The organism is Variovorax sp. P5_A3, assembly GCF_056400665.1.
The window spans coordinates 341,639-399,309 of record NZ_JBFUKW010000001.1; the positions used below are offsets into that span (position 1 = coordinate 341,639).

General features: G+C 65.4%; 49 protein-coding genes and 1 other RNA gene (2 of these 50 running past the window's edge). 32 read left to right on the forward strand and 18 right to left on the reverse strand.

All coding sequences use genetic code 11. The annotated features are described in order from the left end of the window. The 3 genes from AC1D3B_RS01535 to AC1D3B_RS01545 all read left to right on the forward strand — a co-directional run. Positions 1-6,915, forward strand: the 3' portion of a protein-coding gene (locus AC1D3B_RS01535) for an autotransporter-associated beta strand repeat-containing protein (protein WP_478188891.1). The gene continues 141 nt to the left of window position 1, outside the view; the window shows 6,915 of its 7,056 coding nt (coding positions 142-7,056); the start codon falls outside the window, past its left edge; its stop codon occupies positions 6,913-6,915. Positions 6,916-7,421: 506 nt separating this feature from the next. Further along, positions 7,422-8,201 (forward strand): exodeoxyribonuclease III, encoded by a 780-nt coding sequence (gene xth, locus AC1D3B_RS01540; RefSeq protein WP_478189004.1) that lies wholly within the window; start codon positions 7,422-7,424, stop codon positions 8,199-8,201. Next, positions 8,198-8,695: a hypothetical protein gene (locus tag AC1D3B_RS01545; protein ID WP_478188892.1), complete on the forward strand. Its 498-nt coding sequence runs from the start codon at positions 8,198-8,200 to the stop codon at positions 8,693-8,695. The genes xth and AC1D3B_RS01545 overlap by 4 nt, the downstream gene beginning before the upstream one ends. An 18-nt stretch (positions 8,696-8,713) precedes the next feature. On the opposite strand, the gene ntrC is transcribed toward AC1D3B_RS01545, so the two are convergent. From ntrC to ompA, 15 genes are all read right to left on the reverse strand, one after another. Then, positions 8,714-10,234: a nitrogen regulation protein NR(I) gene (gene ntrC, locus AC1D3B_RS01550; RefSeq protein WP_478188893.1), complete on the reverse strand. Its 1,521-nt coding sequence runs from the start codon at positions 10,232-10,234 to the stop codon at positions 8,714-8,716. Between the two features lie 22 nt (positions 10,235-10,256). After that, complete coding sequence (gene glnL, locus AC1D3B_RS01555; RefSeq protein ID WP_478188894.1) at positions 10,257-11,333, reverse strand: nitrogen regulation protein NR(II); 1,077 nt, start codon at positions 11,331-11,333, stop codon at positions 10,257-10,259. Positions 11,334-11,447: 114 nt separating this feature from the next. Beyond that, the gene (locus AC1D3B_RS01560) at positions 11,448-11,948 is read right to left on the reverse strand and encodes a hypothetical protein (RefSeq protein ID WP_478189005.1); all 501 of its coding nucleotides are present in this window, start codon (positions 11,946-11,948) and stop codon (positions 11,448-11,450) included. A gap of 134 nt (positions 11,949-12,082) precedes the next feature. Next, on the reverse strand, positions 12,083-13,498 hold the full coding sequence (glnA, locus tag AC1D3B_RS01565; protein WP_478188895.1) for a type I glutamate--ammonia ligase: 1,416 nt from the start codon (positions 13,496-13,498) through the stop codon (positions 12,083-12,085). Between the two features lie 147 nt (positions 13,499-13,645). After that, positions 13,646-14,446, reverse strand: a complete 801-nt coding sequence (locus tag AC1D3B_RS01570) for a competence/damage-inducible protein A (protein WP_478188896.1) — start codon at positions 14,444-14,446, stop codon at positions 13,646-13,648. Continuing rightward, positions 14,443-15,315, reverse strand: a complete 873-nt coding sequence (locus AC1D3B_RS01575; protein ID WP_478188897.1) for an EI24 domain-containing protein — start codon at positions 15,313-15,315, stop codon at positions 14,443-14,445. Before AC1D3B_RS01575 ends, AC1D3B_RS01570 begins: the two co-directional genes overlap by 4 nt. Positions 15,316-15,351: 36 nt before the next feature. Next, the gene (locus AC1D3B_RS01580) at positions 15,352-16,323 is read right to left on the reverse strand and encodes a sterol desaturase family protein (protein WP_478188898.1); all 972 of its coding nucleotides are present in this window, start codon (positions 16,321-16,323) and stop codon (positions 15,352-15,354) included. A gap of 30 nt (positions 16,324-16,353) precedes the next feature. Continuing rightward, positions 16,354-17,163: a polysaccharide deacetylase family protein gene (locus AC1D3B_RS01585; protein ID WP_478188899.1), complete on the reverse strand. Its 810-nt coding sequence runs from the start codon at positions 17,161-17,163 to the stop codon at positions 16,354-16,356. After that, a complete protein-coding gene (locus AC1D3B_RS01590) occupies positions 17,150-18,094 on the reverse strand; it encodes a YVTN family beta-propeller repeat protein (RefSeq protein WP_478189006.1) in 945 nt (314 codons plus the stop codon). The genes AC1D3B_RS01585 and AC1D3B_RS01590 overlap by 14 nt, the downstream gene beginning before the upstream one ends. A gap of 72 nt (positions 18,095-18,166) precedes the next feature. Next, entirely contained in the window at positions 18,167-18,925 is a 759-nt protein-coding gene (locus AC1D3B_RS01595) for a pseudouridine synthase (RefSeq protein ID WP_478188900.1), read from the reverse strand. Then, positions 18,925-20,661 (reverse strand): gamma-glutamyltransferase, encoded by a 1,737-nt coding sequence (gene ggt, locus AC1D3B_RS01600; RefSeq protein ID WP_478188901.1) that lies wholly within the window; start codon positions 20,659-20,661, stop codon positions 18,925-18,927. The genes AC1D3B_RS01595 and ggt overlap by 1 nt, the downstream gene beginning before the upstream one ends. Positions 20,662-20,852: 191 nt before the next feature. Further along, positions 20,853-21,240: a transfer-messenger RNA gene (gene ssrA, locus AC1D3B_RS01605) on the reverse strand. A 12-nt stretch (positions 21,241-21,252) separates the two neighbouring features. Continuing rightward, positions 21,253-21,921, reverse strand: coding sequence for a phosphoglycolate phosphatase (gph, locus tag AC1D3B_RS01610; RefSeq protein WP_478188902.1), 669 nt, complete (start codon positions 21,919-21,921; stop codon positions 21,253-21,255). Continuing rightward, positions 21,921-22,640, reverse strand: coding sequence for a bifunctional 2-polyprenyl-6-hydroxyphenol methylase/3-demethylubiquinol 3-O-methyltransferase UbiG (gene ubiG, locus AC1D3B_RS01615; RefSeq protein WP_478188903.1), 720 nt, complete (start codon positions 22,638-22,640; stop codon positions 21,921-21,923). The genes gph and ubiG overlap by 1 nt, the downstream gene beginning before the upstream one ends. A 115-nt stretch (positions 22,641-22,755) precedes the next feature. Continuing rightward, positions 22,756-23,403 (reverse strand): outer membrane protein OmpA, encoded by a 648-nt coding sequence (ompA, locus tag AC1D3B_RS01620; protein WP_478188904.1) that lies wholly within the window; start codon positions 23,401-23,403, stop codon positions 22,756-22,758. A 225-nt stretch (positions 23,404-23,628) separates the two neighbouring features. Between ompA and gyrA the strand changes: the two genes are divergently transcribed. The 23 genes from gyrA to AC1D3B_RS01735 all read left to right on the forward strand — a co-directional run bounded on the left by gyrA (position 23,629) and on the right by AC1D3B_RS01735 (position 47,370). After that, positions 23,629-26,277 carry a DNA gyrase subunit A gene (gene gyrA / locus AC1D3B_RS01625; RefSeq protein WP_478188905.1) on the forward strand — a complete coding sequence of 883 codons (2,649 nt, stop codon included), beginning with the start codon at positions 23,629-23,631 and terminating at the stop codon, positions 26,275-26,277. Further along, entirely contained in the window at positions 26,274-26,870 is a 597-nt protein-coding gene (locus tag AC1D3B_RS01630; RefSeq protein WP_478188906.1) for a DUF2059 domain-containing protein, read from the forward strand. Before gyrA ends, AC1D3B_RS01630 begins: the two co-directional genes overlap by 4 nt. Continuing rightward, complete coding sequence (gene serC / locus AC1D3B_RS01635; protein ID WP_478188907.1) at positions 26,867-27,988, forward strand: 3-phosphoserine/phosphohydroxythreonine transaminase; 1,122 nt, start codon at positions 26,867-26,869, stop codon at positions 27,986-27,988. Before AC1D3B_RS01630 ends, serC begins: the two co-directional genes overlap by 4 nt. Before the next feature lie 18 nt (positions 27,989-28,006). Then, positions 28,007-29,125 (forward strand): prephenate dehydratase, encoded by a 1,119-nt coding sequence (gene pheA, locus AC1D3B_RS01640; protein ID WP_478188908.1) that lies wholly within the window; start codon positions 28,007-28,009, stop codon positions 29,123-29,125. 11 nt (positions 29,126-29,136) lie between these two features. After that, entirely contained in the window at positions 29,137-30,015 is an 879-nt protein-coding gene (locus tag AC1D3B_RS01645) for a prephenate dehydrogenase (protein WP_478188909.1), read from the forward strand. A gap of 2 nt (positions 30,016-30,017) precedes the next feature. Next, positions 30,018-32,012: a bifunctional 3-phosphoshikimate 1-carboxyvinyltransferase/cytidylate kinase gene (locus tag AC1D3B_RS01650; protein ID WP_478188910.1), complete on the forward strand. Its 1,995-nt coding sequence runs from the start codon at positions 30,018-30,020 to the stop codon at positions 32,010-32,012. 169 nt (positions 32,013-32,181) lie between these two features. Further along, the gene (gene rpsA, locus AC1D3B_RS01655) at positions 32,182-33,867 is read left to right on the forward strand and encodes a 30S ribosomal protein S1 (protein WP_028248813.1); all 1,686 of its coding nucleotides are present in this window, start codon (positions 32,182-32,184) and stop codon (positions 33,865-33,867) included. Between the two features lie 72 nt (positions 33,868-33,939). Further along, positions 33,940-34,257, forward strand: a complete 318-nt coding sequence (locus tag AC1D3B_RS01660) for an integration host factor subunit beta (protein WP_286567171.1) — start codon at positions 33,940-33,942, stop codon at positions 34,255-34,257. A gap of 56 nt (positions 34,258-34,313) precedes the next feature. Beyond that, positions 34,314-34,631: a LapA family protein gene (locus AC1D3B_RS01665; protein ID WP_478188911.1), complete on the forward strand. Its 318-nt coding sequence runs from the start codon at positions 34,314-34,316 to the stop codon at positions 34,629-34,631. After that, complete coding sequence (gene lapB, locus AC1D3B_RS01670; RefSeq protein WP_478188912.1) at positions 34,621-35,805, forward strand: lipopolysaccharide assembly protein LapB; 1,185 nt, start codon at positions 34,621-34,623, stop codon at positions 35,803-35,805. Before AC1D3B_RS01665 ends, lapB begins: the two co-directional genes overlap by 11 nt. Before the next feature lie 125 nt (positions 35,806-35,930). Next, positions 35,931-36,293 (forward strand): ComEA family DNA-binding protein, encoded by a 363-nt coding sequence (locus AC1D3B_RS01675; RefSeq protein ID WP_478188913.1) that lies wholly within the window; start codon positions 35,931-35,933, stop codon positions 36,291-36,293. 188 nt (positions 36,294-36,481) lie between these two features. Continuing rightward, entirely contained in the window at positions 36,482-37,447 is a 966-nt protein-coding gene (locus tag AC1D3B_RS01680; protein WP_478188914.1) for a TRAP transporter substrate-binding protein, read from the forward strand. Between the two features lie 3 nt (positions 37,448-37,450). Then, on the forward strand, positions 37,451-37,984 hold the full coding sequence (locus AC1D3B_RS01685; RefSeq protein ID WP_478188915.1) for a TRAP transporter small permease: 534 nt from the start codon (positions 37,451-37,453) through the stop codon (positions 37,982-37,984). Positions 37,985-37,990: 6 nt separating this feature from the next. Continuing rightward, entirely contained in the window at positions 37,991-39,304 is a 1,314-nt protein-coding gene (locus AC1D3B_RS01690; RefSeq protein ID WP_478188916.1) for a TRAP transporter large permease, read from the forward strand. A gap of 28 nt (positions 39,305-39,332) precedes the next feature. Then, positions 39,333-39,710 (forward strand): fluoride efflux transporter CrcB, encoded by a 378-nt coding sequence (gene crcB, locus AC1D3B_RS01695; RefSeq protein WP_478188917.1) that lies wholly within the window; start codon positions 39,333-39,335, stop codon positions 39,708-39,710. A 46-nt stretch (positions 39,711-39,756) separates the two neighbouring features. After that, the gene (locus AC1D3B_RS01700; protein WP_478188918.1) at positions 39,757-42,699 is read left to right on the forward strand and encodes a monovalent cation/H+ antiporter subunit A; all 2,943 of its coding nucleotides are present in this window, start codon (positions 39,757-39,759) and stop codon (positions 42,697-42,699) included. Next, the gene (locus AC1D3B_RS01705; RefSeq protein ID WP_478188919.1) at positions 42,699-43,052 is read left to right on the forward strand and encodes a Na+/H+ antiporter subunit C; all 354 of its coding nucleotides are present in this window, start codon (positions 42,699-42,701) and stop codon (positions 43,050-43,052) included. The genes AC1D3B_RS01700 and AC1D3B_RS01705 overlap by 1 nt, the downstream gene beginning before the upstream one ends. Then, positions 43,049-44,749, forward strand: coding sequence for a monovalent cation/H+ antiporter subunit D (locus tag AC1D3B_RS01710; protein WP_478188920.1), 1,701 nt, complete (start codon positions 43,049-43,051; stop codon positions 44,747-44,749). The genes AC1D3B_RS01705 and AC1D3B_RS01710 overlap by 4 nt, the downstream gene beginning before the upstream one ends. Then, on the forward strand, positions 44,746-45,240 hold the full coding sequence (locus AC1D3B_RS01715) for a Na+/H+ antiporter subunit E (protein WP_478188921.1): 495 nt from the start codon (positions 44,746-44,748) through the stop codon (positions 45,238-45,240). Before AC1D3B_RS01710 ends, AC1D3B_RS01715 begins: the two co-directional genes overlap by 4 nt. After that, on the forward strand, positions 45,237-45,515 hold the full coding sequence (locus tag AC1D3B_RS01720) for a K+/H+ antiporter subunit F (RefSeq protein ID WP_478188922.1): 279 nt from the start codon (positions 45,237-45,239) through the stop codon (positions 45,513-45,515). The genes AC1D3B_RS01715 and AC1D3B_RS01720 overlap by 4 nt, the downstream gene beginning before the upstream one ends. A gap of 16 nt (positions 45,516-45,531) precedes the next feature. Continuing rightward, positions 45,532-45,891: a monovalent cation/H(+) antiporter subunit G gene (gene mnhG, locus AC1D3B_RS01725; RefSeq protein ID WP_478188923.1), complete on the forward strand. Its 360-nt coding sequence runs from the start codon at positions 45,532-45,534 to the stop codon at positions 45,889-45,891. A gap of 133 nt (positions 45,892-46,024) precedes the next feature. Then, on the forward strand, positions 46,025-46,855 hold the full coding sequence (locus AC1D3B_RS01730; RefSeq protein WP_478188924.1) for an alpha/beta fold hydrolase: 831 nt from the start codon (positions 46,025-46,027) through the stop codon (positions 46,853-46,855). Positions 46,856-46,962: 107 nt separating this feature from the next. Continuing rightward, a complete protein-coding gene (locus AC1D3B_RS01735) occupies positions 46,963-47,370 on the forward strand; it encodes a hypothetical protein (protein WP_478188925.1) in 408 nt (135 codons plus the stop codon). Here the strand turns inward: AC1D3B_RS01735 and AC1D3B_RS01740 are convergent. Continuing rightward, positions 47,364-50,165 carry an ATP-binding protein gene (locus tag AC1D3B_RS01740; protein ID WP_478188926.1) on the reverse strand — a complete coding sequence of 934 codons (2,802 nt, stop codon included), beginning with the start codon at positions 50,163-50,165 and terminating at the stop codon, positions 47,364-47,366. The genes AC1D3B_RS01735 and AC1D3B_RS01740 overlap by 7 nt on opposite strands. Beyond that, a complete protein-coding gene (locus tag AC1D3B_RS01745) occupies positions 50,158-51,303 on the reverse strand; it encodes an FUSC family protein (protein WP_478188927.1) in 1,146 nt (381 codons plus the stop codon). The genes AC1D3B_RS01740 and AC1D3B_RS01745 overlap by 8 nt, the downstream gene beginning before the upstream one ends. Positions 51,304-51,373: 70 nt before the next feature. Here AC1D3B_RS01745 and AC1D3B_RS01750 point away from each other — a divergent pair, with 70 nt between their 5' ends. Continuing rightward, the gene (locus AC1D3B_RS01750) at positions 51,374-51,928 is read left to right on the forward strand and encodes a DedA family protein (protein ID WP_478188928.1); all 555 of its coding nucleotides are present in this window, start codon (positions 51,374-51,376) and stop codon (positions 51,926-51,928) included. Between the two features lie 19 nt (positions 51,929-51,947). Here AC1D3B_RS01750 and AC1D3B_RS01755 read toward each other — a convergent pair whose 3' ends face one another. Continuing rightward, positions 51,948-53,285, reverse strand: coding sequence for an MFS transporter (locus tag AC1D3B_RS01755; protein ID WP_478188929.1), 1,338 nt, complete (start codon positions 53,283-53,285; stop codon positions 51,948-51,950). A gap of 144 nt (positions 53,286-53,429) precedes the next feature. On the opposite strand from AC1D3B_RS01755, the gene cyoA reads away from it, so the two are divergent. The 5 genes in view from cyoA to AC1D3B_RS01780 are tightly spaced (at most 2 nt apart) and all read left to right on the forward strand, a layout consistent with a single transcriptional unit that may run on beyond the window. Then, on the forward strand, positions 53,430-54,494 hold the full coding sequence (gene cyoA, locus AC1D3B_RS01760; RefSeq protein ID WP_478188930.1) for a ubiquinol oxidase subunit II: 1,065 nt from the start codon (positions 53,430-53,432) through the stop codon (positions 54,492-54,494). Positions 54,495-54,496: 2 nt separating this feature from the next. After that, on the forward strand, positions 54,497-56,500 hold the full coding sequence (gene cyoB, locus AC1D3B_RS01765) for a cytochrome o ubiquinol oxidase subunit I (protein WP_478188931.1): 2,004 nt from the start codon (positions 54,497-54,499) through the stop codon (positions 56,498-56,500). Then, on the forward strand, positions 56,493-57,134 hold the full coding sequence (gene cyoC / locus AC1D3B_RS01770) for a cytochrome o ubiquinol oxidase subunit III (protein WP_478188932.1): 642 nt from the start codon (positions 56,493-56,495) through the stop codon (positions 57,132-57,134). The genes cyoB and cyoC overlap by 8 nt, the downstream gene beginning before the upstream one ends. Next, positions 57,131-57,538, forward strand: coding sequence for a cytochrome o ubiquinol oxidase subunit IV (cyoD, locus tag AC1D3B_RS01775; RefSeq protein WP_478188933.1), 408 nt, complete (start codon positions 57,131-57,133; stop codon positions 57,536-57,538). The genes cyoC and cyoD overlap by 4 nt, the downstream gene beginning before the upstream one ends. Continuing rightward, positions 57,535-57,671, forward strand: partial view of an SURF1 family protein gene (locus tag AC1D3B_RS01780; protein WP_478188934.1) — the start only. Its footprint extends 649 nt past the window's final position; the window shows 137 of its 786 coding nt (coding positions 1-137); the start codon lies at positions 57,535-57,537; the stop codon falls past the right edge of the window. The genes cyoD and AC1D3B_RS01780 overlap by 4 nt, the downstream gene beginning before the upstream one ends.

Here is a 57,671-nt window from a genome sequence, read left to right on the forward strand (position 1 = left end):
GCCGTGGCGAGCGCCTGGGCAATGCCCGCGGCGGCAGCCACGCTGTACTGGGACATCAACGGCATAACCCCAGGGCTTGGTGGTACCGGCACCTGGAACACCACCAACAACTTCTGGAACACGAGTGCGACCGGCACCGGAGGAAGCCCTTCGATCTGGAACAACGGCGCGCTCGACGACGCGGTCTTCGACGGAACGGGAATCATGGCGGCGACCCTGGGTACGCCCATCACCGTGCACAACCTCAGCTTCGGCGCTTCGTCCAGCTACACACTTGGGGGTAGCACGCTCACCCTGGCCGGCAGCACACCGACCATCAACACCCTCGGCGGCACCCACACGATCAGCGCGACCCTGGCAGGGACCGCCGGCTTGATCAAGACGGGCGTTGGAACGCTGACGCTTGCGGGCCCCAACACCTACACTGGCGCCACCAGAATCATCGGTGGCGTGCTGGCCGTATCCGGCTCGCTGAACGGCACCGCCATCGACTTTGGGGGTGCTGCAGCAGGCACCCAGTTGAACGCGACCTCACTCAACGGCCTGACCGGCACCACCTCATTGAGTGTGAACAGCGCCAACGCAATGGCTGTGCTTTCGGCGGCCAACAACCACACGGGGGCCACGAACCTCAGCGGTGGCATCCTGCGCTTGGCCGATGGCGGGGCGCTCGCCAATTCGGCCCTCACCATCAACGGCGATGGAACCACGCTCCAACTCCGTAGCGACACCAACACCGTGTTTGCCACAGCCGGCGGCAGCATCGGCGGCTTCGGCAACAACGACACCCGCAACTACACCATCGACGCCAACCAACTCACGAGTGCTGGCGCTGGAAGAACGCTGACGCTGGGCAACCTGCGTATCTCGACAGGGCAGTCGCCAACCCTCAATTTCACCGGTGGCAACGGCTACACCCTCGCCACGGGGAACATCACCAGCCCTGGTGCGTTCAATCTGACACTGAACGCCACTGGCGTGAATGCGAACATCGGCGCGGTGACACTCACCACGCCCGCAGCACAGGCGCTGGTCCTTGGCAGCAGTTCGGTCACCGGAATGAACACCATTGGAGCCATCAATGGCAACTTCAGCGTTTATGGGGATGGCAACGGAACGTGGCAGCTGACCGCGCCGAGCTCATTCACCGGCTTCCTGGCGGTAGGGCGCACCGGCGCCAACACCATTCAGTTTTCCGACGCCAGCCAACTCGGAACGGGCACCGGCAGCAATTTCATTGCCATACAAAACGGCGCAACGCTTCGCTACACCGGCACCGGCAGCCAATCCACCACCGCGCGTGACCTGTACTGGAACTCAGGGGCGGCCGTCATTGACGTGACCTCGGCCAGCGCCAACCTGACCTTCGACATCACAGGCGGCCTGCGCAACAATCAAATCACCAAGGCCGGAGCCGGCCAGGTGACGCTGAGAAAGTCCACAGCGATCAACGAGATCACCGGCGCCCCGGTGTTGATCACCGGCGGCATCTTGGAATACAACCAGAACAATGCGGGCGCCATCAATCGGTTCGCGGGCGCCGTCACCGGCTCTGCGGGTACACAAATCAAGGTGTCGGGCACCGGCTATATTGGCAACGACAATTACACCGCCGACTGGAGTGCCAATCGCGCGAGTTTGGATGTCGGCAGCGGCGCTGCCTTCGATTTGCGCGGCAACAAGGTAACGGTAGATGCTCTAACCGGCGGTGGCACGGTTAGAAACAGCGCTTTGAACTCTCTGACGGAAAGCGGTGTGGTCGGATACACGTTGACCGTTGGTGTCAACGGAGGCTCGGGCACTTTTGACGGTGTCATCCGCGGCAGCCTGACCAACACGGGCGAACATGCGGCAGATGCCGGCGGCCCGAACGCGATCATCAATCTCGCCAAAATCGGCTCCGGCACCCAAACCTTCACCGGCGCCAACACCTACGCCGGCACCACCACCATTAATGCAGGCGCCCTGCAACTCGGCAATGGCGGCACCACCGGCAATCTCGGTTCGGGAGCGGTCACGGTGGCTGGTGGCGCGTCGCTGAGCTTCAACCGCAGCAACAGCTACACGGTGGGAAACACGATCAGCGGTGGAGGCACGCTCGCCCAGATCGGCACCGGCACGACGGTGCTGACGGGCACGAACACCTATTCCGGTGCGACGACGGTTTCGGCAGGATCGCTCTACGTCAACGGCGATCAAACGGGAGCCACCGGACTCACCTCGGTGGCGAACGGCGCAACGCTGGGCGGCACCGGCACCCTTGGCGGCAGCGTCGCGATCAGCGACGGCATCCTCGCGCCCGGCACCTCCCCCGGCACGCTGACCATCAATGGAAATTTGTCGCTGACAGGCGCCTCGCGACTCAACTACGAATTCGGACAAGCCGGTACCGTCGGCGGCGTGCTCAACGACCTGACCGTGGTGCGCGGCAATCTGACGCTGGACGGCACGCTCAACGTCTCCACATCGGCAGGCGGCACCTTCGGCCCCGGCCTCTACCGCGTGATCAGCTACGGCGGCACGCTGACCGACAACGGCCTCGTCCTCGGCACACAGCCCGCCGGCAGCACGACCTTCGTGCAGACCGCCGTCGCCAACCAGGTCAACCTCGTGAACACGGCGGGCCTGGCGCTGAACTTCTGGGATGGCGCAACCGTGCCGCGCAACAACGGTGTGGTCAATGGCGGCAACGGGACCTGGCAGGCCTCGGCAGGCAACGACAACTGGACCGAGGCCACCGGTGCCATCAATGCGCCTTATGCGAACGGCGCCTTCTCGATCTTCTCGGCAGCGCCAGGCACGGTGACGGTGGACAACAGCCTGGGCGCGGTGGTCTCCGGGGGCATGCAGTTCGCCAGCAGCGACTACGTGGTGCAAGGCGGCCCGATCACGCTGGCCGCCGGCAGCAACACCCTGCGCGTGGGCGACGGCACGGCGCCGGGAGCGGGCTACGTGGCCACCGTGGTGTCGGAGCTCGCCGGGCCCGGAGGAGTCGACAAGACCGATCTGGGCACGCTGGTCCTCGCCGGCGCCAACAGCTATACCGGCGGCACGACCATCACTGCCGGTACCCTGCAACTGGGCAACGCAGGGACGACGGGATCGATCGTCGGCGACGTGACCAACAACGGCACGCTGGCGTTCGACCGCTCGGACGACGTCGCCTTCGGTGGCGCAATCAGCGGTGCCGGCACCGTCACCAAGCTCAACAGCGCCACGTTGACACTGACCGGCGACAGCACCTACACCGGCGGCACGACCATCACGGACGGTACCCTGCAGCTGGGCAACGCAGGGACGACGGGCTCGATCGTCGGCAACGTGACCAACAACGGCACGCTGGCGTTCAACCGCTCGGACGACGTCACCTTCGGCGGCGTGATCTCCGGCACGGGTGCCGTCACCAAGCTCGGCGCCAGCACGCTGACGCTGACCGGCGACAGTACCTACACAGGTGGAACGACCATCGCCGGTGGCACCTTGCAACTGGGCACTGGCGGTACGTCGGGCGGCATCGCAGGCGATGTCGCGAACAATGGCACGCTCGTCTTCAACCGCAGCAACGCCCTGACCTTCGCCGGATCGATCAGCGGTGCCGGAACGGTTTCGCAGATCGGCAGTGGCAGCACCACGCTCACCGGCAGCAGCGGAGCCTTCGCGGGCTCCACCAGCGTCACGAACGGCGCCCTGTGGCTTGATGGCGTACTGGGCAACGCCGCCAGCTCCCTGAACGTTGCCACCGGTGGCACGCTGGGGGGCACCGGCACTTTCGGCGGCAGCGTGACGATCGCCGACGGAGCGCTGGCGCCCGGCAACTCGCCAGGCAACTCGCCAGGCACGCTGACCATCGCGGGCGACCTGGCGCTGGCCTCGTCATCGGTACTGGCCTACGACTACGGGCAGTCGAACGTCGTGGGCGGGTCGCTCAACGACCTCACCGTGGTCGGGCGCAACCTGACCCTGGACGGCACGATCAATTTCAGCGCGCCGGGCGGTGGCGCGGCCGGGCCGGGCCTGTACCGCGTGATCACCTACGGCGGCGCGCTGACCGACAACGGCCTGGCGATCGGCACGCAGCCGACGGGCAGCACGCTGTTCGTCCAGACGTCCGTGCCGCAGCAGGTCAACCTCGTCAATACCGCCGGCCTCGTCCTGAACTTCTGGGATGGCGGCAACGCGGTGCACAACAACGGCGTCATCAACGGCGGCGATGGCGTGTGGCAGGCCACGACCGGCAACGACAACTGGGCCGAGTCCAGCGGCGCGGTCAACGCGCCCTATGCCTCGGGCACCTTTGCGATTTTCACCGCCACACCAGGCACCGTGGCCGTGGACGACACGCTGGGCGCCGTCGTGTCGGGCGGCATGCAGTTCGCCAGCAGCGGCTATCGGGTGCAAGGACAGCCCATCACGCTGGCCGCGGGCAGCAACACGCTTCGCGTGGGCGACGGCTCGGGGCCGGGCGCGAGCTACGTCGCGACGATCGCGTCCGCGCTGACCGGTGCCGGGGGCATCGACAAGACCGATCTTGGGACGCTGGTGCTCACCGGCGCCAACAGCTACACGGGCGGGACCACCATCAGCGCAGGCACGCTGCAAATCTCGCAGGACACGAACCTCGGCGCCGCGGGCGGTGCGCTCAATTTCGCCGGCGGCACGCTCAGAACCACGGGTAATATCTCCACGGCACGCACCACGACGATCAGCGCGTCGGTTGGTGCGATCGACACAGCCGCCGGAACCACCCTGACGCACACGGGCAGCGTGGCGGGCAGCGGCGCACTCGTGAAAGCCGGCGACGGCACGCTCGTGCTGGGTGCAGATGCCACGTACGGCGGCGGCACCACCATCAGCGGCGGCACCCTGCAACTGGGCAACGGCGGCGCGACGGGCAGCATCACGGGCGATGTCGTCAACAACGGCGCGCTGGTGTTCGACCGCAGCAATGCGCTGAGCTTCGATGGGGCGATCAGCGGCAGCGGCACGGTCACCAAGCTCAACGGATCGAACCTCACTCTCGCAGGCGTCAACAGCTACAGCGGCGGCACTGCCCTCAAGGGCGGCCAGATCACGATCGTCAACAGCAGCGCACTCGGCAGCGGTGCGCTGTCGATGGACGAAGGCACGACGCTGGCCTTCGCCGCAGACGGCCTGCACCTGGCCAACGCCGTGGTGCTGACCGGGACGAGCGATCCCGTCATCGACACCGGCGCCTTCACCGAAACGCTGTCGGGCGTGATCTCCGGCGGCGGTGCACTCACGAAGAACGGCAGCGGCGCGTTGGTGCTGTCGGGTGGCAACACTTACAGCGGCGCCACCAACGTGGCCCTCGGCACCCTCCGCGCGGCCGCGCCCAACACCTTCAGCGCGGCGTCCGCCCACTCGGTGGCGCAGTTCGCGACGCTCGATACGGCCGGCTTCAATCAGCGCGTGGCCGCGTTGACCAACAGCGGCACGGTCAATCTGGCGAGTGGCGTGCCCGGCAGTACGCTGACCGTTGCAGGGCCGTATGTGGGCAATGGCGGTCTTCTGAGGCTCGGCACCACCCTCGCCGGCAGCGCCAGCGCGAGCGACAGGCTGGTGCTCGACGGCCCCACGGCCGTTGCGAGCGGCGGCACCCGCGTGCAGATCGTGAACCTCGGTGGCCTCGGAGCGCTGACCACGGGCAACGGCATCGAGGTCATCAGTGCGACCAACGGCGCCACCACGACCGCGCAGACCACCCGCAGCGCGTTCAGCCTGGCAGGCGGTCACGTGGATGCAGGCGCTTTCGAATACCGCCTCATTGCGGCCGACGCGCTGGGCGCTGGCGAGGACTGGTACCTGCGTTCGACCACCACGGTCGTGCCCCCTGTGATTTCGCCGCCGGTAGGCGAAGTGCTGCCTCCCGGCGCGCAGCCGACGCCACCTTCGACACCTCCGATCCAGATCCCGACCTACCGCGCGGAGGTGCCGCTCGTGGCCGCACTGCCCGCGCAGTTCAGGCAGGCCGATCTGGCGATGCTGGGCAATCTGCATCGACGCATGGGCGACGAAGATCCCGCAGCGATCACCAACGCCGGCACCGCATCAGGCGCCACAGGCGCCGGCACGCGCCGTGCGTGGGGCCGCCTCGTGTACGCCGACCTCGACATCGAGCAGCCGGGCATCGCCCAGCCCCACAGCGACGGCCGTGTGAGCGGCCTGCAGGTCGGCACCGATCTGTTCGTCGCTGACGCATGGAAGGCGGGCATCTATGTCGGCTACCTGGACGGCAGCGCCGACGTCAGCGGCAACGCGCGCGGGCTATCGGCGAGGGTGGGTAACAACGACATGCGCTCGCGCTTTCTCGGCACGTACGCGACGTGGATGGATGCGAGCGGCTGGTACGTCGACAGCGTGTTGCAGGGCGCAAGCCAGCGCTATGACGTGAAGCCCGACATCAACCCGCGCATCTCGGGCAAGGCCAGCAGCTTCACGGCCTCGATCGAAAGCGGCAAGGCCTTTGCGCTCAACGACCGCTGGAGCATCGAACCTCAGGCGCAGCTTGCGTGGCAGCACAGCAGCTTCGACGACCTCATCCTCGGCGGTGCGCGCGTGCAGCAGGACACGGACAGTGGCTGGATCGGGCGGCTCGGCGTGCGCATCAAGGGCGATCTCGCGACGAGCGCGGGACGGCTGCAGCCCTACGGACGATTGAACCTGTACTACGCGAGCTTCGGCGACGATGTCGCCACCTTCGTCGGCCCGGCCGGCGCGACCGCCATCGCGAGCGGAACTGGCTACAGCGCAGCCGAAGTGGCCGCGGGTGCGACGCTGTCGCTGACGCCGGCGACGAGTGTCTATGGGGAAGTCGGCCATTTGTGGAGCATTGGCGGCGATGCCAGTGTGAAGTCCTCGGTGCAGGCTTCGGTGGGTCTCAAGGTGCGCTGGTAGGCAGGCTCCGAGGACGCACCGGCGCCAAGGCCCTGAACTACAGCCCCAACCACAGGAATAGAAGCGCATAGCCAGGTCGGCACCGTCCGCTCTTTGCACCGCGAAGTCGCTGATCAGCGGCGGCACGTTCTTGGCGATCTCGGCGTTGCGAGGCATCAGGAAATCGACAACGACGTCGATCGGAGCTCCACCATCTTCGGTCGCGATCTGGCGCCAGCGTCGTCTGCATAGAAGTACTGCGTACCGGTTCGGCCATACGGCGCGAGCCAATGCGCTGCCGAGAAGGACGACCATGGGTGAAATCCGACAACTCAGGAATGAACGGTAGACATGAGACCTTCTATACACTGAGTGCGCGCCCGTTGCCCACCACTCCGCCCTGGCGCAGAAGGCGTTGGAGCCCTGAGGCGAGCGACCAAGCAAGGCAATCAGCTAGGGGTACCCTAGGGGGTATGAATCATGAAGAAGAAAATTGAATCATTTAAAAACAATACGTAAACATGACCATGCGAATTGCCACCTGGAACGTCAACTCTCTCACCGCACGGCTGCAGCATGTGCTCGACTGGCTCATCGCCAACCCCGTCGATGTGCTGTGCCTGCAGGAACTCAAGATGAGCGACGACAAGTTTCCGCTCGAAGTTCTGAAGTCCGCTGGCTATGACGCTGCCGTGTTCGGCCAGAAGACCTATAACGGCGTCGCGATCCTGAGCCTGGCACCAGTGCGCGACGTGGTGAAGAACATCGGCGGGTTCACCGACGAGCATTCGCGCGTCATCAGCGCGACCATCGACACGCCCGCCGGCGAGCTTCGCGTGGTCAACGGCTACTTCGTGAACGGCCAGGCGCCGGGCACCGACAAGTTCGAATACAAGTTGCGGTGGTTGAGCGCGTTGCGCGACTGGCTGCGCGCGGAACTGGTCGCTCATCCCGACCTCGTGTTGCTCGGCGACTTCAACATCGCGCCGGAAGACCGCGACAGCTTCGACCCCGTCGGGCTCAAGGAGACGATTCACCACACGACCGCCGAGCGCGATCACTTCAAGGATTTGCTGAAGCTGGGCATGACCGACAGCTTCCGCCTCTTCGAGCAGCCCGAGAAGAGCTACTCGTGGTGGGACTACCGCATGCTGGGCTATCAGAAGAACCGCGGATTGCGCATCGACCACATCCTGGTGAGCCAACCGCTGGTCCCGCGCGTCAAGGGCTGCGTGATCGACCGCGTGCCGCGCAAATGGGAGAAGCCGAGCGATCACGCCCCCGTGATACTGGATCTGACACCATGAAAAACAATCTCATCCTGGCATTTCTCGTTGTCTCCCTCGGCCTTGCCGGCTGCGAGGCCCTGAAACAGGATGGGAAGAGCGAGACGCCTGCGCAGGCCGCGAAAGAAGACGGCCCCGCCGCGAAGGGTCCGCCCGAGCGGCTCATCACCTCACAGACCCCCGCAATCAAGTCCTATCGCAAGGTAGGCGCGGCGTACATCTACAAGACCTATCCCAAGCGAATCTACAAGGGCAAGATTCCGCCCTTGGTCTATGCCGTGGTCGTCACCGAGACCGACATCGACAGCACAGGCAAGGTCACGGGCGTGTACTTCAGTCGCACGCCCAGCCATGCGCCGGAAGTGGCGCCGATGATCGAGAAGCTGATCAAGGACGCATCGCCCCTGCCGAACCCCGGCAAGGTCGGCGCCCACACGTACGTCGACACCTGGCTGTGGGACAAGAGCGGGCAGTTCCAGCTCGACACGCTGACGCTGGGCCAGCGCAACCGCTGAGCCCGGCGAGTCAGCGGATCATTCCAGACCCAGTTCCTGGATCTTGCGCGTGATGGTGTTGCGGCCGATGCCGAGCTTCTGCGCGGCCTCGATGCGACGTCCCCGCGTGTTCGCCAGGGCCGTGAGGATCAGGCGCGATTCGAAGCGTCGCGAGAGCGCATCCCAGACGTCGGTACGTCCGGCCGCCAGCATGCTCTGCGCTTCGGATTCGAGCCCGCTCTCCCACGCGACCGAAGCCGGCGCGCCAGCGGCCGGCGCGGACACGGTCGCGGGCGCCCCGGCTGCCGACGGGCCAGCCAAGACAGCTTCGCGCTCGACAGTCGATGCCGGCGCCGACGATGCAACCGCCGCAGGCGCCTCGACGTGCGCGCCTGCCATCACTTCGGGCGGCAGGTCCTTGGCTTCGATGAGTTGCGCGGGCGCCATCACCGTCAGCCAATGGCAGATGTTTTCGAGCTGCCGCACGTTGCCGGGAAAGCCGAAGGTCGCCAGTTGCGCGAGCGCCGCATCCGAGATGCGCTTCGGCTCGACGCCCAGTTGCTTCGCGCTCTGCTGCAGGAAATGGCGCGTGAGCGCGGGCACGTCCTCGCCGCGCTCGCGCAGTGCGGGCAGCCGCAGGCGGATCACGTTGAGCCGATGGAAAAGGTCTTCCCGGAAACCGCCGAGCTTGACGCGCTGCTCCAGGTCCTGGTGTGTCGCCGCGATCACGCGCACATTGGCCTTGACGGAGTTGTGGCCGCCCACGCGATAGAAGTGGCCATCGCTCAGTACGCGCAAAAGCCGTGTCTGGAGATCGAAAGGCATGTCGCCGATCTCGTCCAGGAACAGCGTGCCGCCCTCCGCCTGCTCGAAGCGGCCCCGCCGCATCGTCTGCGCGCCGGTGAAGGCCCCGCGCTCGTGGCCGAACAGTTCGCTCTCGAGAAGATCCTTCGGAATGGCCGCGGTGTTGATCGCGACGAAAGGCCCGGTCGCGCGGGGCGAATGCTTGTGCAATGCACGCGCCACCAGTTCCTTGCCGGAGCCGGATTCGCCCGTGATCAACACGGTCACATTGCTTTGCGAGAGCCGCCCGATCGCACGGAAGACGTCCTGCATCGCAGGCGCCTGTCCGAGCATTTCAGGGGCGGCCGCCATGCGTTCCTCGGCGACTTCCTCGCGCTGGCTTTCGTCGACGGCGCGACGGATCAGTTCCACCGCGCGCGGCAGGTCGAAAGGCTTCGGGAGGTACTCGAAAGCGCCCCCTTGGAAGGCCGAAACGGCACTGTCGAGGTCGGAGAACGCGGTCATGATGATGACCGGCAGCCCCGGGTGCTTGGCCTTGATCTTGTCGAGCAGATCGAGACCGGAGCCACCCGGCATGCGGATGTCGCTCACCAGGACCTGGGGACCCTGCAGTTCGTCGTCGGCAGCCGCTTCGAGGGCCGCGAGGACTTCGCGCGTGTTGGTGAAGCTACGGGTTGGCAGGTCTTCGCGCAGTAGCGCTTTTTCCAGCACAAAGCGGATCGATTGGTCATCGTCCACTATCCAGATCGGCTTCATGCAGCTCCTTGTTGCGTGGCTGCTAGGGCAGCGGTATCAATATCTTGAAATCGGTCCGGCCCGGGACGCTGTCGACTTCGATCACGCCGTGATGCTGTTGCACAAAGGTTTGCGCAAGCGTCAATCCCAAGCCAGTACCGCCATCCCTGCCCGACACCAGCGGGTAAAAAATGCGGTCCTTGATCGCGTCCGGCACGCCCGGTCCATTGTCGATGACATGCAATTCCAGTGCCAGTCGATACCACTGCTTATTGAAGATAACCTGGCGCGCGATGCGGGTCCTGAAGGTGATCTGGGCATCGCCCGCGGCACGCCGTTCCGCCAGCGCCTGGGCAGCGTTGTGAACGATGTTGAGCGTGGCCTGGATGAGCTGCTCGCGGTCGCCGCGAAACTCCGGGATCGATACGTCGAAGTCGCGCTCGATGTGCAGGTCGCGCGGAAATTCCGCGAGGATGACCGAGCGCACGCGTTCGCAAACCTCGTGGATGTTGACATCGCCCACCACGTGCGGCCGCCGGTGCGGCGCCAGCAGCCGGTCGACCAGCGTCTGCAGCCGGTCGGCCTCGTGGATGATGACCTGCGTGTACTCGATGAGGTCGCGTGACTCGACTTCCATCTGCAGCAGCTGTGCCGCGCCGCGGATGCCACCGAGCGGGTTCTTGATCTCGTGCGCGAGGTTGCGGATCAGTTCCTTGTTGGCCTGCGCCTGGTCGAGCAAGCGCTCTTCACGGTCTTGCCGCACCTGCTGTTCGAGCGGTGACATCTCAATGATCAGCTCGCCCGCCTTGTCGCTCTGCGCGAGCGTCACCTGCACAGGCATGAGTTCGTGATTGACACGACGCAACAGCGCTTCGTAGCGAAGCGTCGCGAAGTCATTGCTGCGCGCGCCGTCGATCGCGGTACGCAGCACCTGGGGCTCATGGAAGCAGGCGCCGAATTGCGAACCTTCGAGCGTGCGCCGCGAGGTGCCGAGCGCAACTTCGAGCCCCGAGTTCGCATAAAGCACTGACCCGTCGGTGCGAACCACCGCAATCAGCGTAGAGAGAAGATCAAAGGCCTGGAAGCGCTTGCCCGGCCCTGCCGACTTACCAAACGCCACGTGAGGAAGCCCCTTCCCGAAACGCCACGGATCCGGCTCCGCCGGTCCGAAGGCGTTGCCCCCGGCAGGGGGTTGGCGAAGCGACACGAAGTGCGCGCAGCCTGGGGGCGAGCTTCATTTCAGGCGACCGATCTCGCGCTGGATGCCGGCGATGTCGCTCTCGTTGCGCGCGATCTCGGCTTTCATCTCGGCCACGCGATCGAGGTACTTCTGGTAGTTCTTGCTCTCGCTGCCCTGCTTCTCGGGTTCGCCGCTGTTGTAGTCCTTCAGCAACTGGGCTTGCCGATCCTGTGCCTTCTTGAGTTCGGATTCGAGCACCGATCGGGCTTCGCCGTCGCGCGCGCGCTGGTCGACGCCCTCGACGCGAGGGCTGCCCGCCGGGCTGGTTGCGGAAGAGCGCGCCGCGCTGCTCGATGCCGCGGAAGCGATCGGCCGCGCGCCCTGCACGACCGTGACGTTGCCGCCTTCCATCAGCTTGCACCCGCGTTGTTGTGCCTGCGTGGCGTTGTTCGTGTATTCGTTGCCGCAGCGCCAGACGCGCTCCTGCGCCTGGACTTGCATGTGGACGCCAGCCGCCGCGAAAGCGGTGAGCAGCAAAACGGAGAGAGTCTTCATGGTCATGGATGGAGTGCGCAGCAAATCGGCATTTTCGTGCAATTCGATACGTGTACCGTGCTGGTGTTCCTACCCGCCCAAAAAGAAAAAGGACGGCAAAAGCCGTCCTTTTTAACGCCCTGGGGCGAGCAACATCACAACGAGTAGTACATGTCGAACTCGACCGGATGGGTCGCCATGCGGAAGCGCGTGACTTCCTGCATCTTGAGGTCGATGTACGCGTCGATGTAGGCATCGGTGAACACGCCGCCCTTGGTCAGGAACGCGCGGTCCTTGTCGAGATACTCGAGCGCCTGGTCGAGGCTGTGACACACGGTCGGGATCAGCGCGTCTTCTTCCGGCGGCAGGTGGTAGAGGTCCTTGCTCGCGGCTTCGCCCGGGTGGATCTTGTTTTCCACGCCATCGAGGCCGGCCATCAGCAGCGCTGCAAAACCAAGGTACGGGTTCATCAGCGGATCCGGGAAGCGCGCTTCGACGCGGCGGCCCTTCGGGTTGGCCACGAACGGAATGCGGATCGAGGCCGAGCGATTCTTGGCCGAGTAGGCCAGCTTCACAGGGGCTTCGAAGCCGGGCACCAGGCGCTTGTAGCTGTTGGTGCCGGGGTTCGTGATGGCATTCAGCGCACGGGCGTGCTTGATGATGCCGCCGATGTAGTGCAGCGCGAACTCGCTCAGGCCGGCGTAGCCGTCGCCTGCGAACAGGTTCTTGCCGTCCTTCCAGACCGACTGGTGCACGTGCATGCCGGAGCCGTTGTCACCGACGATCGGCTTGGGCATGAAGGTGGCGGTCTTGCCGTAGGCGTGGGCCACGTTGTGGATCACGTACTTCTGCAGCTGGACCCAGTCGGCGCGCTGGATCAGCGTGCTGAACTTGGTGCCGAGTTCCATCTGGCCGGCGTTGGCCACTTCGTGGTGATGCACTTCGACCGGGATGCCGAGCGATTCGAGCACCAGGCACATTTCGGAGCGCATGTCCTGGAAGCTGTCGACCGGGGGCACGGGGAAGTAGCCGCCCTTGACGGCCGGGCGATGGCCCGTGTTGCCGTGCTCGAATTCCTTGCCGGTGTTCCAGGCAGCTTCTTCGGATTCGATCTTCACGAAGCAGCCGGACATGTCGTTAGACCAGCGCACGCCGTCGAACACGAAGAATTCGGGTTCCGGTCCGAAGTAGGCGGTGTCGCCCAGGCCCGATGCCTTCATGTAGGCCTCGGCACGCTTGGCGAGCGAACGCGGATCGCGCTCGTAGGGCTTGCCGTCCGACGGGTCGACCACGTCGCAGGTCAGGATCAGCGTCGTTTCCTCGAAGAAGGGGTCGATGTTGGCCGTGTTCGGGTCGGGCATGAGCTGCATGTCCGACGCCTCGATGCCCTTCCAACCGGCGATCGACGAACCATCGAAGGCGTGGCCCGCGGTGAACTTGTCCTCGTCGAACGCGGAAACCGGCACGGTCACGTGCTGTTCCTTGCCGCGGGTGTCGGTGAAGCGAAAGTCGACGAACTTGACCTCGTTTTCCTTGACGAGTTTGAGTACATCGGCGACGGTCTTTGCCATCAGGTTCTCCTGGTTTGGATAGTGGTTGGAAGTACGGGTAAACCGGAATGCAGTTTCTGTGCCATTGTCACTGCAGCCGACCGGGGTTTGGCGCTGTCGCCGGACCCCAAAAACAGGCGAGTTGTAACCAAATTGGTGCGCACCAAATTAGCGCACCATTTCGGGGCCAAGGCGTGCGCCGAAGGCGTGCAGGCCTGCCAGAAGCTGCGCATAGGCGGCACCGATCCGCTCGGCATCGCCCTTGACGCCGAGCTCGATATGGCGCCCGTGCTCGGCGTGATCGACGCTCGGCAGGCTGAACACCTTGATGCCCGGATGCGCAAGCTCGACAGCTTCCATGAGCGGCGTCAACGAGGCTTCCATGGCACCGTAGACGATCACCGACCGTTCGGCGGCCCGCCCGCGTGCGAAGAGATTGGCATAGCGTTCGTCGAGCACCGACTCGATCATCGGCCAGGCCATGACCGGGAAGCCCGGCACGAAGTGCACGTCGCCCACGCTGAAGCCAGGGATCTTGTTGTACGGGTTGCGGATGATCTTCGCGCCCAGCGGAAAGACGCCCATGTTGAGACGGTGCACGTTATCGGGCCGGTCGGGCTCGTAGACGGTGCCCTGCTCGCGCGCCGTGTCCTGCATGCGTTCGCGGATCAGCACCTCGGCCTCGGGATGGAGGCCGAGCGGCACGCCGAGCGCCGCAGCCGCGCACTGGCGCGTGTGGTCATCGGGCGTCGCGCCGATGCCGCCGGTCGAGAAGACGATGTCGCCCGACGCAAAGGCACGCCCAAGCGCCGCCGTGATGCGCACGGGCACGTCCCCCACGTATTCCGCCCATCCGAGTTCCAGCCCGCGCTCGGCGAGCAGTTCGATGACCTTCGGCATGTGCTTGTCGATGCGCTTGCCGGAGAGGATTTCGTCGCCAACGACGATCAGACCGAAAGAACGGCTCATGGAGCACCCCATTGGCTAGCGGCTGCGTTGGCATCGGCCAACTCAACCGCGGGTGGTGAAACAGCGGCGGCTGCGCGCTGCATTCTCAGTTGCGCCAGCGCGTCGAGGCAATAGTGGGCGAACCACAGCGCCGAGAAGGCGAACACCAGCGTGTAGATCCAGATCGCGATGGGCACGAGCACGAAGAAGGCGGCCGCGAAAAGCAATCCCGACGCCCATACGATGGCCGGAGCCGCGCCGAGGTACCCGCACAGCACGCCGACGCCGAGCAGTGGCAGGCGATGCTTGCGCAGGAGTTCGTCACGCTCCTCCGGGCTCGCATGCTCTGCGAGCGCGTCGAAGCTCATCACGCGGTAGGTCAGCCAGCCCCAGATGAGCGGTGGAAGGATCAGCACGAGCGGCGGAATGAGCCAGAGCGGCATCGACACGACGAGGGCCAGCATGGCCAGCACGGTCAGTCCGAGCGATCGGGCCATGCTGCCGAAGAAAGAGGCGCCCTTCTTCTGCTCCAGCGCCGGAAAGCGCCGCTCCGCCACCAGGCGGGTCAGCGCCGGCGCCATGAAGCCGGCGACGATCAGCAGCGACACCACCACGATGAGCGGCGTGGCCGCGAACACCACCAGCAGCGGCGCCAGCATGGCCGTGACGTCGCCTGAAAACATGCGGCCGATCCAGCCCCAGAAACTGGACAGCAGCGGCCAGGCATCCAGCGCCTCACGCGTCCACGCGACGGATGCGTCCCAGTAGAAATAGCCGAAAACCGCGGCGAGCACCACCATGAGCCCCAGCGGCAGCAATGACAGCACGATCACCCGGGGGTGCATGCAATAGGCAACCGAACGCCAGAATGAATCGAGAAGAAGACGCATCGACGCCGAGGATAACGCCAGCGCGTGCAGCCTCCGTCAACCCCTGCCGACCAGGCGCTTGAGGCCCAGCCATTGCTGCGACCAGAAGCCGCGGCCGTACTCCTTGACGCGGCCCCGTTCGTCGGGCTCGACCTGGTCGCGGATGCCGGTGGGGTCGTAGCGACGCTCGAAATTGACGGTCCCGAAGAGCATGTCCCACCAGGGCAGAAGCACGCCGAAGTTGTGTCCACCGAGCGTCTTCGGCCCTTGCGATTCATGCCCGATGCCGATGCTGTGGTGCACGCGATGAAAGCGCGGGCTGATCCAGAGCCGCTCGCCGATCGCGCCGAAGCTCAGCCGCAGGTTGGCATGCTGCACGCTCTCGCTGAGCTGCGTGAAGGCCACGATCGCGATGAACTGGCCCGGCGCGACGCCGATGACCTGCGCGACGATCACGATGATGGTGTCGTGGATCACGTCGTCGAGCAGATGGTTGCGGTTGTCGCTCCACATCGTCATCTGCCGCTGCGAGTGATGCAGCGAATGCAGTGCCCACCACCACTGGAAGCGGTGCTGCCCGCGGTGGATGAGGTATTCGACCAGGTCCAGCACGACGAGGTAGATCGCGAATGCGATCCACGGTACGTCGGTGACGCCGGGCCAGAGTTCGTCGAGATGGAAGGAACCCCAGCCCGCCGACCGCACCGAGCCCAGTACATCGTCGAAGACCGGCTGGAGCGCGAAGAACATCGCCAGCCTGAAGAGGCCCAGCCGATGGATCAGCGTATAGAGCACGTCGGTGCGGATGGCGCGGCGGTCCACCACCGGCTCGGCAGGCCGCCAGCGCTGGAGCGGGCCGATCACGGCGACCAGCACCGCGATCTGGATCATCCCGACCAGCAGCCAGCCGGTGGCGTCGAACGCGTCCTCGACCCAGCCACCGAGGCCGACGGCGTAGACCACCGGCTGCACGGCGGTCTCGAAGAGCCACTGCTGCAGGTTCGCGAAAAGATCGGTGAGCCAGTCCATTGGCGTGCGACCCGGACGACGCCGGAAGGTTCAGGGATGCGCGGCGATCCAGGCACGGTAGGCCGGATGCTGGCGCAGCGTTTCGAAGCAGAAGCCCTTGGCCTTGAGGCCGACGATCAGCGGCTCGAGGTTGGCTGGCGCCCACGGATCCTTGCGCGACCAGATGCCCAGGTGCGCGAGCAGGATGTCCCCGGGCTCGATCTTGTCGAGCGCCTGTTGCAGGAGCTTCTCGTTGCTGAATTTCTCGCTCGGCAGTTCGTCGCCCAGGAAGCCCGCGGGCGCCCAGCCAACGTGCTCGAAACCGCAGGCCTTGGCCACCGCCAGCAACTTCGGCGACGTCTTGCCGCCTGGCGCACGGAACAGCGGGAGCGGCTTCTTGCCGGTGACGTCCTGCAGGCGTTCGGAAGACTTGGCGACGTCGGCGCAATACTGCTTGGCGTCCCAGGTGAACTCGCGGCCGGCAAATGCGCCTGCCGTCGGCTTGATGCGAAAACGTGGCTCGACACCGGGCAGGTCGCCGCGCCAGACTGCATGGTCGTAGGTGTGGGATGCGAATTCGTGGCCTTCGGCCGCCCTCGCCTTCCACCATGACGCCCAGTGGTTGTCGAGACTGTCGCCATCGGTCTGGGTGCGTTCCGCGGCGGCGAAGAAGGTCACGCGCACGTCCTGCCGCTTCAGCACCTCGGCAACCAGGGGGGCGACGCCCATATGGCCCGTATCGAATGTCAGGTACACCGGTTTGGTGCAGGCGCCCTCGGCGACTGCGGCGGTGGGCAATCCCGATGCAATGGCGGAAGCTGCCGCGAACAGAAGCGCAGGAATGGTCCTAGGGCTTGGCATGAGCGAGCGTCCAGACGCCATGCGGCGAGCGACCTACGTTGACCTGCTGGACCACCTTGTGGCTGGCGAGGTCGACCACGCTGAGCTTCTTCGCCCAGCGCGAGGTCACGAGAAGGGTCTTGCCGTCGGCCGAGACATCCATGCAGTCAGGCCCGCCCGGCACCGGGTAAGTGTCGGTGACCTGGAGCGTCTGGATGTCGATGCGGCTGATCGTGTTGGCCACGCGGTTGCTCACGAACACGCTTCGGCCGTCTCCCGCGGAACGGAACGCATGCGCGCCCTTGCCGGTCAGGATCTTGCCGACCAGCCGTGGCTGCGCGCCCGCGACGTCGAACACCTGCACGCCGTCGCCGCCCGTCAGGCCGACCAGCAGCGTCTTACCGTCGTGGATGCCGAAGATGTCGGCGGGCATCGGGCCGGTCGGCACGCGCCAGCGGATGGTCTGCGTGGCAATGTCGACTGCGATCAGTTCGTCGCTGTCCTGCATGGTCACGTACGCGGTGGCGCTCTTGCCATCGATCCAGATGTGGCTGGGCGTCTTGCCCGTCGGGATGCGCTTGACGAGCTTGGGCTCCTTGCCGTCCCAGCGGTAGATGTCGACGTGGTTCAGGCGATTGCCCGCCGTGATGAACCACTTCATGTCCGGCGAAAAACGCAGGTGGTACGGATCGATGATGCCGTAGACGACGCGCTGGACCTCGGCCGTGCGCGGGTTCAGGAAGGTCAGCGAATCGCCTGCCGAGTTGGCGACGATCAGCGAAGTCTCGTCGGGCGCCAGGTAGAGGTGATGCGGTTCCTTGCCGGTCGGGATGCGCTGCTTCTCGGTCCAGTTGGCCGGATCGATCACGCTGACTGTCGCGTCGAGCGAGTTGAGCACGAAGACGGGCGGTGGTTCGGCGGCGTGCGACGGAAGCGCCGCGCACACAAACAAAAAGGCCGCAAGGCGGCCTGTCAGGGAGGAAAAGGGGCGCAAGGGAGGAATTCCGGAAGAGGTCTTGCGATTTTAACGATCGCCCCCTGTCGCAGGCTGACCGCTTCGTGCGTTTCGCAACGCTTCGACTTGCTCCGCGCGCAGCCAGCGCCATTGGCCTGGCGCCAGATCGTCGGGCAATGCGAGCACACCAATGCGCGACCGGTGCAAGACCTCGACCCGGTTGCCCACCGCGGCCAGCATGCGCTTGACCTGGTGGTACTTGCCTTCGGTGAGCGTGAGACTCAGATGCAGCGGGCCGGCGACCTCGCAGGCCGCGGCCCGCACCGGCTTCGGGTCATCGTCCAGGACCACGCCGGCAAGCAGGCGTGCCACCTGCGATTCGTCGACCGGGTGCTTGGTCGTGACCTCGTAGACCTTCGGCACATGGTGCTTTGGCGAACCCATGCGGTGGATGAACTGGCCGTCGTCCGTGAGGAGCAGCAAACCCGTGGTGTCCTGGTCGAGCCGGCCGATCGCCTGCACGCCTTGCACGGCGCCCTTGTTCGGCCGCAACCGCAGCGGCGACGGCAGCAAGGTGTAGATGCTGGGGTAGGTCGACGGCTTCTGCGAGCACTCGGTGCCGGCGGGCTTGTGCAACATCAGGTAGGCCTTCTCGTGGTATTCCCACTCGGTGCCTTGCACCGTGAAACGCAAGGCCTCGGTCTCGACATCGGCCCCGGGATCTTCGACCGCGGAACCTGCGATGGTCACGAAGCCTTGCTGGACCAGCCCGGCGCAAACGCGTCGGGTACCGAACCCCTGCGTGTAGAGAATCTCCTCGATCCGCATCAATAACCCAGCGCGAGTCCCGTGTTGCGTCGCGGATCGTTGGCGCCATAGAAGCGATTGGCGCCCACCGGCTTGCCGCCGAGCGAGGGCGCGCCCACGATGATCGCCGCCACGTGGTTGGCCGGCTGCGGCACGCCCAGGTTGTGGCCCATGTCGGTGAGGATCTTGCGCGTGTCCGGCGAGAGCGCGAAGGTCTCCACATTGGTCACGTCCGGCAGCCATTGCTGATGGAAGCGCGGTGCATCGACCGCCTCCTGCACGTTCATCCCGTAGTCGACCACGTTGAGGATGGAGTGAAGCACGACCGTGATGATGCGGCTGCCGCCCGGGGTGCCGACGACGAAGACCGGCTTGCCGTCCTTGGTCATGATGGTCGGGCTCATCGAGCTCAGCGGGCGCTTGCCCGGGGCGATGGCATTGGCTTCGCCCTGCACGAGGCCGTACATGTTGGGCACGCCCACCTTCGAGGTGAAGTCGTCCATCTCGTTGTTGAGCAGCACGCCCGTCTTGGCGGCCGTCACCTTGGCGCCGAACCAGTCGTTGAGGGTGTAGGTCACCGACACCGCGTTGCCCCACTGGTCGACGATGGAGTAGTGCGTGGTGTTGCTGCCCTCGTGCGGCGCGACGCCGGGCTTGATGTCCTTGGAGACGCCTGCTTTCGCCGGGTCGATGACGCCGCGGATCTTCGCGGCGTACTCCTTGTCGAGCAGCCGGTCGAGCGGGTTCTTCACGAAGTCCGGGTCGCCCAGGTAGCTGTTGCGATCGACATAGGCGTGACGCATCGCTTCGATCTGGTAGTGGACCGCCTGCGCCGAGCGGAAGCCGAGGTCCTTGAGCGGATAGCCCTCGAGGATGTTCAGCATCTCGCAGATCACCACCCCGCCCGAGCTCGGCGGCGGTGCCGAGATCACGTGGTAGCCGCGGTAGTCGCATTCGACGGGCGGGAGTTCGCGCGTCCGGTACTGGTCGAGGTCAGCCTGCGTGATGAGTCCCTTGCCGGCCTGGCTCGATGCCACGATGGCGGCGCCGACGGGCCCCTTGTAGAAACCGTCGGTGCCGTTGCGGCTGATGGCCCTGAGCGTCTTCGCCAGGTCCTTCTGGACGAGCTTCTGGCCGACCGCGAAAGGTTCGCCCTTGTTCAGGAAGATGGCGCCGGAAACGGGATCCTTCCCGAAGTCGGCGGTGGCGGTTGCCAGCATGTCGATGTCACCCTGCTCCAGGATGAAGCCGCGTTCAGCGAGCTTGATCGACGGGGCGATCAGGGCCGCACGCTTCATGGTGCCGTACTTCTCGCGCGCCAGCTCGAGCCCGGACACGGTGCCCGGCACGCCGACGGCAAGGTGGCCGTTGGTGCTCAAGCCCTTGATGACGTTGCCATCCTTGTCGAGGTACATGTTGGCAGTCGCTGCCAGGGGCGCCTTCTCGCGGAAATCGAAGAAAGTCTTGCGGCCGTCGGCCAGCTGCACGGTCATGAACCCACCGCCGCCGAGATTGCCTGCCGCCGGATAGACCACGGCCAGCGCGTAGCCGACGGCGACTGCCGAGTCGATCGCGTTGCCGCCGCGCTTGAGCACGTCGACGCCGACCTTGGTGGCCAGATGCTGCGCGCTGACGACCATGCCGTTCTCGGCCGCCACCGGCGCCTGGGAGGCAGCGTGAAGCTGAGCGGCGCCGGCCAGCGCGAGCGCAGCGGCGACGGCGGTGCGGAGCACCGAAGTCCATTCAAGATTTTTCATGTCATGTGTCCTTCAGAGAATGTCTCGGCGAACGCGAGCGTCTCGATGAAGCTGTGTGCCAAAGCGACAGGACTATAGCGCGCGCATGCACGGACACGTGTCAGCGATGGTGGGGAGTGCGCCGCCCGACGGCGTGGCGGCAGGCGTTGCGAGCCCGGCGCCAGCCTTTCGCCGACGCCGGTTCGCGTATGTGGTGGAGCTGGGGGGATTTGAACCCCCGTCCGCAAGCCTTCTTCGCGCAGATCTACATGTTTAGCGGTCTGATTTGGGTCTCGCCACCGGTGTCGCGCAGTCGCACGCTACACCGGCCGCCAGTACCCTATTTTCTCGTCCCGACCCAAGGTACCCGGATCGGAGCCAGCCCATGTAGATTATCTTTGCAGCCGGGAGGCGTCAGATTGCTCTAGCGCCCCCTTGCCCAGCCCATCGGCCTGCTGTTGCAAAGCTCACCGGCAATTAAGCGGCGAGTGCGAAACGTTCGTCGTTTGCAGTTAGTTTGTTTGAATCTGTTTTACGAGCGCATTCAGCTCGACATGCCCCGCTGCGATTCCGAACCCGCGTCGAAACCAGTGCAGCCCCAAGCCAATCATTTTAGGCCTGTTTGAGCAACTGCAAGAGCTCCATCGGTGAAGCGATGGCCGCGTCCGCGTCCCAGCGCGCGACCTCGGCCTGTTCGCCCATGTAGCCGTAGGTGGCCGCCACCGTCCGCATGCCGGCGGCGCGGCCTGCCATGATGTCCCGCTCGTCGTCGCCCACGTAGACGCAGGCACCCGGCGGCACGCCGAGTTGTCGCGCCGCCTCGAACAGGGGCTCGGGATGCGGCTTCGAGTAGGGCGTCGTGTCGCCGCTGACGATCGCCAGGGCCGTTTCGAACAGGGGGATCGAGCGCGTAAGCGGCCCGGTGAATCGAACCGACTTGTTCGTGACGACGCCCCAGCGCAGCCCGCGGGCGCGAAGTGCCTCGACCAGTTCGACCACTCCGTCGAAGACCTGCGTGTTCCGCAGCATGCGGGCCTCGTACTTGACGAAGAACTCCTCGCGCAGCGACTCAAACTCGGGCGCATCGGGCGTGATGCCGAACGCCACGCCGAGCATGCCGCGCGCACCAGCACCGGCCATCGGGCGATAACGCTCCAAGGGAAGCGAGGCCATCCCCCTCTCCGTGCGCATCTGGTCGGCTGCGGCTCCAAGGTCGGGAGCACTATCGATCAGCGTCCCGTCCAGATCGAAGAGGACGGCTTGCGTTGCACCGGCCCCCATCACTGGCCCACCGCCGGCTTCTGGGTCGCAAACATGTAATTGACGCTCGTGTCGTCGCTGAGCCAATAGCGCCGCGTCACGGGGTTGTGCTCCATCCCCCGCGTATGGCGCAGATCGAGTTGCGCGGCCCGGCAATGCGCGGCGAGTTCGCTGGGACGAATCAGCTTCTGGTACTCGTGCGTGCCGCGCGGCAGCATCCCCAGGATGTATTCCGCGCCCACGATGGCAAGGAGGAAGGACTTGAGATTCCGATGGATGGTCGAGAAGAAGACCCATCCTCCGGGCCTGACGAGTTCGGCACAGGCCTTCACGACCGAGGCGGGCTCCGGCACATGCTCGAGCATCTCCATGCAGGTGACGACATCGAAGCTCCCGGGCTGCTCGGCAGCGAGCGCCTCGACACTGACCGACCGGTACTTCACCCCGCGCGTTCCGGCCTCGAGGGCGTGCAACTGGGCTACCTTGAGCGCCTTGTCGGCCAGGTCGATACCGAGCACCTCCGCGCCCTTGCGCGCCATGGAGTCGGCGAGGATCCCGCCGCCGCAACCGACGTCGAGCACTTTTTGCCCCGCAATCGGTGCGATGCCATCGATCCACTCCAAGCGGAGTGGATTGATCTCGTGCAGCGGTCGGAATTCACTTTCAAGATCCCACCAGCGGTGCGCGAGCTCGGAAAATTTGGCGAGTTCGGCAGGATCGGCATTCACGGTATCGGTCATCCGGTGATTATGAATCGACGGAATTGCCGATACACGCTGGCGCGCTATCGACAGCCTGTGAATCGTCCATAAAAAAACCCCGCCGAGGCGGGGTTTCATTAGCGATTCTTTCGAATCACTTGTTGGGACGGGTACCGACCACTTCGATTTCCACGCGACGGTTCTTGGCGCGGCCTTCGGCGGTGCGGTTGTCAGCGATCGGCTGGCTCTTGCCCTTGCCTTCGGTGTAGACGCGGTTCTTTTCGATGCCCTTCGAGACCAGGTAGGCCTTGACGGCTTCAGCGCGGCGAACCGACAGCTTCTGGTTGTAGGCAACGGTACCGATCGAGTCGGTGTGGCCGACAGCGATGATCACTTCGAGGTTCACGTCCTTGATCTTCGAGACCAGGTCGTCCAGCTTGGCGCGGCCTTCCGGCTTCAGGACGTACTTGTCGAAGTCGAAGAATGCGTCAGCAGCGAAGGTGACCTTCGAAGCAGCGACTGCCGGGGGAACAGGTGCGGGAGCCGGAGCAGGCGTTGCCACAGGAGGCGGAGCGGGAACAAGTGCGCCGTCGCAACCAGCGGCGGCCGTTGCGGGCGTCCAGTTGGCATCGCGCCAGCACAGCTCATTCGTGCCATTCTTCCAAACCAGTTCGCCGGTGCCGTTTTGCCAGTTGTCGATCGCCGGGCCGCCATTCGCAGCGGTGACACGGTTCTGCGCGCCGGCGGCAGTGGCGAGCGCAGCGACTGCAAACATCATCGCCACTTTATTCAGTTTCTTCATGGTTCTCCTCTTGGGGAAAAAGCCGCAGCCGCGCTGCGAATCAAGGACGCTTTAAGTGACCACCACCCAAAACGTTGAGGCGATTGTGCCATAGGGTCTTTGGCAAACAGCCCGGCGGACGCCCCGGAAGCGTAGGACGGAGGCGGAATACCGGCCTTGTGTTGCGGCGGTGCGACACCCCCCACAGCGTAAAATTTCGCCTCCTTGCCCGCCAGCCTGCTGCCCATGACCTCGTTCGCCAAAGAAACACTCCCCATCAGCCTCGAAGAGGAAATGCGCCGCAGCTATCTTGATTACGCCATGAGCGTGATCGTGGGCCGCGCCCTGCCCGACGCCCGGGACGGCCTCAAGCCGGTGCATCGCCGAGTGTTGTACGCAATGCACGAGCTCAACAACGACTGGAACCGGCCCTACAAGAAGTCGGCCCGTATCGTCGGCGACGTCATCGGCAAGTACCACCCACACGGCGACCAGTCGGTCTACGACACGATCGTCCGGATGGCCCAGAACTTCTCCATGCGCCACATGCTCGTGGACGGTCAGGGTAATTTCGGTTCCGTGGATGGCGATATGGCGGCAGCCATGCGCTATACCGAGATTCGGCTTGCAAAAATTGCCCACGAAATGCTGGCCGATATTGACAAGGAAACTGTCGATTTCGGCCCGAATTACGACGGCTCCGAAAAAGAGCCTTTGGTATTGCCGAGCAAACTGCCGAATCTGCTGGTCAATGGCGCCGGCGGTATCGCGGTCGGCATGGCGACAAATATTCCGCCGCACAACCTGAACGAAGTCGTCGACGCCTGCCTGCACCTCCTGCGCCATCCGGACGCCACCATCGACGACCTGATGGAGATCGTGCCGGCACCCGATTTCCCGACGGCGGGGATCATCTACGGCATCAACGGCATCAAGGACGGCTATCGCACCGGTCGCGGCAAGGTCGTCATGCGCGCCAAGTGCCACTTCGAGGACATCGACCGCGGCCAGCGGCAGGCGATCATCGTCGACGAGCTCCCCTACCAGGTCAACAAGAAGACGCTGCAGGAGCGCATGGCCGAGTTGGTGCACGAGAAGAAGATCGAAGGCATCAGCCACATCCAGGACGAGTCCGACAAGTCGGGCATGCGCCTGGTGATCGAACTCAAGCGCGGCGAGGTGCCGGAGGTCGTTCTCAACAATCTCTATAAACAGACGCAGCTGCAGGACACCTTCGGCATCAACATGGTCGCCTTGGTGGATGGCCAGCCGAAGCTGTGCAACCTCAAGGACCTGATCGAGGTCTTCCTGCAGCACCGGCGCGAGGTAGTGACACGCCGGACGGTCTTCAACCTGCGCAAGGCCCGGGAGCGCGGCCACGTGCTGGAGGGCCTCGCCGTCGCACTCGCCAACATCGACGAGTTCATCGCGATCATCCGCAACGCGCCGACGCCGCCCGTGGCCAAGGCCGAGCTGATGAGCCGTGCCTGGGACAGCAAGCTGGTGCGAGAGATGCTCACCCGCACGCGCGCCGACGGCGGCGTCATCAATGCCGACGACTACCGGCCGGACGGCCTCGAACGCGAGTTCGGCATGAGCGCCAGTGGCCTCTACAAGCTGTCGGACACGCAGGCCCAGGAAATCCTGCAGATGCGCCTGCAACGGCTGACCGGCCTCGAGCAGGACAAGATCGTCGCCGAGTACAAGGAAGTCATGGCCGAGATCGATGACCTGCTCGACATCCTCGCAAAGCCCGAGCGCGTCTCGGTGATCATCGGCGACGAACTCACCACGATCAAGCAGGAGTTCGGCCAGACCAAGCTGGGCGTACGCCGCAGCCAGGTCGAGCACAGCGCCTTCGACCTCTCGACCGAAGACCTCATCACGCCGACCGACATGGTCGTGACGCTCTCTCACAGCGGCTACATCAAGAGTCAGCCGCTGGGCGAGTACCGGGCCCAGAAGCGCGGCGGCCGCGGCAAGCAGGCCACCGCGACCAAAGAGGACGACTGGATCGACCAGCTCTTCATCGCGAACACGCACGACTACATCCTGTGCTTCTCCAATCGCGGCCGGCTCTACTGGCTCAAGGTCTGGGAAGTGCCGGCCGGATCGCGCGGCTCCAGGGGCCGGCCGATCGTCAACATGTTCCCGCTCCAGGAGGGCGAGAAGATCAACGTCGTGCTGGCGCTGACCGGCGAGAAGCGCACCTTCCCGGCCAATCAATACGTCTTCATGGCGACCTCGATGGGCACCGTCAAGAAGACGACGCTCGACGAGTTCAGCAACCCGCGCAAGGCCGGCATCATCGCCGTCGACCTCGATCCGGGCGACTACCTGATCGGCGCCGCCCTGACCGATGGCGCGCATGACGTGATGCTGTTCTCCGACGGCGGCAAGGCGGTCCGCTTCGACGAAAACGACGTGCGGCCCATGGGCCGGAACGCCCGCGGCGTGCGCGGCATGACGCTCGAGGACGGCCAGGGCGTGATTGCGATGCTGGTCGCCGAAGACGAAGAGCAAAGCGTGCTGACCGCCACCGAAAACGGTTACGGAAAAAGAACAAGCATTACCGAGTACACGCGTCATGGCCGGGGAACCAAGGGCATGATCGCCATCCAACAAAGTGAACGTAACGGCAAGGTGGTGGCCGCGACTCTCGTGCATGCCGATGACGAGATCATGCTCATCACCGACAAGGGTGTGCTCGTGCGCACCCGGGTCGCCGAAATTCGCGAACTCGGTCGCGCGACGCAGGGCGTCACGCTGATCGGACTCGACGAAGGTGCCAAACTCAGCGGCCTGCAGCGCATCGTCGAGAACGATGCGAACGTCGATAGCGAGTCCGGCGCCGACGACACTTCCTCATCATCTTCAACGGAGAATCCTCAGTGAAAAAAATCAAACTCGCGCTCCTGACGGTCGCGCTTGCCGGCAGCACGCTGGCCATGGCCCAGGACAAGGCCGCGCTCATCAAGCAGTTCATCGACCTGCAGAAGCCCGGCATCGAATCGCTGGCGCGCGGTCTGGTCGAGCAGTCGAGCGCTCCGATCGCCCAGGCAGGCTCGCAGTACCTGCAGACGCAGGTGCCCGCCGACAAGCGCGAAGCAGCAGCCAAGGCGGCCGATGCCGAGCTCAAGAAGTACTTCGACGACGCCTATCCCATCGTTCGCGACAAGGCCGTGCAACTCGCACCTGGCGCCCTGACGCCGATCATGGAGCAGAACTTCAGCGAAGAAGAATTGCGCCAGCTCCTGGCCTGGATCAACTCGCCGCTGAGCAAGAAGTACCAGGAGATGAATCCAAAGCTGCAAACCGCCCTGACTGAAAAGCTGGTCGCGGAGACGCGCGCCACCATCGAACCCAAGATGGTCGCCCTGGACAGCAGCGTTGCCAAGGCGCTGGGCGCGCCGACCGGCGGTGCCGCGGCTGCGGGAGCGGGAGCGGGAGCCAAGCCTGCGCCCGCCAAGGCGCCTGCCAAGAAGTGACGCGGCCAGCGGGTCCGCGCCCCTACAACTTCTCCGCCGGCCCGGCTGCGATGCCGGAGGCGGTGTTGCAGCGCGCCGCCGCCGAGATGCTCGACTGGGAAGGCAGCGGCATGGGCGTGATGGAGATGAGCCATCGCGGCAAGGAGTTCGGCGCGATCTGCAGGCAGGCCGAAGCCGACATCCGCGAACTCCTCGCGGTGCCGGAACACTTCCACATCCTCTTCATGCAAGGGGGTGGGCTGGGCGAGAACGCCATCGTGCCGATGAATCTCTCGCGCGGCACCAGCGCGGATTTCGTGATCACCGGCAGCTGGAGCATCAAGTCGCACAAGGAAGCGCAGCGCTACTGCAAGGCGAACATCGTTGCGACCAATGCGGCGGACAAGCACACGCGCCTGCCCGACCCGTCGACGTGGCAGCTGTCGGACGATGCGTCTTACGTGCACATCTGCAGCAACGAGACGATCAACGGCGTCGAATTCCACGAAGTGCCCGACCTCGCCGCCCTCGGCAGCAAGGCGCCACTGGCGATGGACTTCTCGTCTCATGTGGCGTCGCGGCCGGTCGACTGGCGCCGCGTCGGCCTCGCATTCGGGGGGGCCCAGAAGAACCTCGGCCCGGCCGGCCTGACGATCGTGGTCGTACGGGACGATCTGCTCGGCCACGCGCTCGAAGTCTGCCCCAGCGCGTTCAACTACAAGACGGTCGCCGACAACCAGTCGATGTACAACACGCCTCCGACCTGGGGCATCTACATTGCCGGACTGACCTTCCAGTGGCTTCGGCAGCAGACTGAAGGCGCCCTGACCGGCATCGCGGCCATGGAAGCAGGCAACATCGCGAAGGCGCGCCTTCTGTACGACTTCATCGACGGCTCCGCGTTCTATGACAACAAGGTCGAAGCCGCCTGCCGGTCGCGCATGAACGTGCCCTTCTTCCTGCGCGACGAAAGCCGCAACGACGCGTTCCTCGCGGGTGCGCGCGAGGCGGGGCTGCTGCAGCTCAAGGGCCACAAGTCGGTCGGCGGCATGCGCGCCAGCATCTACAACGCCATGCCTCTTGCCGGGGTGCAGGCGCTCGTGGACTACATGCGAGAATTCGAGCGGTCGCAAGCCTAGACGCTGCGCACCTCAACGATGACCGCACCCGTTCCACAGCCTTCCGCCCCTGACACGTCCTCCAGCCTGGCCGATCTGCGCGTGCAGATCGACTCGCTCGACCAACAGCTTCTCGATCTCCTGAACCGGCGCGCGCATGTCGCGGAGCAGGTCGGCGAGGTCAAGAAGCGCGAGGGCACGCCCTTCTTCCGCCCCGACCGCGTCGCCCAGGTGATCGAAAAGATGCAGAAGAGCAACGGCGGACCGCTCAAGGACCTGCACGTTGCGGCCATCTGGCGCGAGATCATGTCGGCTTGCCTGGCGCTGGAATCGCCGCAGCGGGTCGCCGTCCTGGGCCCTGAAGGCACCTTCACCGAACAGGCTGCCGTCGAGTATTTCGGCGGTGCGGCCGACCTGATCTACTGCGCGAGCTTCGACGAAGTCTTCCACGCCACGGCTGCGGGCAGCGCGCAATACGGCGTGGTCGGCGTCGAGAACTCCACCGAAGGCGTCGTCACCCGTTCGCTCGACCTGTTCCTGCATTCGCCCACCCATGTGGTCGGCGAAGTCAGCCTGCTCGTGCGGCATCACCTGCTGCGCACCAGCAACGAGCTGGAAGGTATCGAGGCGGTGCTGGCGCACCCGCAGGCGCTTGCGCAGTGCCAGATCTGGCTTTCCAAGCACCTCCCGCATGCAGAGCGTCGCGCGGTCTCCAGCAACGCCGAGGGTGCCCGGCTCGCGGCCGGCAATCCGGCCTGGGCGGCGCTGGCGAGCGAGCGCGCTGCCACCCGCTTCGGCCTGCACATCGTCGCGCACGCCATCCAGGACGACTCGTACAACCGCACGCGCTTTGCCGTCATCTGCCTGCCGCAGACCCTGGCGATGCCGCCCGCCTCGGGCAAGGACTGCACCAGCCTCGTCGTGTCGGTGCCCAACCGCCCCGGCGCGGTTCACGACCTGCTCGTGCCTCTCAAAAACAACAACGTGTCGATGACTCGCTTCGAGTCACGCCCGGCGCGAACCGGCCAGTGGGAGTACTACTTCTACATCGATCTCGATGGGCATCCCTCGCAGCCCAACGTTGCCGCCGCGCTTGCCGAACTGCGCAAGCTGTGCGCGTTCTACAAGGTCATCGGCGCCTACCCTGTCACCGCCTGAGGCCATCGACGATGTTTGAACAGTTGGGTCTGATCGGCTGCGGATTGATGGGCGGATCGTTTGCCCTAGCGCTCAAGCGCGCCCGACTGGTCAAGCGCGTGGTCGGCTACAGCAAGTCGCCTTCCACCACCGAGCGCGCCAAGCAGCTCGGCGTGATCGACGTGGCGGCGCCATCGGCCCTGCTCGCGGTGTCCGGGGCCGACCTGGTCCTGATCGCAGTGCCAGTCGGTGCTTCGGAACAGACCTTCAAGGCGATCCGCCATGGCATCACCGAGCAGATGCTGGTGATGGACGTCGGTTCGACCAAGGGCGACGTGATCGAGGCCGCCCGTCGCGGGCTCCAGGACCAGCTCGGTGCCTTCGTTCCCGCACACCCCATCGCTGGCAAGGAAGTGGCCGGGGTCGAGCATGCGGACGCCGGCCTGTACACCGGGCGCCAAGTGGTGCTCACGCCGATCAAGTCCACGCTGCGTTCCAACGTGCAGCGCGCCACGAAGGTCTGGACCGGCATCGGCGCCAAGGTGGTGACGATGACGCACGAGGCGCACGACAGCGCCTTTGCCGCCGTGAGCCACTTGCCCCACCTGCTCGCCTTCGCATTCACCAACGCCATTGCCGCGCAACCCGAGGGCGAACGCTTCCTCGAGCTGGCTGGCCCCGGCTTCCGCGACTTCACGCGCATCGCGGCCAGCGATCCGGCCATGTGGCGCGACGTGCTGCTTGCCAATCGCGAACAGGTGCTGCTCCAGTCGCAGGCCTTCCGTGACGCGTTGACACAGCTCGAAGCCATGGTGGCCTCGGGCAATGCGCAGGCGCTCGAAGATTCGATTGCCGCTGCCAGCCGCATTCGCGCCCAGTGGCAGCCGGGTGTGGCGGCTTCACCCGACTGACAATGTTCTCGACCCCCTTCCTCGACATTCCGCCGCTCGCAGCGGCCGCGGGCACTGTCCGGCTGCCTGGCTCCAAGAGCATCTCCAACCGGGTTCTCCTGCTCGCGGCGCTCGCCGGCGGTACGACGACGGTGCACGATCTGCTCGATTCCGACGACACACGGGTCATGCTGGATGCACTCGCCGCGCTCGGCTGCGGCATCGACCGGGAAGGCAGCACCCTTCGCATCGAGGGACTCGGCGGAAAACTGCGAACGCCTGAAGCCTCGCTGTTCCTCGGCAACGCCGGTACGGCGATGCGCCCGCTCACGGCCGCGCTGGCCCTGCTCGGCGGCAAATTCGAACTGCGCGGCGTGCCCCGAATGCACGAGCGTCCGATCGGCGACCTCGTCGACGCATTGACGCAACTGGGCTGCCACATCGACTACCTCGGCAACCCCGGTTACCCGCCGCTGCGGATTCATCCGGTCGCGCTCGACGCCCTTCAACTCGATGCGCCGATCCGCGTGCGCGGCGACGTTTCCAGCCAGTTCCTCACGGCGCTGTTGCTGGCGCTGCCGCTGGTCGCGCGACGCGACATCGTGATCGACGTGGTCGGCGAGCTCATCTCGAAGCCCTACATCGAGATCACGCTGAACCTGCTCGCACGCTTCGGCATCGCGGTGAAGCGCGACGGTTGGCAACGATTCACGATTCCCGCGGGCAGCGAGTACCGCTCGCCAGGGGACATCCACGTCGAGGCAGACGCATCGTCGGCGAGCTACTTCATCGCGCTTGGCGCCATCGCCAATGGGTCGGGGATCCGGATCGAAGGCGTCGGCGCCGATTCGATCCAGGGCGACATCCGCTTCGTCGAGGCAGCGCGGCAGATGGGCGCCCGGGTCGACAGCGGACCGAACTGGCTCGCGATTTCGCGTGGCGCCTGGCCGCTGAACGCCATCGACATCGACGCAAACCACATTCCCGACGCGGCCATGACGCTCGCCGTGATGGCGCTCTACGCGGACGGCCCCACCACCCTGCGCAACATCGCCAGCTGGCGGGTCAAGGAAACCGATCGCATCGATGCCATGGCCAACGAGCTGCGCAAGCTCGGCGCCACCGTCGAGGACGGCCCTGATTTCATCCGGGTTCATCCGCTGGCCGCCGCAGACTGGCGCGCGGCGAGCATCCGCACCTACGACGACCATCGCGTCGCGATGTGCTTTTCACTGGCGGCGTTCAATCCTGCCGGAGTGGCGGTGCGCGTCCTGGATCCGCAGTGCGTCGCCAAGACCTTCCCGGACTACTTCGAAACCTTGTTCTCGGTGGCCGAGGCCGTCGAGGTGCCGGTCGTCTGCATCGACGGTCCCACCGCATCCGGGAAGGGCACGCTCACGGTCGAAGTGGCGCGACGCCTCGGCTACCACTATCTCGACTCGGGCTCGCTCTACCGCGTGACCGGCCTCGCCATGCGCCGCAACGGCCTGGACGCGAGCCCGGAATACGAGGCCCGGATCGCCGAACTGGCCCGCGCCTTGCCGTTGAGTTTCAGCGAAGGCAACGTGCTGCTGGCCGGCGAGGACGTCAGCGAAGCCATCCGCACCGAATCCGCCGGCATGGACGCCTCCCGCGTCTCAGCGCTGCCCGCGGTTCGCACTGCCCTCCTCGCGCTTCAGCGGAGCTTCCGCCGCCTGCCCGGCCTGGTCGCCGATGGCCGCGACATGGGGACCGTGATCTTCCCCGACGCACAGCTCAAGGTCTACCTCACCGCGAGCGCCGCCCACAGGGCCGAGCGGCGCCATAAGCAATTGATTTCAAAGGGTATTTCCACTACAATCGACAGTCTTCGCGCCGATCTGGAAGCGCGTGACTTCCGGGACTCTTCCCGCAGCGTCGCGCCACTGAAGCCGGCGCCTGACGCCCGCCTCCTGGACAACTCCTTCCTCTCGATCGAGCAATCGGTCGAACAGGTGCTGGACTGGTGGCAGCAAGTACAGCCTTTCAAGTCTTCTTGATCGGCGTTTCGGTCCAGCAGGTCCCCGCCGCGCGACAGCGCACTGGCCTGCTGGTTGTTCAACCTCAACCGGGCTCAAGCCCAAACAACCGCCGTCTCCAGACCAAAAGCCAGCCGCAAGCAATTTCGCATGAGCGTCTGCCAACCCTGCGTGACGGAAGGAAAACACAATGTCTGAATCTTTTGCCGACCTATTCGAAGAATCCCTGAAGCGTTCCGAAATGCGCACCGGCGAGGTCATCACCGCCGAAGTCGTGCGTGTCGAACACAACCACGTCGTGGTCAACGCAGGCCTCAAGTCCGAAGCCTACGTGCCGATCGAAGAGTTCAAGAACGACAAGGGCGAGCTCGAAGTCCAGGCCGGCGATTTCGTTTCCGTTGCCATCGGCAGCGTTGAAAACGGCTATGGCGACACCATCCTCTCGCGCGACACCGCCAAGCGTCTGGCTTCGTGGCTCGCGCTCGAGAAGGCCCTCGAATCCGGCGACTTCGTCACCGGCACGACGAGCGGCAAGGTCAAGGGCGGCCTCACGGTCCTGGTCAACGGCATCCGCGCGTTCCTGCCGGGCTCGCTGATCGACACGCGTCCGATCAAGGACCTGACCCCCTACGAGAACAAGACCCTCGAATTCAAGGTCATCAAGCTCGACCGCAAGCGCAACAACGTGGTGCTCTCGCGCCGTGCCGTGGTCGAAGCCAGCATGGGCGAAGAACGCGCCAAGCTGATGGAGACCCTGAAGGAAGGCGCAGTCGTGCGCGGTGTCGTCAAGAACATCACCGAATACGGTGCGTTCGTCGACCTCGGCGGCATCGACGGTCTGCTGCACATCACCGACATGGCATGGCGCCGCGTTCGCCACCCGAGCGAAGTGGTCCAGGCCGGCCAGGAAATCACCGCCAAGATCCTCAAGTTCGACACCGAGAAGAACCGTGTCTCGCTGGGTCTCAAGCAAATGGGCGACGACCCGTGGATGGGCGTTTCGCGCCGCTACCCGCAAGGCACCCGCCTGTTCGGCAAGGTCACGAACATTGCCGACTACGGCGCGTTCGTCGAACTCGAACCCGGCATCGAAGGCCTGGTGCACGTCTCCGAAATGGACTGGACCAACAAGAACATCGCTCCGAACAAGATCGTTGCCCTGGGCGACGAAGTCGAAGTCATGGTCCTCGAAATCGACGAAGACAAGCGCCGCATCAGCCTGGGCATGAAGCAGTGCAAGGCCAACCCGTGGCAAGAGTTCGCGCAAAACACCAAGCGCGGCGACCGCGTCAAGGGCCCGATCAAGTCGATCACCGACTTCGGCGTGTTCGTGGGTCTGGCTGCCGGCATCGACGGCCTGGTTCACCTGTCCGACCTCTCGTGGAACGAAGCCGGCGAAACCGCCGTTCGCAACTACAAGAAGGGCCAGGAAGTCGAAGCGATCGTGCTGGCTGTCGACGTCGACCGCGAGCGCATCAGCCTCGGCATCAAGCAGCTGGACAGCGATCCGTTCACGACGTTCACGACCGTGAACGACAAGGGCCAGATCGTCACCGGCAAGGTCAAGACCGTGGACGCACGCGGCGCTGAGATCGACCTCGGCGAAGACATCATCGGCTACCTGCGCGCCAGCGAAATCTCCCGCGATCGCGTGGAAGATGCACGCAACGTACTCAAGGAAGGCGACGAAGTCACGGCCGTGGTCGTCAATGTGGATCGCAAGACCCGCAACATCCAGCTGTCGATCAAGCAGAAGGACATGGTCGACCAGCAGGAAGCCATGCAGAGCCTGAGCCAGCAGTCGGCACGCGAAAACGCGGGCACGACCAGCCTGGGCGCCCTGCTGCGAGCCAAGCTGGACAACAGCGACAAGTAAGCTGTGTCGGGGGACAGAGCTGGCTCACAGGCCGCTCTGTCCTTTTTTTTCGTCTCCGTTTTGTCCTGATCCATGACCCGCTCCGACCTTGTCGAAGAACTTGCCGCGCGCTTCGCGCAGCTGACGCATCGCGATGCCGAATACGCCGTCAAGACCATTCTTGACGCGATGAGCGATGCACTGGTGCGCGGGCACCGGATCGAGATCCGCGGATTCGGAAGCTTCACGGTGAACCGGCGCCCACCGCGCATCGGGCGCAATCCGCGCTCGGGCGAGAGCGTGCAGATTCCCGAGAAGCGCGTGCCGCACTTCAAGCCGGGCAAGGCCCTGCGCGAGGCGGTCGATGCACGAACCGTCGAACTCGACGCCGCCAAGCAGAAGCGCGGCTAAGGCGATTGGGGTCCGCGACATGCGGGCATAGAATTCCCCCGCCAACGGGGACGCGCATGAAATACCTCCTGTGGCTGCTCAAGGCAGCCATTTTTTTTACCCTCTTTGCCTTCGCGCTGAACAACCAGCACGACGCGACCGTCTACTTCTTCTTCGGCACCTCCTGGCGCGCCCCGCTGGTGCTGGTGGTGCTCGCGGCGTTCGCGGGCGGACTCGTCGTCGGCGCGCTCGGCATGCTGCCCGGTTGGTGGAAGCATCGCAGCGCCGCGGCGCAGTTGCCCGCCACGCCGCCGCCGACGAACACCGCATCCACGACGCCCGCACAGCCTGCGGTCACCACCGACCTACCCGCCGTACGCCAACATGGACTTTGACCTCAGCTGGTTGCTGCTCGCCATTCCCATCGCATTTGTCCTCGGCTGGCTCGCATCGCGCTTCGACCTCCGGCAACTGAAGATCGAGAACCGTCAAGCGCCAAAGGCCTATTTTCGCGGCCTCAACTTCCTGCTCAACGAACAGCAGGACCAAGCCATCGATGCCTTCATCGAAGCGGTTCAGAACGACCCCGACACACAGGAACTGCATTTCGCGCTCGGCAACCTTTTCCGCCGCCGCGGTGAATACCAGAGGGCCGTGCGCGTCCACGAACACCTGCTCGGGCGCGGCGACCTGAGCCGTGCCGACCGCGACCGTGCCCAGCATGCGCTGGCGCAGGACTTCCTGCGCGCAGGCCTGCTCGATCGTGCCGAAGCCGCACTGCAGAAGCTCGAAGGCACGCGCTACGAAAACGAGGCCAGGCTTTCCCTGCTCGCGATCTACGAGCGTTCGCGCGAATGGGCGCAGGCCGCCGCCGTGGCGCAGAAGCTCGACGAATCCGAACAGGCCAGCTACAGCACCCGCCGGGCCCACCATCTTTGCGAGCAGGCCAACGAACGCGTGGCGGCAGGCGATCTCGACGGGGCAGCCGCGTTGCTGACGCAAGCCGTCGAGTTGGCGCCGCAAGCGCCTCGACCGGCCATCGAGGCAGCCACACTTCAATTGCGCACCGGCGATTCCGCCGCGGCCTTCGACACGCTCGAAGCGCTCAGCGAAACCGCGCCGCTCGCGCTCCCGTTGTACGCCGCGATGCTGCAGCAGGCGGCGGTCGCATCGCAACGGTCGGGCGAAGCGCTGGCGTTGTTGCAACGTCGCTACGTCGCATCACCATCGATCGACGTTCTCGAAGCCATCATCGCGCTCGGCGGCACGCCTGCACTGCCCGACGATGCGCAGTCCACGGCCGTAGCGGTGCCCGAACCACGCGACGGCTACATCGCCCACCTGGCGCATCACCCGTCGCTGGTGGCCGCATCGCGCTGGCTCAGCGGCGAGCGCTTCGAGCATGAGCAGTTCCATCCTCAAGTACAGCGCTCGCTCGACCAGGCCACCCGCCCGCTCATGCGTTACCGCTGCGCGGCGTGCGGTTTCGAAGCCCATCAGTACTTCTGGCATTGCCCAGGCTGCCAGGCCTGGGACAGCTACCCGCCCCGGCGCGTCGAGGAACTCTGAGCGCACAGGGCCAACTCGGCCAGCTTGCACAAAACGCGTTCATCGCTATTATTTCCGCGCCAGTGCGCACAGGGCGCGCGGCGGAACGCTTCGGCGTTTCTATTAAAAAATGTCAGGGAGTTTGTATGTTGAAGAAGATTCTGGCCGTCACGGCCATGCTGTTTGCTGTCGCCTCGTGGGCGGCCGTCGATGCCAACAAGGCGTCGGATGCCGAACTCGATTCGCTCAAGGGCGTCGGGCCCGCCCTCTCCAAGCGCATCATCGAAGCGCGCAAGGAAGGCGAGTTCAAGGACTGGCCCGACTTCATGAGCCGCGTGAAGGGCGTAAAGGAAAAGGCGGCAGCCAAGCTGTCGGCCGAAGGCCTGACAGTCAACGGCAAGCCCTTCAACGATGCGCCGGCACTGAGCAACGTCTCCACCGCCGAACCGAAGAAGGCCGACGAAGCGCCCAAGGCCAAGCAAGCCGACAAGGCCGCTGCCAAGCACTGAGTCCGCCAGTTGCGCGGATGCGGCGGGGCCGCACCGCGCCAGCTTCAAAGGCCGCCATGGGCGGCCTTTTTCGCGTCCGTCACTCGTGAAGCGGGGTCGGTCATGGCAGGGAAATGCCCGAGCGATGGCCCGATATTTGCACGTATGCTCCCCGTCGCCTTTTCACTTTCGCACGTTCTGGAGAGCTCATGAATCACAAGTTCGGCATCGCACTCGCTGGCCTCACGATCGGCGCAGCCGCCTTCGCGCAGACCAAGTGGGACCTGCCCACTGCCTATCCCGCCACCAACTATCACACCGAGAACATCACGCAGTTCGCGAAGGATGTGGACGCGGCGACGGGCGGCAAGCTGAAGGTCACGGTGCATGCCAACGCCTCGCTCTTCAAGGCCCCCGAAATCAAGCGCGCCGTGCAGAGCGGCCAGGCCCAGGCCGGCGAGATCCTGCTTGCCAACTTTGCCAACGAGAACCCGATCTACGCGCTCGACGGCGTGCCCTTCCTTGCGACCACCTACCCCGAGGCGAAGAAGCTGTACGACGCCTCCAAGCCCGCCATGGAGAAGTTGCTTGCGGCGCAGGGCATCAAGGTCCTCTTCATGGTGCCGTGGGCACCACAGGGCATCTACTCGAAGAAGGAGATCGGCTCCGTGGCCGACCTCCGCGGCATCAAGTGGCGCGCCTACAGCCCGGCCACCGCCAAGATCGCCGAGCTGATCGGCGCGCAGCCAGTGCAGATCCAGCAGGCCGAACTCAGCGCCGCGATGGCGACGGGCGTGATCGAGAGCTACATGAGCTCGGGCTCGACGGGTTACGACACCAAGACCTACGAGAGCATCAAGAATTTCTACGACACCCAGGCGTGGATTCCGAAGAACGCGGTGCTCGTCAACCAGAAGGCCTTCGATGCGCTCGACCCGGCGACGAAAGCGGCCGTCACCAAGGCCGCGGCCGATGCGGAAGCACGTGGCTGGAAGGTCGCGCAGGAAAAGAACGATGAGTACAAGCGCCTGCTCGCCGAGCGCGGCATGAAGATCCACAAGCCCTCGCCAAAGCTCGACGCCGACATGCGCCAGGTCGGCGGCATCATGCAGACCGACTGGCTCAAGGCCGCGGGCGCGGATGGCGCCGCCATCGTCGACACGTACAAGAAGTAGGCGATGCGCCGCTTCCTCGACCGTCTCTACGACGGGGCGGGCGCGCTCGCTGCGTTCTGCGTTTTCCTGATCTTCGTGCTGATGATCATCGCCGGTGTCGGCCGGCAGGTGAATTGGCACGTGAGCGGCCTCAACGATGTGGTCGCCTGGCTCTGCGCCGCGGCGGCGTTCTTCGCGATGGCCCATGCCTTCCGTCATGGCGACTTCGTGCGTGTGACGCTGCTGCTCGAAGCGGTGTCGCCGAAGGTCCGCCGCGCGCTCGATGTCACCTGCCTGCTGATTGCCGCGGTGGCCGTGACCTATCTCGCCTATTCGGCCACGAGCTTCACCTGGGAGAGCTACGAGTTCGCGGAGATGGCGACCGGGCTCGTCGTCATCCCGATCTGGATTCCGCAATCGACCTTCGTGCTCGGCTGCTGGCTGCTGCTGATCGCGATGATCGACGAACTGGTCGGCGTCGTGCGCGGCGAGAAGCCCAGCTACCAGCGCGCGGTCGAGGAACGGCACGCGGCCGGCGACTTTTCATCGGACGTCTAAGCCCCCATGCTCGAAACTCTTCTCATGGGCGCGCTGCTGCTCGCCATCATGCTTGTGCTGCTGGCCGGCGGCGTCTGGATCGCGATGACGCTGGCCATCGTCGGCTGGGTCGGCCAAGCCTTCTTCACCAACACGCTGCCGGCCAAGAACCTGTTCTCGTCCTTCTGGGAATCGAACGCTTCCTGGGAACTGGCGGCCCTGCCGCTTTTCATCTGGATGGGCGAGATCCTGTTTCGCACCAAGCTGAGTGAAGAGATGTTCGAGGGCCTGCGCCCCTGGCTCAATCGTGTGCCCGGACGGCTGATGCACACCACGATCCTGGGCTGCGGCGTGTTCGGCTCGGTCTCCGGATCGTCCGCAGCGACCTGCGCCACCATCGCCAAGGTCGCGCTGCCCGAACTCGTGCGCCGCGGCTACAACGAGAAGCTCGCGATCGGCTCTCTCGCGACGGCCGGCACGCTGGGCATCCTCATCCCGCCCTCGATCACGATGGTGGTCTACGCGGTGGCCGCCGATGCATCGATCATCCGTATCTTCCTGGCGGGCTTCCTGCCGGGGCTGCTGCTGATGGTGCTGTTCTCGGGCTACATCGGATGGTGGAGCCTGCGCCATCCGGACCAGGTGCCGCCAGCAGATCCGCCGACGAGCTTCATGGAGAAAATTCGCCTCTCCGGCAATCTGATTCCGTGTGCGCTGCTGATCATCTTCATCGTCTGGGTGCTGGTCGCGGGTTGGGCGACGGCCACGGAATGCGCCGCCTTCGGCGTGCTGGGGTCGCTGGCCATTGCGGCCTGGGGCAAGAGCCTCACGTGGCAGAACTTCAAGGACGGGATCATGGGCGCCACGCGCACCAGTTGCATGATCATGTTCATCCTGGCCGGCGCCGCCTTCCTGACCAAGACCATGGCCTTCACCGGCATCCCGCGGGAACTGGCGGAGTGGGTCGACGGCATGCACCTTTCGCCCTACGCGTTGATCGGCGCACTGGTGCTGGTGTACCTCGTGCTCGGCACCGCGCTCGACGGCATCTCAATGATCGTGCTGACCAGCGCGGTGGTGCTACCGATGATCCAGAAGGCCGGCTTCGACCTCGTCTGGTTCGGCATCTTCATCGTGCTGCTGGTCGAGATCGCGGAGGTCACGCCGCCGGTGGGTTTCAACCTTTTCGTGCTTCAGAACATGACCGGCAAGGACAGCAACGTCATTGCCAAGGCGGCGATCCCCTTCTTCTTTTGCTTGGTCCTTTGCATCGGCTTCATCACGGTGTTCCCGAGCATCGTGACGATCCTGCCCGACCTCGTGATGGGCGCGGAGAAGTAGCCGCGGCGCGGCTGAAGATAATCGCCCGATGCTGCTGAATGTCATCGTCATCTGCGCCGCCGCCTGCGTCGGCGCGCTGCTGCGCTGGGGCTTCCAGATGTGGCTCAACCCGGGCGGCCTGCTTCCGTGGGGCACGCTCGCTGTGAACCTGATCGGTGGCTATCTCGTCGGGGTGGCTGTCGCCGGATTCACCGCATTGCCCGACATCGATCCCACCTGGCGCCTGCTGGTGATCACCGGATTCCTGGGCACCCTGACCACCTTCTCCAGCTTCTCCGCAGAAGTCGTCAGCATGCTCGTCGGTGGACGTCCCGGCCTTGCGCTGGGCACCGCGGCCATGCATCTGGGCGGCTCGCTTCTGCTGACCTGGCTCGGCTTTCGCACGGTGCAGCATTTCGTCGCCTAGTTCGCAGAGGTAGTCGGCCGAGGGGCGGTCGATAGAATCGATCGCGATGCCCCTTGTCCTCCTCGTCGCCCTTCCCTTCATCGCCAGCGTGCTCGCGGCCCTGCTGCCGTCCGACGCGCGCAACCGGGAATCGACACTGGCCGGCCTGGTCGCACTGGGATGCGCGATTCAGGCAGCGTGGTTCTTTCCGGAGCTCGCGCACGGCAACGTGATCCGGCAGGAGATCCAGTGGCTGCCCGGACTCGGCCTAGATCTTTCCTTCCGCATGGACGGCTTCGCGTGGCTGTTCTGCATGCTGGTGCTGGGCATCGGCGCGCTGGTGGTGCTCTATGCGCGCTACTACATGTCGGCCTCAGATCCGGTACCGCGCTTCTTCTCGTTTCTCCTTGCCTTCATGGGCGCGATGATGGGCGTGGTGCTCTCGGGCAACCTCGTGCAGATGGTGCTGTTCTGGGAGCTGACGAGCCTGTTCTCCTTCCTGCTGATCGGCTACTGGCACCACCGGCGCGATGCGCGGCGCGGCGCCAGCATGGCACTCGTGATCACCGGTGCGGGCGGCCTGTGCCTGCTGGCCGGCGTGCTGATCCTGGGGCGCATCGTCGGCAGCTACGAACTCGACGTGGTGCTCGCTTCGGGCGACCTGGTCCGCGCGCATCGGCTCTACCCCGTCGCACTCGTGCTGGTGCTGCTCGGCGCCTTCACAAAGAGCGCCCAGTTCCCCTTCCACTTCTGGCTGCCGCGCGCCATGGCCGCCCCGACACCCGTCTCGGCCTATCTGCATTCGGCAACGATGGTGAAGCTCGGCGTGTTCCTGATGGCGCGCCTGTGGCCGGTACTCTCCGGCACCGAGCAATGGTTCTGGCTCGTGGGCGGCGCGGGCGCCATCACGCTGCTGCTCGGCGGCTACGTGGCGATGTTCCAGCGCGACCTCAAGGCGCTGCTGGCCTACTCGACCATCTCGCACCTCGGGCTCATCACGCTGCTGTTCGGACTCAACAGTCCCCTCGCGGCCGTCGCGGCGGTCTTCCACATCATGAACCACGCGACCTTCAAGGCATCGCTGTTCATGGCGGCGGGCATCATCGACCACGAAAGCGGCACGCGCGACATCCGCAAGCTCAGCGGCCTGCTCAAGCTGATGCCGATGACCGGCACGCTGGCGATCATCGCGAGTGCGTCGATGGCCGGCGTGCCCTTGCTCAACGGCTTCCTGTCGAAGGAGATGTTCTTCGCAGAGACCGTCTTCATCGAGTCGTCGCCGTGGGTCAACCGAAGCCTGCCGGTCATCGCTACCATCGCCGGCATCTTCAGCGTTGCCTACTCGGCGCGCTTCGTGTTCGACGTGTTCTTCGGCCCGCCCTGCGGCCCTCCGGACGTGCCGAAGCAGCCGCACGAGCCGCCGCACTGGATGCGCGTGCCGGTCGAGTTGCTGGTTCTGATCTGCCTGGTGGTCGGCATCGCGCCGGCATGGTCGGTGGGCGCGTTCCTCGCCACGGCCGCCACGCCTGTGGTCGGCGGCGAACTGCCAGCGTACAGCCTCGCCTTGTGGCATGGCTTCAATCTGCCGCTGCTAATGAGCTTCATCGCGCTGGCGGGCGGTGCGGCGCTCTACCTGCTCCAGCGACGCAGCCGCGCGCGCGGGGCGCTCGAGCGCACGCCGCTATTCCACGGCCTCGACGGCCAACGGGTGTTCGAGAACGTCCTCGCGCGACTCAGCGAGGCCGGACGTCGAAGCCGTCGCCTGCTGGGCACGCGGCGGCTGCAGACGCAGTTGCTGCTGCTCTTTGCGGTCGCGGTCGCGGGCGCGGGGGCGTCGCTCTGGTTCATGCCGGCCGCGCGAGGTTCGCGCGAGTTGCTGCCCTTCTCGACGATGTTCGCGATGACGTGGCTCATCGGCTGCGTCTGCGCGATCGCCGCGGCGTGGCAAGCCAAGTTCCATCGCCTCGCATCCCTGATGCTGACCTCGGCCGCCGGACTGGTGTGCTGCACCACCTACATCTGGTTCTCGGCGCCGGACCTCGCGTTGACCCAACTCGTGGTCGAAGTCGTGACGACGGTGCTGATCCTGCTCGGACTGCGATGGCTGCCGATGCGCACCGCGAAGCCGGAGCCCATCCGCGCGCTGCTGCGACCATGGGGACGCCGCGGACGCGACCTGGTCGTGGCCACCGCAGCCGGCGCCGGCATGGCCGCGATCGCGTGGACCGTCATGACCCGGCCGTTCCCGGAGAGCATCTCGCCGTTCTTCCTCGACAACGCCTTGTTCCTGGGCGGAGGAACCAACGTGGTCAACGTGATGCTCGTCGACTTCCGCGGCTTCGACACCTTGGGCGAGATCACCGTGCTGGGCGTCGTCGCGCTCACGGTGTATGCGCTGCTGCGGCGCTTCCGCCCGGCGCCCGAATCGATGGCACTGCCCCTGCAGCAGCGCATACAGCCCGACGACGGCATCAGCGACCTGCTCAATCCGCGCCGCGCGAAGGACACCGCGGTCGGCTATCTCATGGTGCCCGCCGTGCTGGTCCGGCTGCTGCTGCCGCTGTCGGTCCTGGTGTCGGTCTATTTCTTCATGCGCGGCCACAACCAGCCGGGCGGCGGCTTCGTCGCGGGGCTGGTGATGTCGGTCGCCCTGCTGCTGCAGTTCATCGTCTCAGGCACCGAGTGGGTCGAAGAGCACCTGCGCATCTATCCGCGGCGCTGGATCGCGATCGGGCTGATGCTCGCGCTGGCCACCGGTGGCGGGGCCGTGGTGCTGGGCTACCCCTTCCTCACCACGCACACCGCGCATTTGCACCTGCCGCTGCTGGGCGAAGTGCACGTGCCCAGCGCGCTGTTCTTCGACATCGGCGTGTTCTCGCTGGTGCTGGGCGCGACCATGCTGATCCTCACCTCGCTCGCCCACCAATCGATCCGCAGTCACCGCTGGGTGGACGAGCAGGCCGAAAAGGAAGCGGAGCGCCTCGCGGCCGAAGCGGAGGGAGCGGGCTGATGGAAATCGTCCTCGCCATCGCCATCGGCGTCCTCACAGGCTCGGGCGTGTTCCTCGTGCTGCGTCCCCGCACCTTCCAGGTGATCATGGGCCTCACGTTGATCTCCTATGCGGTCAATCTCTTCATCTTCAGCATGGGCCGCCTGAAGGTCGACAGCGAGCCGGTGCTGATCCCCGGCTTCACGGCCACGCTCGCCAACACGGCGGACCCCATGCCGCAGGCGCTGGTGCTCACGGCGATCGTGATCGGCTTCGCGATGACCGCGCTGTTCCTGGTCGTGCTGCTGGCCTCGCGCGGGCTCACCGGCACCGACCATGTCGATGGCCAGGAACGGCGGGGGCAGCAGGAATGACCGACATGTCCCACCTGCTCGACCGGCTGCTCGAATTCAGCATGCCGCACCTGGTGGCCGTGCCGATCCTGGTGCCGATGCTGACGGCCGCGCTGATGCTGATGCTCGGCGAGCACCGCCGCCGCACCAAGTCCGCCCTCAGCGTGGTGTCGGGCCTGATCGGCCTGCTGACCGCGCTCGCGCTGTTGCACTGGGTGAATGCGGCGGACACCGGCAGCGGGCCCGGCTCGATCGGTGTCTACCTGCCGGGCAACTGGCGCGCGCCCTTCGGCATCGTGCTGGTGGCGGACCGGCTCTCGACCATGATGGTCGCGCTCACCGGCGTGGTGGCGTTCGCGGCGTCCATCTATTCGACCTCGCGCTGGGACCGCGCGGGGGTGCACTTCCACCCGTTGCTGCAACTCCAGCTCATGGGACTGAACGGCGCCTTCCTGACGGGCGACCTCTTCAACCTCTTTGTCTTCTTCGAGGTGATGCTGGCCGCGTCCTATGGCCTGCTGCTGCATGGCTCCGGGCGCCTGCGCGTGCAGGCCGGCCTGCACTACCTGGCGATCAACCTGGCCGCGTCGTCGCTGTTCCTGGTCGGCGCCGCGCTGCTCTATGGCGTGACGGGCACGCTCAACATGGCCGATCTCGGCGTGCGCATCGCGCAGCTTGGGCCTGCCGACCGCGGACTGGTCCATGCTGCGGCTGCCATCCTCGCGACGGCCTTCTTCGCCAAGGCCGGCGCATGGCCGCTCAACTTCTGGCTGGTTCCGGCCTATAGCGCCGCCGTGTCGCCGGTGGGCGCCGTGTTCGCGCTGCTGACCAAGCTGGGCATCTACACCATCCTGCGGTTGTGGACCCTGCTGTTCGCGCCCGACACCGGGGCATCCGCACAGTTCGGCCAGTGGGTGCTGGTCACGGTCGGCCTCGCCACGCTGTTCGTCGCGGCGCTCGGCATCCTCGGGACGCAACGGCTGTCCAATCTCGCCGGCTTCAGCGTACTGGTCTCGGCCGGCACCTTGCTGGCAGCCATCGGCTTCGGCCAGCCGGCCATGTGGGCGGGCGCGCTCTATTACCTGCTGAGCTCGACGCTGGCGGCGAGCGCATTCTTCCTGCTGATCGACATGATCGAGCGTTGGCGCAACGCCGGCATGAGCATCGCGCCGCACGAGGCGGCGGGCGATGCGCCCTTCCTGTCGGAGGACCTGCAGCGTCTCGACGACGTGAACCTCGACGACGATGCGCAGGCGCTCTACGGGCGCGCCATTCCGGCCGGCGTGGCCTTTCTCGGCCTCAGCTTCGTCGGCTGCACGCTGCTGCTCACGGGCCTGCCGCCGTTGTCCGGCTTCGTCGGCAAGTTCGCGATGCTGTCGAGCCTGCTGGGCGCCGAACACGTCTCGCCGGCCGGATGGGCCTTCATGGTGCTGCTGCTCGTCTCGGGCTTCCTCACCTTGCTGGCCTTGGGCCGCACCGGCATCCGTCATTTCTGGACCCAGACGCATGCGACCATGCCCGCGCTGCCTGCGCTCGAAGTGCTGCCGGTCGCAGCGCTGCTCGCGGCCTGCTTCGCGTTGACCTGGGAGGCAGGGCCCGTGATGCAGCACGCCGCCGCCACCGCCGAAGGGCTGCGTTCACCGACCGCCTATCGCGAAGCGGTGCTCGGCGCCCGGCAGGTCCCCAGCCCCGCGCCCAAGCCTGGAGCCGCGAAATGAAGCGCTGGATACCGTCGCCGCCGCTTTCGATGGGACTCTTCGTCGTCTGGCTGCTGCTGAACCAGGCGCTGGACGCGGCGACGCTCCTGGTCGCGGCGATCTTCGCCATCGTGGTGCCGCTGCTGACCCAGTCGCTGCGTCCGGCGCGATCGCTGAAGATACGCCGGCCGGGCCTGGCGCTGCGGCTCAGCGGCGTCGTCCTCTACGACCTGGTGCATTCGGCGCTCACGGTGGCGCGCCTGCTGCTCACCCGACGAAACGCCAGCATGACGCCGCGTTTCGTCCGCGTGCCGCTCGAGATGCGCGACCCCAACGCACTGGCGGCGCTGGCGATGATCCTGTGTCTCACGCCAGGCACTGCCTGGGGCGAAATCTCCTTCGACCGGTCGAGCCTGCTGATCCATGTCTTCGACGTGGAAGACGAACAGGCCTTCATCGCCATGATCAAGTCGCGCTATGAGCGCCCGCTGATGGAGATCTACGAACCATGACCCCGATCCTCTTCTGGGCGCTCAAGTTCGCGCTGCTGCTGCTGGCGGTGGCCATGCTGTGCGCCGTCACGCGATTGCTCATCGGCCCCACCGCGCAGGACCGCGTGATGGCGCTGGACTGCCTCTACATCAACGGCATGCTCATGATGCTGGTGCTCGGCATCGTGTATGCGAGCAACGTGTACTTCGAGGCCGCGATGCTGATCGCGCTGTTCGGCTTCGTGGGTTCGACCGCCCTGGCGAAGTTCCTGCTGCGCGGCGAGGTGATCGAATGATGCCGGGAGCAAGGTCATGAACGATTTCATCGTAGGCCCGCTGCCGCTCTGGGCGGAGATCCTGACCGCGGTGTTCGCGGTGATCGGCGCGGCGTTCGCTGCCATCGGCTCGTTCGGACTGGTTCGCCTTCCCACCTTCTTCCGCCGCATCCATGCACCGACGCTGGGCGCCACGGTCGGCGTGTGGTGCACCACGATCGCCACGATCGTCTACTTCTCGGTGCAGGGCGGCAGCCTCTTCCTGCACGCTTCGCTGATCGCTCTCTTCGTTGCGCTGACCGCGCCGGTGACGACGATCTTCCTGATGCGCGCTGCACTATTCCGGGAACGTCAGAAAGGCGGCGACGTTCCCTCGCCCGATCGCGCACGGACGTAGCGTGCTTTCGCAGGGTCTCCTCCTCGTCCATCGGTATAGGTTCGACCGGTCCCAATGGGCCTACCGCCCCCCGGTCGCCGGGGGGAGCATCTGATCGGCACAAGCCGCTGATCGGACGCTGATCGGAATACCCATGGCAGGCATCCTTGTCGGACGCGAAAACTCCAGGCCCATCGAGCTTCACTACGATGACCAAGGCACGGGGCCGCCCGTCGTGCTCATCCACGGCTGGCCGCTGGGCAGCGATTGCTGGGAGAAGCAGACGCATGCCTTGCTCGACGCCGGTCATCGCGTCATCGCCTACGACCGCCGGGGCTTCGGCCGGTCGAGCCGCACCGTCAGCGGATACGACTACGACACCCTCGCCGAAGACCTCGACCGCCTGCTGAAAGTGCTGGATCTGCGCGACGCCGCGCTCGTCGGCTACGGCATGGGCGCCGGCGAAGTCACGCGCTATCTCGGAACCTTCGGGTCGGACCGCGTGAGCCGGGCAGTGTTGGTCGCCGCCCTGCCGCCGCTTCTCTTCAAGGCCAACGACGCCTCCGACGGACTCGATCGAAGCAGCCTCGAAGACATGCGCACCGCACTGGGCAAGGACCGCCCCGCGTTCCTCAGGACCTTCCTCGAACAGGCCCACAACTTCGACGCTCTCGCCGGCACGCTCGTGAGCGAAGAGAGCATTCGCGCCAACTGGCAGTTCGCGCTCCATACCTCCGCCACCGGCGCGTTCGAAGGACTTGCTGCGTGGCTGACTGACTTTCGGGACGACTTGCGTCGCATCGACGTGCCGACGCTGGTCATCCACGGCGACGCCGATCGCGTGTATCCCGTGCAGCTTACCGGGCTGCCCTTGTCGCAAGGCATCGAGGGCGCTCGCCTGGTGGTCCTGCAAGATGCTCCGCATGGCCTGCTCTGGACCCATGCGCAGGAAGTGAATGCGGAACTGATCCGGTTCCTGGCCTGAGGTATTGGCCGCCAGGCATAGTCCCCATTCCTACCCAGGGCGCTTGGCCTCCGCGGCGCGAAGGAGGATCATGCAACGCTTGTTCGATGTTTTTGCGGAGTTTCCAGATGAAGAAGGTTCTTGCTTTGACTGTCGCTTTGGCCGTCGGTGAACTGCTCGCCCTTGGCGCGCACGCACAGGTGATGGGCACCGACGACAAGGCCGCTGCCCGCACCGAGCGCAGGATCGAAGGCTCGGAAGCCGCTCGCGGACCACAGATCGGCGAAGGCCAGCCGATTCCCGCCCCCGCGCCGAAGACCACCGCCAGCCAACGTTCCGCCGCCCGCGCCGAGCGCAGGATAGTCGGGGCCGAAGCGGCCCGGGGCCCTCAGCTGGGCGAAGGCGATCCCATCCCGCAGGCCGAGCCCAAGGTGTCGAGCACCGAACGCTCCTCGGCCCGCAAGTCGCGCAGGTCGACGGCCGCGCAGGCCAACAAGTCCGGCGAGATCAAGTCCAAGGGCGAGCAGAGCTACTGAGGCGGAAGCGGCGCCCACTGCGCCAGCAAGGCATCGGCCGCCTGCAGGTCCGTCGTGCCGAAGCCCTCGGTGAAGCGCGCCCTCACCGATCCGAGCAACGCGCACGCCGCTGCCACCTGCCCCTGCTCGTTCCACAGGCGGCCGAGGCTGGTCGCGGTGCGCAATTCCCACGACAGCGCACCCTGGCGGCGCGCCAGTTCGATCGATCGCTGGAAGAGCGCTTCCACATCGCTCGACGCGGCACCACGGGCCTTCAGGTTTTCGCCATGCGCCCGGAGGATCTCCGGCGCGCACCACCCGACACTGCCGCTGTCGACGCGCTCGACACTCCCGAGACCGACCTGCGCCGCGACGATCGTGCAGAGCATGTCCGACTGCTTGTGGTCCGAGGCAGGAACGACGGGCGTTCGATGCGCCATCGCCCGTTCGTAGTTTTGCGCCCACGATTGCCAGTATTCGAGCGCGTATTTGGTGGATTGCTCGCGCAATGCCTGGGTCATGCGCCGCGCGGCGGCGATGTCACCCGACCAAAGCGCCACCGGGCATGCCGCCCATGCCAGCGCATGGCAGACGCCAAAGGCGACGTCGGACAGCGCGAACTCCAGGGCTTCGCCGGCCATGTCCGCGGCCTGTTCCGGATACCCCTCGATCCACAGGATGCGCGACAGGACGATGCGCATCGACACCCGGCGATCCACCGACGGGAGCTTGCTCTTCGCGAACTGGAGCCGCTCCAGCGGGCGGTCCAGCACGCGCCCGGCGTAGTCGCGCGCCGTCGCATGGTTGCCGAGGCAATGCTGTGTCTGGGCCAGCATCCGGTCGGTGACCAGCACCGCCACCGCGTCGGCATCGGCCTTGGCCGCAGCGGCCATCATGTCGGCCACGCGAAGGGACTCGGCATAGTCCGCGGAAGTGAAGGCGCCCAGCCACAGGCCGAACAGCGATTCGATCTTGTGCTGCGTCTGCCCGGTCTGTTCCGCCAGTTCGAAGGCACGGCGGAACGCGCGCATCGCCACGTCGTGCTCGCCACGCGTCTGGTCCGCGAAGGCGCCGAGAACCACGTTCAGGCGAAGCTCCACCAGGGGCTGCGGCGTTTCGAGGCACGCAATGTCGCTGAGCGCACGCTCGACGCGAACACGGTATTCATCGAGCAGCGACAGCTGATGCGCCAGCGACGTTGATGCCTCCGTCAGTCGCACGCCGAGTGCGGGATCACCGGCAAGTGAAAAGGCCCAGTCCAGGGCGGCGCGCACCTCGTCGATCAGCCGGCCGTAGGTCGCCAGCCATTGCGCGCGCACCGTCGCCGGCGAATCGACGTCCGTGGCGACGAGCAGTTCGCAGAGGTGCTCCGCGTGCCTGCGGCTGATCTTCGGCCCCTCGTCGCTGCGGAACAGCTTCTCCAGCGCATACGTCCGCGTGGTGTCGAGCAGCCGGTACCGGGTGACTTCGTCGTTCACATCCACCGTGACGAGCGACTTGGCGGCCAGCGCGGTGAGATCACCAAGCACATCGACGGCACCAAAGTCGCTGTCGACCGCGACTGCGCCCGCCGATTCGAGTGTGAAGCCGCCCTTGAAGACCGCGAGGCGCCGCAGCGTGACCCGCTCGCTGTCGGACAGCAGTTCATAGCTCCAGTCGAGCAGGGCACGCAAGGTCTGGTGCCGCGCCAGCACCGTGCGGCGACCGCTGGTCAGGAGCCGGAAGCGGTCGTCCAGCCGCGCAACGAGTTCACGGATGCCGAAGAAGCCCACACGCGCCGCGGCCAGTTCGATCGCCAGCGGAAGTCCGTCGAGCCTGCGGCACAGTTCCCCAGCCAGCGGCGCATCTGCGTCGGTCAGTTCGAAGCTGTCCAGCGTCGCCACGGCGCGTTCGACGAAGAGTTGGACGGCCGGGAACCCCATGGCTGCGGCCGCGCTGAGATGGACCGATTCCGGCGGTGCCGCCAGGGCGGCCAGCCGGACCACGCGCTCACCCTCGGCCCGGAGCGGCTCGCGGCTTGTCGCGAGGAGATGGATGCCGGGCGCTGACTTGAGCACGCGCACCGCGAGCGCGGCGGCAGCCTCGATCACGTGCTCGCAGTTGTCGAGCACGATCAGCAGGCGCTTGTCCCGCAGATGCGTGACCAGCCCCGAGACCGGATCGTCGATGGCCACCGAGACATCGAGCGCCGCGGCCAGCGCGCTCGGCACCAGTCGCGGATCCGCGAGCAGCGCGAGGTCGACGAAGCGGGCGCCATGCGGGTAGCTTGCCAGCGTGTCCTCCGCCACCGCGAGCGCCAGCGTGGTCTTGCCCATGCCGCCAGGGCCCACCACGCTGACGAAACGATGACGCGGCAGTGCTTCCGCCAGCGATTCGACAAACTGGGAGCGACCGATCATGCGGGTGAGGCGCACGGGCAGGTTGTGGTTCGGCCGGTCGGCCGGGGCGGGCGATTCGCTCGCGGCGATGCGCTCCGAAGGTCGGAAAACCGGTGCGACGAAGCAGTAGCCCCGGCCCGGCACGTTGGTGATGTAGCGCAGGCCTTCCTGGCCGTCGCCGAGCGCCCGGCGCAGGGCGGCGATGTGCACGCGCAGGCTGTTTTCCTCCACGACCGTGTCCGGCCAGGCATGGGCGATCAGTTCGTCCTTGCTCACGACGTCGCCCGCCCGTTCGGCCAGGACGGTCAGGATGTCGAAGGCGCGGCTGCCCAGGCGCAGCGGCTTGTCGCCTTCGAGCAGCAACTTCTGGGAGCGCACGAGGCGGAAAGGGCCGAAATGCAGGGCGCTCTCGATGATGGGCTGGAGGACTTCAGTCATGGAATGTGTGCGGCAGGGTGCGGGCCGCGGCCTTCCTGATCAGGCTCGAAGCGCAAAGGACCAGAGAGAGCGAGACGATACCCGCGAACACACCGCCCAGGCGCAGCAATGCGGGCCCATCGTCCACGGTCCACCCCCCGTCCTGCACGAACACCATCAGGAAGGCGACGCTGAACTGCACGGCCATGTACCGGACGCTGACGTCACCGGCCTGCAGATACGCGCCCAGCCACACCCCGATGCCCAGCACGAGCTGGCACCACAACGGTTTTTGCTCGATCAGCGGCAGCAAGGCGAACGCGATCGCGCCCGCGAGCAGGCATCCGGCGAAGCGCTGCACCATGCGCTTCGTCACCGAGGTCTGCGTTTCGGCGACGCTCGCGCCGATGGGAACGACGAGGACGGCGATCGCCGTCACGAGCGCCTGCGGAAACGCTCGCAGTTCCTGCAGCAGGACGAAGACGGCCAGCAGGGCGACCGCGCATGCGCCATGCAGTGCATGCAGCGCGGCGCTGCGACGGTCCGGATGCGCGGCTTGTGCCTGGACCGGCGAGGCCGCCGGTTCTGTCGTCGGGGGCGGTTGCTGTCGCCTGGCCAATGCCGCGATGAACCGGCGCTCGGTCAGGCCTGCGACGACGACACACGCCACAGTCCCGAGCATGATGTTGGCGACGCGCTCCAGCGCGAACCCGGCCAGGTCGGCTCGCAGGTTCAACGCCTCGCACATCACCATCACGAAGGTCACCAGGGCCAGGACCCACGCATAGCTGTGCTTGAACATCAGGGCTGCGAACAGCCCGGCCCATGCAGCAGCGGCAATCAACAGCACGAAAGCGACGGGATGCCCGGCCAGTGGCGGCCCCAGGACGAACCCGCTTGCCGCCCCGACCAGGGTGCCGACGATGCGCAGCACTCCCCGGTACAGCGACGCACCGACGCCCTCCTGCATGACGACGAATGCGCTGATCGCTGCCCACCACGCGTCGTGCAGTCCCAGCGCGTGCGCAGCGCTCACGGCCATCGCAACCGACAACACCGGCCGCAGCGCCTGCAGCGCGCGCGGGCTTCGAAACGAGAACGCCCTGGCTTCGCCGAGCACGCCGACGCCCATGTCGCGGATCACGGCAAAACGGCTCATGCGACCATTTTGGCGAACGTGGCCTGCACCATCCTGACAGGCACACGCGCCTGCCGGCATGATGGCGCGCATGCATCTTTCCGAACTGCTCCAGCAATATGGCTATGCCGCCGTCTTCCTCGCGGGGCTGTTCGAGGGCGAAACCATCCTCATGCTCGGCGCCTTCGCGGTGCACCAGGGCTATCTTTCGCTGCTGCCGCTGATCGCCTGCGGCGCCGCGGCGGCCTTCGTCACCGACCAGTTCTACTTCCACCTCGGGCGGCGGAAAGGCATGGACCTGCTGGTCGGTCGGCCGAAGCTCAAGGCCCACATTGCGCGCGTCGACGGGTTCGTGTCGCGTCATCCGGTGGCGACGATCTTCCTGATGCGGTTCGCATGGGGATTGCGCATCGCACTGCCGGCCACGCTGGGCATGGGCCGGATGTCAGCGACGGTCTATGCCGCGCTGGACGCGACGTCGGCCATCGTCTGGGCGACAGTGGTGAGCGTTTTCGGCATCAAGCTGACAGGGTGGGCCCACGCATGGGTCGGGCACCTGAGGCCGTACGAGCACAGGCTGATCATTGCCGCGCTCGTCATCACGCTGGCGGTCGCGCTGTTCAAGCAGTGGCGTTCCCGGCGATGAGCCGTGCCACCGCCCGGGCTCAGTCGCGGATTTCGAGCGCGCGGTTGACCCGGAGAGCAACGAGCGTGCAGACCGCGCCCGACAGCAAGTAGACGCTCACGTAGCCCAGCCCGAAGTTCGCAGACAAGCCAAGGGCCACCAGCGGCGCGAAGGCGGCGCCGACCAGCCATGCCAGGTCGGAGGTCAGTGCGGCGCCGGTGTAGCGGTACTTCGACTCGAAATTGGCGGTGACGGCACCGGCCGCCTGGCCGTACGACAGGCCCAGGAGCGCGAAGCCAAGCAGGATGAAGACGTCCTGACCGAGGCGGCCGCCATCGAGCAGCGTCGGAGCGAACCCGCTGAAGACCGCGATCAGCGCGGCAAGGCTGCCCAGCGTCTGACGTCGCCCCACACGGTCGGCGATGAGGCCCGAGGCAACGATGCCGATGGCTGCGATCACGGCGCCGATCATCTGGATCACCAGAAATTCCGTGATCGACTGGTTCGAATACAGGGTGATCCACGACAGAGGGAACACGGTGATCAGGTGGAACAGCGCATAGCTCGCCAGCGCCGCGAAGGCGCCGATGACGATGTTGTAGCCCTGCGACCGCGTCAGCTCGACCACGTTGGTCGGCTGCAGTTCGCGTGCCTCGAGCAGCCGGTCGTACTCGTTGGTCGACACCAGGCGCAGCCGGGCGAAGAGCGCGACCACGTTGATGGCAAACGCAACGTAAAAGGTGTAACGCCATCCCCAATCGAGGAAATCCTCGGTCGTCAGGCTGGAGTAGAGGTATGCGAAGAGCGCACTGGCCAGGAAAAACCCGACCGGCGCACCGAGCTGCCCGAGCATCGCGTACCAGCCGCGGCGGTTGGCCGGTGCGTTAAGCGCCAGCAGCGAGGGCAGGCCGTCCCACGAGCCGCCCAGCGCCAGGCCCTGCCCCACGCGCAGGATCGACAGCAGCACGATCGACGCGAAGCCCATGGTCGCGTAGCCCGGCAGGAAGGCCATCCCGGCGGTCGAGATGCCCAGCAGGAACAGCGCGATCGTCAGCTTGGCCTCGCGCCCGAAGCGGCGCTGCACGGCCATGGAGATCACCGTGCCGAAGGGCCGCGCAATGAACGCGAACGAGAAGATGACGAAGGCGAAGAGCGTGCCTTCGAGCCGGTTCTCGAACGGGAAGAACACCGCCGGGAAGACCAGGACCGAGGCGATCCCGTAGACGAAGAAGTCGAAGTATTCGGACGCGCGTCCGATGACCACGCCGACCGCGATCTCCGAAGGAGTGACGTGGGAGTGATCCGAATCGGAACCCTCGTGGAGGGTTTCGTGCAACGGGGACTCGGTGCTGGAGGGACTGATGCCGGACATCATCATTTCTGCTGTGGTTCGTATGTCATGTACATGACGAGCGTCTCACCGAATGAAGATTGCCGCCATAGGACAAAACGTCCAATATGCGGCACGCGCCAAAACAAGTAGATTGTGGTCTCTTTGCGCCTCCTACGCTCATCCTTCGGCATGCCTCCCCTCAAGAACCTTCGCGGACTGCTCCTGCTCCCGCTCGCCATGTTGGCGGGCTGCAACACGGTGGTGCTGAACGCGTCAGGCGACGTCGCCCGCCAGCAGGGCAACCTGATCGTCATCTCCACCGTCCTGATGCTGTTGATCATCGTGCCCGTCCTGGCACTGATCGCCTTCTTCTCCTGGAAGTACCGGCAATCCAACAAGGAAGCCAACTACTCGCCGGATTGGGACCATTCCACCGAACTCGAACTGGCCATCTGGGCGGCGCCCCTGCTGATCATCATCGCCCTGGGCGCGATCACCTGGATCAGCACGCACACGCTCGACCCCTACCGGCCCTTGCGTCGCATCGATGTCCAGCGCCCCGTGCCTGAAGGCACCAAGCCACTGACCGTCGAAGTCGTTGCGCTGGACTGGAAGTGGCTGTTCATCTATCCGGAGCAAGGCATCGCCACGGTAAACGAACTGGCCGCGCCGGTCGACCGCCCGATCGTCTTCAAGATCACCGCCTCGTCGGTCATGAACTCGTTCTTCATCCCGGCCCTGGCAGGTCAGATCTACGCCATGCCCGCCATGGAGACCAAGCTCAACGCCGTCATCAACGAGCCGGGCGAGTTCGAAGGCTTTTCCGCCAACTACAGCGGCGCAGGCTTTTCGGGCATGCACTTCAAGTTCCACGGCCTGAGCAACGCCGACTTCGACCAGTGGGTGCAAAAGGCCAAGGCAGGCGGCGGCGAGTTGAGCCGCGAGCGCTACACCGAGATCGAGCGCCCCAGCGAGCGCGATCCCGTGCAGCGCTTCGCCGCAGTCGCACCGGACCTGTATGACGCCATCCTCAATCGCTGCGTCGACAAGAGCAAGATGTGCATGAAGCAGATGATGGCCATCGACGCGAGTGGTGGCCTGAGCGGCCCGGTGGGCGCCTACAACATCACCACGAAGCCTTGGCAGGCAGACCAGAAGAATTCTCCGATCCGAACCTATGTCACGGCAATGTGCACGGTCGACGATCCCGCCGGCATGTCCATTCCGCGTAGCAACCTTCGCATCCAAGAGTAAAGATGCCTGACCATCCTGACCTGACGAGGCTCGTCTTCGGCCGCCTCACCTGGGACGCGATCCCATTCCATGAGCCGATCCTGCTGGTGACCTTCATCGCCGTGGCCATCGGCGGTGCGGCGATTCTTGCCGCGATCACCTACTTCCGGGTGTGGGGCACCCTGTGGCGCGACTGGATCACCAGCATCGACCACAAGAAGATCGGCATCATGTACATCATCCTCGGCCTGGTGATGTTGCTGCGCGGCTTCTCCGACGCGATCATGATGCGCGCCCAGCAGGCGATCGCCTTCGCCGACAACGCGGGCTTCCTGCCACCGCACCACTACGACCAGATCTTCACGGCGCACGGCGTGATCATGATCTTCTTCGTGGCGATGCCACTGGTCACCGGCATGATGAACTACGTCGTGCCGCTGCAGATCGGCGCACGCGACGTGGCCTTCCCCTTCCTGAACAACTTCAGCTTCTGGATGACCACCTTCGGCGCCGGCCTCGTGATGGCGTCGCTGTTCGTCGGCGAGTTCGCCCGCACCGGATGGCTCGCGTATCCGCCTCTGTCCGGACTTCAGTTCAGTCCGGACGTGGGGGTCGACTACTACATATGGTCCCTGCAGATCGCCGGGGTCGGCACCTTGCTGTCCGGCGTCAACCTGATCGCGACCATCGTGAAGATGCGCGCCCCGGGCATGACGCTGATGAAGATGCCGGTGTTCACCTGGACCGCGCTGGCCACCAACATCCTGATCGTTGCCGCATTTCCGGTGCTGACGGCCGTGCTCGCGCTGCTCTCGCTGGACCGCTACGTCGGCACGAACTTCTTCACCAACGACCTTGGCGGCAACGCCATGATGTACGTGAACCTGATCTGGATCTGGGGCCACCCGGAGGTGTACATCCTGATCCTGCCGGCCTTCGGCATCTTCTCCGAAGTGGTGGCGACCTTCTGCGGCAAGCGCCTCTTCGGCTACGCGTCGATGGTCTACGCCACGCTGGTGATCACCATCCTGTCGTACCTCGTGTGGCTGCACCACTTCTTCACGATGGGCTCCGGTGCCAGCGTGAACTCGTTCTTCGGGATCACCACGATGATCATCTCGATCCCGACGGGCGCGAAGATCTTCAACTGGCTGTTCACGATGTACAAGGGCCGCATCCGCTTCGAGCTGCCGATGATGTGGACCATCGCGTTCATGGTCACCTTCGTGATCGGCGGCATGACGGGCGTGCTCCTGGCGGTGCCGCCGGCCGACTTCGTTCTGCACAACAGCCTGTTCCTGATCGCGCACTTCCACAACGTGATCATCGGCGGCGTGCTGTTCGGCATGCTGGCCGGCATCACCTACTGGTTCCCCAAGGCCTTCGGCTACAAGCTCGATCCGTTCTGGGGCAAGTGCTCGTTCTGGTTCTGGGTCATCGGCTTCTACTTCGCATTCATGCCGCTCTACGTGCTGGGCCTGATGGGTGTCACACGTCGCGTGAGCCACTTCGAAGACCCGTCACTGGCGATCTGGTTCCAGATCGCCGCCTTCGGTGCCGTGCTGATCGCACTGGGCATCGCATCGCTCATCATCCAGTTCGTGGTGAGCTACATCCGCCGCGACCAGTTGCGCGACACCACGGGCGATCCGTGGGATGGCCGCACGCTCGAGTGGTCGACTTCCTCGCCGCCGCCCGCGTACAACTTCGCCTTCACGCCGCATGTGCATGACAACGATGCCTGGGCCGACATGAAGAAGCACCGCTACGTGCGTCCGGAGCAAGGCTTCATCCCGATCCACATGCCGAAGAACACCGGCGCGGGCTTCATCATCGCCGCGCTGGCGGCGGTCTGCGGCTTCGCGCTGATCTGGCACATGTGGCTGATCGCAGGCGCAGGCTTCGTCGCCATGCTGGCCGCCGTCATCATCCATACCTTCAACTACAAGCGCGACTACCACGTTCCGGTGGACGAGGTCGTCCGCACCGAAGGCGCCCGCACTCGTCTTCTGGCCGCCCATGTCTGACGTCACCGCCCTTTCCCCCCAAGGCGCCATCAGCGCCAATCCGAGCGCCCGCTACTACGTGAGCGGCGAGCACCATCCCGAGAACGGCACGCTGCTCGGGTTCTGGCTCTACCTGATGAGCGACTGCCTGGTGTTCGCCGCGCTGTTCGCGGTGTACGGCGTGCTCGGCCGCAGCTTTGCCGCGGGGCCTTCGGGTGCCGACCTGTTCGACCTGCGACTGGTCGCGCTCAACACCTCCCTGCTGCTGCTGTCGTCGATCACCTACGGCTTCGCGATGCTGGAGATGCAGCGCAACAAGATGCGCGCCACCCTGATCTGGCTCGTCGTCACCGGCCTGCTGGGTGCTGGCTTCATCGGCATCGAACTCTATGAATTCGCGCACATGATCCACGAAGGCGCAGGACCGCAACGCAGCGCGTTCCTCTCGTCGTTCTTCGCGCTGGTGGGCACGCACGGCCTCCACGTGAGCTTCGGCATCATCTGGCTCATCGTGTTGATGGCCCAGGTGACTCGCCACGGATTCATCCCCGAGAACCGCCGGCGCCTGATGTGCCTTTCCATGTTCTGGCACTTCCTGGACGTGGTCTGGATCGGCGTCTTCACCTTCGTGTACCTGATGGGGACACTGCCATGAGCACAAACACCGGAACACCTGCACACGGCGCCGACCACGGTGCGCACGACGACCACCACGACGACGGCGCGCCCCACGCCACCTTCAAGGGCTACATGACGGGCTTCGTGCTGTCGGTGATCCTGACGGCCATCCCGTTCTGGCTGGTCATGGGCAACGTGTTCAAGACACCCAGCACCACTGCGATGGTCATCCTCGCCTTCGCTGCCGTGCAGATCGTCGTGCACATGATCTACTTCCTGCACATGAACGCGAAGGCCGAGCATGGATGGTCGATGCTGGCGCTGATCTTCACGGTCGTGGTGGTCGGGATCACGCTGAGCGGCTCGTTGTGGGTGATGTATCACATGAACCACAACATGATGCCGGGCATGATGCCCGAAGACGCGCACAAGATGCCTTGACCCGGCACCGCTCCAGCGCCGCCCTCGTCGCGCTGGCGCTCTGCGCCCTCCTTGCCTTCACGGGATTCGTCGCGCTGGGCATCTGGCAAGTGGAGCGTCGCGCATGGAAGCTCGACCTCATCGCGCGGGTGGA

What these genes read in the sequence shown, in the direction of transcription:
- xth (WP_478189004.1), top strand. Translation starts at nt 7,422, where the DNA reads ATGCGAATTGCCACCTGGAACGTCAACTCTCTCACCGCACGGCTGCAG.
- AC1D3B_RS01545 (WP_478188892.1), top strand. Translation starts at nt 8,198, where the DNA reads ATGAAAAACAATCTCATCCTGGCATTTCTCGTTGTCTCCCTCGGCCTT.
- ntrC (WP_478188893.1), bottom strand. Translation starts at nt 10,234, where the DNA reads ATGAAGCCGATCTGGATAGTGGACGATGACCAATCGATCCGCTTTGTG.
- AC1D3B_RS01560 (WP_478189005.1), bottom strand. Translation starts at nt 11,948, where the DNA reads ATGAAGACTCTCTCCGTTTTGCTGCTCACCGCTTTCGCGGCGGCTGGC.
- glnA (WP_478188895.1), bottom strand. Translation starts at nt 13,498, where the DNA reads ATGGCAAAGACCGTCGCCGATGTACTCAAACTCGTCAAGGAAAACGAG.
- AC1D3B_RS01570 (WP_478188896.1), bottom strand. Translation starts at nt 14,446, where the DNA reads ATGAGCCGTTCTTTCGGTCTGATCGTCGTTGGCGACGAAATCCTCTCC.
- AC1D3B_RS01575 (WP_478188897.1), bottom strand. Translation starts at nt 15,315, where the DNA reads ATGCGTCTTCTTCTCGATTCATTCTGGCGTTCGGTTGCCTATTGCATG.
- AC1D3B_RS01580 (WP_478188898.1), bottom strand. Translation starts at nt 16,323, where the DNA reads ATGGACTGGCTCACCGATCTTTTCGCGAACCTGCAGCAGTGGCTCTTC.
- AC1D3B_RS01585 (WP_478188899.1), bottom strand. Translation starts at nt 17,163, where the DNA reads ATGCCAAGCCCTAGGACCATTCCTGCGCTTCTGTTCGCGGCAGCTTCC.
- AC1D3B_RS01595 (WP_478188900.1), bottom strand. Translation starts at nt 18,925, where the DNA reads ATGCGGATCGAGGAGATTCTCTACACGCAGGGGTTCGGTACCCGACGC.
- ggt (WP_478188901.1), bottom strand. Translation starts at nt 20,661, where the DNA reads ATGAAAAATCTTGAATGGACTTCGGTGCTCCGCACCGCCGTCGCCGCT.
- gph (WP_478188902.1), bottom strand. Translation starts at nt 21,921, where the DNA reads ATGGGGGCCGGTGCAACGCAAGCCGTCCTCTTCGATCTGGACGGGACG.
- ubiG (WP_478188903.1), bottom strand. Translation starts at nt 22,640, where the DNA reads ATGACCGATACCGTGAATGCCGATCCTGCCGAACTCGCCAAATTTTCC.
- ompA (WP_478188904.1), bottom strand. Translation starts at nt 23,403, where the DNA reads ATGAAGAAACTGAATAAAGTGGCGATGATGTTTGCAGTCGCTGCGCTC.
- gyrA (WP_478188905.1), top strand. Translation starts at nt 23,629, where the DNA reads ATGACCTCGTTCGCCAAAGAAACACTCCCCATCAGCCTCGAAGAGGAA.
- pheA (WP_478188908.1), top strand. Translation starts at nt 28,007, where the DNA reads ATGACCGCACCCGTTCCACAGCCTTCCGCCCCTGACACGTCCTCCAGC.
- AC1D3B_RS01645 (WP_478188909.1), top strand. Translation starts at nt 29,137, where the DNA reads ATGTTTGAACAGTTGGGTCTGATCGGCTGCGGATTGATGGGCGGATCG.
- AC1D3B_RS01650 (WP_478188910.1), top strand. Translation starts at nt 30,018, where the DNA reads ATGTTCTCGACCCCCTTCCTCGACATTCCGCCGCTCGCAGCGGCCGCG.
- rpsA (WP_028248813.1), top strand. Translation starts at nt 32,182, where the DNA reads ATGTCTGAATCTTTTGCCGACCTATTCGAAGAATCCCTGAAGCGTTCC.
- AC1D3B_RS01660 (WP_286567171.1), top strand. Translation starts at nt 33,940, where the DNA reads ATGACCCGCTCCGACCTTGTCGAAGAACTTGCCGCGCGCTTCGCGCAG.
- AC1D3B_RS01665 (WP_478188911.1), top strand. Translation starts at nt 34,314, where the DNA reads ATGAAATACCTCCTGTGGCTGCTCAAGGCAGCCATTTTTTTTACCCTC.
- lapB (WP_478188912.1), top strand. Translation starts at nt 34,621, where the DNA reads ATGGACTTTGACCTCAGCTGGTTGCTGCTCGCCATTCCCATCGCATTT.
- AC1D3B_RS01675 (WP_478188913.1), top strand. Translation starts at nt 35,931, where the DNA reads ATGTTGAAGAAGATTCTGGCCGTCACGGCCATGCTGTTTGCTGTCGCC.
- AC1D3B_RS01680 (WP_478188914.1), top strand. Translation starts at nt 36,482, where the DNA reads ATGAATCACAAGTTCGGCATCGCACTCGCTGGCCTCACGATCGGCGCA.
- AC1D3B_RS01685 (WP_478188915.1), top strand. Translation starts at nt 37,451, where the DNA reads ATGCGCCGCTTCCTCGACCGTCTCTACGACGGGGCGGGCGCGCTCGCT.
- AC1D3B_RS01690 (WP_478188916.1), top strand. Translation starts at nt 37,991, where the DNA reads ATGCTCGAAACTCTTCTCATGGGCGCGCTGCTGCTCGCCATCATGCTT.
- crcB (WP_478188917.1), top strand. Translation starts at nt 39,333, where the DNA reads ATGCTGCTGAATGTCATCGTCATCTGCGCCGCCGCCTGCGTCGGCGCG.
- AC1D3B_RS01700 (WP_478188918.1), top strand. Translation starts at nt 39,757, where the DNA reads ATGCCCCTTGTCCTCCTCGTCGCCCTTCCCTTCATCGCCAGCGTGCTC.
- AC1D3B_RS01705 (WP_478188919.1), top strand. Translation starts at nt 42,699, where the DNA reads ATGGAAATCGTCCTCGCCATCGCCATCGGCGTCCTCACAGGCTCGGGC.
- AC1D3B_RS01710 (WP_478188920.1), top strand. Translation starts at nt 43,049, where the DNA reads ATGACCGACATGTCCCACCTGCTCGACCGGCTGCTCGAATTCAGCATG.
- AC1D3B_RS01715 (WP_478188921.1), top strand. Translation starts at nt 44,746, where the DNA reads ATGAAGCGCTGGATACCGTCGCCGCCGCTTTCGATGGGACTCTTCGTC.
- AC1D3B_RS01720 (WP_478188922.1), top strand. Translation starts at nt 45,237, where the DNA reads ATGACCCCGATCCTCTTCTGGGCGCTCAAGTTCGCGCTGCTGCTGCTG.
- mnhG (WP_478188923.1), top strand. Translation starts at nt 45,532, where the DNA reads ATGAACGATTTCATCGTAGGCCCGCTGCCGCTCTGGGCGGAGATCCTG.
- AC1D3B_RS01730 (WP_478188924.1), top strand. Translation starts at nt 46,025, where the DNA reads ATGGCAGGCATCCTTGTCGGACGCGAAAACTCCAGGCCCATCGAGCTT.
- AC1D3B_RS01735 (WP_478188925.1), top strand. Translation starts at nt 46,963, where the DNA reads ATGAAGAAGGTTCTTGCTTTGACTGTCGCTTTGGCCGTCGGTGAACTG.
- AC1D3B_RS01740 (WP_478188926.1), bottom strand. Translation starts at nt 50,165, where the DNA reads ATGACTGAAGTCCTCCAGCCCATCATCGAGAGCGCCCTGCATTTCGGC.
- AC1D3B_RS01745 (WP_478188927.1), bottom strand. Translation starts at nt 51,303, where the DNA reads ATGAGCCGTTTTGCCGTGATCCGCGACATGGGCGTCGGCGTGCTCGGC.
- AC1D3B_RS01750 (WP_478188928.1), top strand. Translation starts at nt 51,374, where the DNA reads ATGCATCTTTCCGAACTGCTCCAGCAATATGGCTATGCCGCCGTCTTC.
- AC1D3B_RS01755 (WP_478188929.1), bottom strand. Translation starts at nt 53,285, where the DNA reads ATGATGATGTCCGGCATCAGTCCCTCCAGCACCGAGTCCCCGTTGCAC.
- cyoA (WP_478188930.1), top strand. Translation starts at nt 53,430, where the DNA reads ATGCCTCCCCTCAAGAACCTTCGCGGACTGCTCCTGCTCCCGCTCGCC.
- cyoB (WP_478188931.1), top strand. Translation starts at nt 54,497, where the DNA reads ATGCCTGACCATCCTGACCTGACGAGGCTCGTCTTCGGCCGCCTCACC.
- cyoC (WP_478188932.1), top strand. Translation starts at nt 56,493, where the DNA reads ATGTCTGACGTCACCGCCCTTTCCCCCCAAGGCGCCATCAGCGCCAAT.
- cyoD (WP_478188933.1), top strand. Translation starts at nt 57,131, where the DNA reads ATGAGCACAAACACCGGAACACCTGCACACGGCGCCGACCACGGTGCG.